The organism is Pseudomonas sp. PDM30 (assembly GCF_019218985.1).
GTDB lineage: Bacteria > Pseudomonadota > Gammaproteobacteria > Pseudomonadales > Pseudomonadaceae > Aquipseudomonas > Aquipseudomonas jessenii.
This window is the reverse complement of the sequence record NZ_JAHUWM010000001.1, coordinates 802,685-854,953: the sequence shown is the minus strand read 5'-3', so window position 1 is coordinate 854,953 and position 52,269 is coordinate 802,685. Positions and strand designations below refer to the sequence as shown.

The window sequence follows — 52,269 nt, the reverse complement described above, 5'->3', positions numbered from 1 at the left end:
GATCAAACTCTTCAGTTCAAACATCTTTGGGTTTTGAGAAAACCCTAAACTTGGCTCAGCAATCGTTGGTTACATCTTTGATTTCTCGCGGAGTAACTTGTGATGCTGATAATCTGTTGACTAGCAGCCTGACTCCACAAGCACCCACACGAATTGCTTGATTCAGTTGTTAAAGAGCGGTTGGTTAAGATCTTTCGTCTCAACCGAGGCGCGCATTCTACAGCAGCCTCATTTGCTGTCAAGTGATTATTTTCAGAAGTTTTCAAAGTTTCCCTTGTAACTTCAACTTCAACCACTTGCGCTTCAGATCTCTCGTCAGCGGGAGGCGAATTCTACAGCGTTACACGCTGCTGTCAACACCTCTTTTTCAACTCCCTTTGTGCTTCGATGAACTGAAGCAACCTGCTGCCGAAAACTGCGTAACTCTTTGTTTACCAAGGAGTTTTCCGTTTCGACTGCGCCGGAAGTGGGGCGAATTATAGACACCTGGAATCTGCCGTCAAGCATTGATTTAGGTTTTCTATCGACATGTGCAAAAACACTGCTTATATATAGACGCGCCTGCAAGGAATGCGCAGTATATTGCCCAACACAAATAGAAACGCCCTGATTCCTATATTTCGGACGATGCCACGTAATGAATGACCAGCCTCGCAGCCTAGCCTCTACCCTGTTCTCGGTTGGGCTGCTGCTCATAGCCATGGCATCGATCCAGTCCGGAGCCTCCCTGGCCAAAAGCATGTTCTCCGTTGTGGGCCCCCAGGGGACGACAACATTACGACTGATTTTTGCCAGTGTGATCATGATGCTGATACTGCGTCCATGGCGGGCAAAATTCACTGCAAAGTCCCTGCGCACTGTCATCGTCTACGGAATGGCGCTGGGCGGCATGAACTTCCTCTTCTATATGTCGTTGCAAACCGTCCCGCTGGGCATCGCGGTGGCGCTTGAATTCACCGGCCCACTGGCGGTGGCGATCTACGCCTCGCGTCGCGCGATCGACTTTTTGTGGATTGCCCTGGCTGCCGCAGGCTTACTGTTACTGATACCGACGGGAGAAACGACCACCGGCATCGATCTTGTAGGCGCCGGTTATGCCTTGGGCGCAGGGGTCTGCTGGGCACTGTACATTTTGTTCGGTCAAAAAGCCGGGGCCGACAATGGCGTGCAAACCGCCGCGCTGGGAGTAATGATCGCTGCGCTCTTCGTAGCCCCCATCGGTATTGTCCATGCAGGCTCGGCTCTGCTGAGCCCGTCGTTGATCCCTATAGCTCTTGGCGTCGCCATCCTGTCCACAGCCCTCCCCTACACCCTGGAGATGGTCGCGCTGACCCGCATGCCGGCCAGAACCTTCGGCACACTGATGAGTATCGAGCCAGCCTTCGGCGCGCTATCTGGCTTGCTGTTCCTTCATGAATACCTCTCGCTGTCACAATGGATGGCAATCATGTGCATCATTCTGGCATCCGTCGGTGCCACCATGACCATGAGCACTAGCACCAGACCAGCCGTAGCGGCGGATTGAAAGCAGATATGAAACGGCTCTGGTATTTGCCGCTCAATTAGGCCATGTTTAGCCCCGCACCCCAGTGTCATGACATGGACCATTTCAGATAGGGATATCGGTACGCGTCAAGCGAAAGTGAAAGCGGCCAAACCCGGGCACAAGATCCGGGGACGCTATAAGGACAGTAATGAAACGATTTTTGATGCTGATCGCCGTACTTGCAATTGCGGGCTGCGCAGCGACTTCGGAAACACAGATCAAGCACGGTAAGAAAGGGCTGCACATCAACTGTTCCGGACTGTCTTCGTCCTGGGACAAGTGCTACGCCAGCGCCGCCAATTCCTGCGCCCCCAAGGGATACAAGGTCATTGCCAAGTCGGGAGATTCAGTGGAAGAGCCCGGCGATTACCCGTTTGGCCTCAATCCTGCGGGCTATACCAGCCGCAGCATGATTGTCATCTGCAAATAGGCAGGGCCGTCGGGTCAGGTTCTCGGGCTTGCGATCTGACGGCCAATTTCCTCGTAGCTGGAGTTCAGCACTGTGCGCTGGATATCCGGGCTAGCCAGCATGCGCGCTACGACCAGCGCGCCAATACATTGCGACAGAATCGCCCACGCCAGGCTGTCGCTTTGCAGAATACCCGCCCAACTTTCCTGAAGCCGACAAATCCAGTGCTCTGCCTGTTGACGGACAGTCAGGTCGGAACGGGCAATTTCCGCCCCCAATGCCGGCAATGCACAACCGGTTTCCGGATTCTCGACGTGAGACATACTCAGGTACTGCTTCAAGCAGCGCTCAAGCTTGTCACGGTCCTGTCCCTCCCCCAATCGCGCCAGGCTTTGCCCCAACTCGCGCTCGACAATGCTGGCGAACAACTCGTCTTTCGACGAGAAATGGCTGTAGAAGGCGCCGCCACTCAAGCCAATCGCTTTCATCAGGCCGTCCACGCCCACCGTTGAAAATCCGGACTTCTTGGCCGATACCGCACTGCTTTCCAGCAGCCTTTGCCTGGTTTCCAGCTTGTGACTGGCCGAATAACGCATTGCCTTTCTCCCTAGCTTGCTCGCCTTGACGTCTGTCGAATCATAGCATAACGTTCGTTTAGTTAACGATCGTTTACCAAAAGGGATCTACCCATGAATAACAAGAAGGTCGTTCTTATCGTCGGTGCAGGTGATGCCACGGGTGGCGCCATTGCCAAGCGTTTTGCCCGGGAAGGTTTTGTCACCTGCGTTACCCGCCGCAGTGCGGACAAGCTCCAGCCATTGGTGGATGCCATAAAGGCCGATGGTGGCGAGGCCCACGGTTTCGCCTGCGACGCCCGCAAGGAAGACGACGTGGTCGCACTGGTCGAGCAGATAGAAAGCGAGATCGGCCCTATCGAGGCATTCGTGTTCAACATCGGCGCGAACGTGCCGTGCAGCATTCTCGAAGAAACCGCCCGCAAGTATTTCAAGATCTGGGAAATGGCCTGTTTTTCCGGTTTTCTCAATGCGCGTGAAGTGGCCAAACGCATGGCCAAGCGCCAACGGGGCACGATCCTGTTCACCGGCGCCACTGCAGGCCTGCGTGGCGCAGCCGGGTTCGCCGCATTTGCCGGTGCCAAGCACGGCATTCGTGCGCTGGCGCAAAGCATGGCCCGAGAGCTCGGCCCCATGAATATTCACGTTGCCCATGTCGTCGTCGACGGCGCCATCGATACCGATTTCATCCGCGACAGCTTCCCCGAGAAATACGCGACCAAGGATCAGGACGGCATCCTTAACCCCGAACACATTGCCGAGAATTACTGGTACCTGCACAGCCAGCCCCGCGACGCCTGGACTTTCGAACTGGACCTGCGCCCCTGGAGCGAACGCTGGTAATTCCCCCCACACACAACAATAAGACGAGCGCCTTGAACATGAGCAAAACCGTGGAGTTCTACTTCGACCTCGGCAGCCCCGCCACCTATCTGGCCTACACCCAGCTACCGAAGATCTGCGCGCAAACCGACACCCGGTTGATCTACATTCCGCTCTTGTTGGGCGGAGTGTTCAAAGCCACCGGTAACGCCTCTCCGGCGACTGTCCCGGCCAAAGGCCGCTACATGTTTGAGGATCTGGACCGCTACGCCAAACGCTACGGCGTGCCTCTGAAATTCAATCCCCACTTCCCGATCAACACCTTGATGCTCATGCGCGCCGTAACAGGCATGCAGTTGCGCCACCCTGAACGCTTTGCAGCTTTCATCGATTGCCTGTTCAAGACCATATGGGTCGAGGGTCGCAGCCTGGATGAACCGGCAACCGTCGCGGCAGTGCTCAGCGAAAACGCTTTCGATCCGCAAGAGGTGCTGGCCCTGACCGCCGATGAAGAAGTAAAAGCCCTGCTCAAGGACAACACCGAAAAAGCCGTACAGCGAGGCGTATTCGGAGCCCCAAGCATGTTTGTCGACAATCAGCTGTACTTCGGCCAGGATCGGCTGGACTTCGTGCTCGAAGCCTTGAGCTGAATCTCGACCACCAACCGCCCCTTTGCCGCTCTATGGCTCAGGCGCTGGATAAAGCGCCTGAGCTGCACATAAACAAATAGCTACGCCGGAACCAATAGCAGCACCCGATCAGATAGCCGCCGTGCGGGTATTGAGCCACTCCAGCGCGGCACCTTCGACCAACGGACTCAGGCGCTCGCGCACTTCGGCGTGGTAAGCGTTGAACCACTGCTTCTCGTCCTCGGACAACAGCGAAGTTTCCAGGCAACGCGTGTCGATCGGGCACAGGGTCAGTGTTTCGAACTTGAGGAACTCGCCGAATTCGCTTTTGCCCGCCTCACGGTTCATCGCCAGGTTTTCAATGCGCACACCCCAACGACCCGGACGATAGGTGCCCGGTTCAATGGAGGTGATCATGCCGGGTTGCATCGCGGTTTGCGGGGCTGGCGCGGCCTGATAAGCAATGACTTGCGGACCTTCGTGGACGTTCAGGAAGTAACCGACGCCATGACCGGTGCCGTGACCGTAGTCGACACTTTCCGCCCAGATGGGCGCACGGGCGATGGCATCGAGCAGCGGCGACAGAATGCCTTTCGGGAACTGCGCGCGGGACAAGGCAATCACACCCTTGAGCACGCGGGTGCAATCGCGTTTTTGCTCATCGGTCGGTGTGCCCACCGCAACCATGCGCGTGATGTCGGTGGTGCCGCCCAGGTACTGGCCGCCGGAGTCGATCAGCAGCAGGCCGTCCCCTTCGATCACCGCGTGTTCTTCTTCGGTGGCATGGTAATGCGGCATCGCGCCATTGGCGTTGAACGCGGCAATGGTGTTGAAACTCAGAGACACATAATCCGGACGACGTTCACGGGCCGCGGTGAGTTTTTCGTCGATGGTCAGTTCGGTGATGCGCTCGCGCCCCAGCGCCGAGTCCAGCCAGGCAAAGAATTCGCACAGTGCTGCGCCGTCCTGTTCCATGGCCTGATGGATGTGTTCGGCATCGGCCTGGCTTTTTTGCGATTTGGCCAGGGTGGTCGGGTTCAGGCCTTCGATCAGGTTCACCCCGCTGTCGAGGTTGTCCAGCAAGCCCGCCGTGACCCGCGCCGGATCGACTTGCAGGCTCGCGCCGCTCGGTACGGCACGCAGTGCAGTAGCGACTTCGCTGTAATCGCGCAAGGTCACTCCGTCCCGTTCGAGGATGGCGCGCAGTTCGGCGCTGACTTTGCTCAAGGCGACAAACAGCGTGGCCTGTTGTTGATTGATCAAGGCGAAAGAAACAAACACCGGGTTGAACGACACGTCGCCGCCACGCAGGTTGAACAGCCAGGCGATATCATCGAGGGTGGCGATAAAATGCCAGTCGGCACCCCGCGCCTGCAGGGTTTCACGCAGTTTGGCGAGTTTTTCGCCACGGCTGACGGTCGCCTGTGGTGGCAAGTGCTGATAGATCGGTTCGTTCGGCAGGCCGGGGCGGTCGCTCCAGACGCCGCTCAGCAGGTCGATGTCGGTGCGCAGGCGAGCGCCACGCTCTTCCAGTTTACCGCCCAGGGTCCGTGCCGAAGCCACGGCCATGACCGCGCCATCGACCGCGACAACGCCACCCTCGGGGGTTTGCTCGGCCAGCCATTCCAGTGGTCCGGGTTGACCCGGTTGCAGCTTGACCAGGTCAATGCCGCTGCCGTTGAGTTCCTTGGTCGCCTGCTCCCAATAACGGCTGTCGGCCCAGACACCTGCAAAATCCGGAGTCACGATCAGGGTGCCGACCGAACCATGGAAACCCGACAACCACTGGCGCCCCTGCCAGTAGCCCGGCAGGTATTCGGACAGGTGCGGATCGGCCGACGGCACCAGCAAGGCGTGAATGCCCTCCCGGCTCATCAGTTCGCGGGTTTGCGCCAGGCGCTGGGGCACCGATCCATTGGTCGAAAGCTGCGTATTCATCGTGTCTCCTGCTAACCACTTCATCATTATTGTTGAGTGCCGATCAATGTCGGCGCTTCGTCGCCCTATTGCCAGAATGCCGGAGCACTGGCGCAGGCTGCCTTGATCAGTTGAACCGCCTGGTCGATGTCCTGCTCGGTGGTGAAACGCCCGAGGCTCAAGCGGATGGTGCGACCGGCCGAGCGGGCATCGTGCCCCAGGGCCAGCAGTACATGGGATGGGGTATTGCTCGCGGAATTGCAGGCCGAGGTCGCGGAAAACGCGATCGAGGCCAGCAACGCCGCCGGGTTGAACTCCCCTTCGTCGAAGGTCAGGCTCAGGGTATGGGGAATGCGCCGGGTCGGGCTGCCGTTGAGACGCACGCCGGGTACGCTCTGCAATTGCTCGAGCAAACGCTCACGCAAACGCATGATGGTGGCTTTCTCTTCATCGAACGCAGCCGCCGCCAGTGCAAAGGCCACGCCCATGGCCGCGATCTGATGGGTCGCCAGTGTGCCGGAGCGCAAACCGCCCTCATGCCCGCCGCCATGGATCTGCGCCTGCAAACGCTGTTGTGCACGCGGACCGACGTACAACGCGCCGATGCCCTTGGGGCCGTAGAGCTTGTGCGCGGAAAACGACATCAGGTCCACCGGCCACAGTGCGAGGTCGATCGCCACTTTGCCCGCGCCCTGTGCGGCGTCGACATGGAACAACGCCCCGCGATCACGCACGATCTGACCGATGGCGGGAATGTCGTTGAGGGTGCCCAGTTCGTTGTTGACCAGCATCAGCGACACCAGGAAGGTGTCTTCGCGCATGGCTTCGCTGACTGCTTGCGCCGTGATCAGGCCCTCGGCGTCCGGCGCCAGATAAGTCACGGCTACACCGGCATCCTCCAGTTGCCTGGCGGTATCGAGAATGGCCTTGTGTTCGATCTGGCTGGTGATGATATGGCCCCCGCCAATGCGGCGGGCTTGGGCCACGCCTTTGAGCGCGAGGTTGTTGGATTCGGTGGCGCCGGAGGTCCAGACGATCTGCCCGGGTGTCGCGCCGACCAGTTCGGCGACCTGGCGTCGCGCCTGTTCGACTGATTGCCGGGCCTGCTGGCCGAAGACGTGGGAACTGGAAGCAGGGTTGCCGAAATTGCCGGTAAAGCCCAGACACTCGATCATCACCTTGATGACCCGCTCATCCACCGGCGTGGTGGCGGCGTAATCGAAATACAACGGACGTTTATTCATAAAAGACTCGCAGAGCGTGTTCCGGGATCAGGAAGCTCGTGACTGCAAACGGCAAAGCGCAGCCTTGTGAGCTGCGCGCGGTTTTCAGAACGTTACCAATACCTGATCGGATGCCGTTAAAGAAGAATTACTTCATTTAAAAGTGCGTAGGAACGCTCCTGAAAAGTCAGCTTAACAGGCATCGGGCAACCGGTTGAAGCAATGCATCAGCTAAAGCTTTCGAGTATCAGCGGATACAGCGAACCCACAAGCAGCGCGGCCATGCCCCAATTGAACAGGCGCAGCCAGCGGCGATCCTTCAGAACATTGCGCAACAGCGTGCCGCAAGCGGCCCAGGCACCCACGCTCGGCAGGTTGATGATCGCAAAGACGGCCGCGATCACGATCACATTCGTGAAGTACCCCTGCATCGGCGTGTAAGTGCTGATAGCGCCGATGGCCATGATCCAGGCCTTGGGATTGACCCACTGGAACGCGGCGGCCCCCAGATAGCTGATCGGTTTCGCCTCGCCCTGCTGGCTTTCCGACATTGGCCCGGAATGGGCGATTTTCCACGCCAGATACAGCAAATACGCCGCCCCCACATAACGCAGCACGGTGTAGAGCAAAGGGTAGGTCTGGAACACCGCGCCAAGGCCAAAGCCGACCGCCACCACCAGTACGAAGAAGCCACAAGTGATGCCGAGCATGTGCGGAATCGTGCGGTTGAAGCCGAAGTTCACCCCGGAGGCCAGCAACATGGTGTTGTTCGGGCCGGGCGTGATCGAGGTGACGAGGGCAAACAGGGCGAAGCCCAGCAGCAGGTCGAGTGAGAGCGTCATGGGTGGCAGTCCGTCAGGGTCGGTCAGGTGTTGACCCTATCGCACACCTTCGGCGAAACCCATGGACAGTTACGCGAAACTTGGAGCAGTACAGTTTCGCCTCAGCTCGGACGACCGTGAAGCTGTACAGATCGCCCGACGTTCATTTCACCCTGGTTGTCGAAACCGAACGACTTTTGCGGCTGACCGAGCAGCTCGGCTTTTTTCGCGTGGTACTCGTCGAAGGACAGTCCGCGGCGGTTCAGCGCTTCCAGCGCCAGTTCCTTGCTTTCTTCCGCCGTGTAAGGCCGAAGCTCAGGGGAAACATGGCTGGCACATCCGGCGAGTACGGAGACGGCGAGCATCAGCAAAGTGGCGATCATCGGTTTCATTTCTGGCGTCCTGGCAACTGGGTTCGAGGCAATGAACACAGGCTACCCGCGCCTCCCGGGCAGCAGAAATCAACGCTTTCAATAGTGGCTATCAAGAAATGGCGATCATTGCCCTTGTCAGCGCCAGCCCACCAGGCTGCAGTGCAATGCATTGTCGTGGCTGCGCTCCAGGCTGTGCAGGACCTGGAACGAGCCGAAGGTCACGGCCTTCGCCTGATGGGCGCGGATCAACTGCCAGAAATCCTCTTCGCCGTTTTCAAAGGACCGGAACGCAGCCTCCCCGGCTTCGCGGGTTTGCCATTGCAGATAATTGAGTACCCGCCGGCCATCATCGCTGGCCTGGATGCTGGCACTGAGAAAGCCGCGGTGCTGCCGGGCCAGATGTTCGGTCTGTGCAGACAATGCCAATACCAGCGCGGGTAGTTGATGCGGCTCGATCTGGAATTCGATCAGTTGGGTAAAGCTGCGATTCTTCTCTGAGGCTTGCATGAAATGTCCCCCACTCACATGTAAGGCGAATCTTGCGATCCGAAGGTGTGCAGGGTAAAACCTCAAGTTAACTAGAGGTCAAGAGGCAAATTTTAAATGATCACCCCGGAAAACCTGCACAAGGAACTTACCGTCGGCCAAGTCGCGGCGCGCAGCGGTGTGGCGGTCACGGCGCTGCACTTCTATGAGTCCAGGGGGCTGATCAAGAGCAACCGCAATCAAGGCAACCAGCGCCGCTATCCCAGGGAAGTGCTGCGACGGGTGGCCTTGATCAAGGTTGCCCAGCGCCTGGGAATTCCTTTGGCGGAAATCGGCGAAGCCCTCAAGTCGCTGCCCGACAACCGGGCGCCAACGGCGGCGGACTGGAAAATGCTGTCGGCGCAATGGAGCCGGGAACTGGATGAGCGCATCAACCAACTGACCCTGCTGCGCGATCGCCTCAACGGCTGTATCGGGTGTGGTTGCCTGTCGATGGAGGCTTGTCCATTGCGCAATGCAGGCGATGTGCTGGGAGAGCGCGGGCCGGGAGCGCACTGGTTGGAGCCAACTTGATGGCACTTGAATGGCGCTGCTGCTCGTCGGGCACTCGGTGAGGCGAAAGAGGCTGGCCTATATTTATTCGGTCGTACAACGGCACAGGTACTTTCCATTCACAAAACAACAACAGGGAGTTCCATCATGAGCGTCAAACCCATTCCAGAGGGGTATCACAGCGTCACCCCCTATCTGGGCATCAACAAAGCCGCCGAAGCCATCGCCTTCTACAAAAAAGCCTTCGGCGCCATTGAAATCATGCGCCTGGACATGCCCGATGGCGGTGTCGGCCACGCGGAACTGCGCATCGGCGATTGCCCGATCATGCTGGGCACGCCATGCGATCAAGGACCGCTGAGCAACCCGGACAATTCGCCGTCCGTGGGTCTGCATTTGTACGTGACGGATGTCGACAAGTCCTACAAACAGGCGATCGATGCCGGCGCAACCGTTGTATCGGAGGTCAAGGATCAGTTTTACGGCGACCGTTCAGGGACCTTGAAGGATCCCTACGGGCACCTGTGGTTCCTGGCCACGCACAAGGAAGACCTGACCCAGGAACAGATCGAACAACGGGCCAAGGAGATGTTTGCCCAGGGTTGATATCTTTGGTGCTGGAGCGGGCCTCTTCGCGAGCAGGCTCGCTCCCACAAGGGTCCCGACTTCAGCAGCACCGCCGACATGCCAATCACTTGCGCAAGCAAGCCCGCCCGCGACCTGTCGACAATGAGAAACATTTTCTTTCATTTCCCCTTTCGGGATTTCCCCTGCTCATCCGTCCTACTTAGATGCAGTCCTTTCGCGTAGGCAAAAGCCACGACCGGACTTTCTGGGCGCTCACCCCTGCGAAGCCCGCAGCCGAGCTGCCTCTCATCCAGGCAAGACCTCCAACATGTCAAAGAAGTCTCGTTCAAAAATCTGGTTCCTGGTCCATAGCTGGCTGGCATTGCCGATCTGGTTTTTCGTGCTGATCGTCTGTGTAACCGGAACCCTGGCCGTCATCAGTCAGGAGATCGTCTGGCTGACCAACCCGCCAATGCGCGCCAGCCAGCCCTCGGACGACACCCCGCTACTCAGTTATCAGCAGGTCATCGAGGCCATCAACAAGGCCGAACCGCAGACCGTGGTGCAGAGCATCAGCCGCCCCGACGAGTCGCATTTTGCCCTGGATGTCGAAGTCAGCTACCCCGACGGGCGCTCGGTGGTGATTTATGTCAATCCGTACAGTGGCGTGATCCAGGGTGTCGCGCCGGAGTTCAACTTCCGCGCCTTCACCCGGGCGCTGCACGGCTGGTGGCTGGTGCCGTTCACCAACGGTTACAGCTGGGGCTGGTACCTGGTGTCGTTTCTCGGCTTGCCGCTACTGGCGTCACTGGTCACGGGGCTGGTGGTCTACAAACGCTTCTGGAAAGGCTTTTTTCGGCCAACCCTGCGTATTCGCCACGGCGCGCGGATTTTCTGGGGCGACTTTCACCGCTTGAGCGGCATCTGGTCGATCTGGTTCATCGCGGTGATTTCCATCACCGGCACCTGGTTCCTGATCCAGGCATTGCTGTTCGATAACCAGATTTCCATTTCCACGGAAAAGATCATCCCGGCGATGTCCCGCGAAGCTGTGCCGCTGTCAGCCGATGGCTCGCCCCCGCCGCGTATCGACCTCGACCGCGCAATTGAAATCGCCAGGCAGAAAATCTCCGGGCTGGAGGCCAGCTTTGTCAGTTTGCCGGGCAATGCCTACAGCCACCTGGATGTCGGCGGACGCGGTTGGTATCCGTTGATGTTCCAGACCGCCACGATCAACCCGTACAACGGCGAAATCGCCGCCTCGCGCCTGATCTCGGACCGTTCGACCCTGGAGTTCGTCACCGAGTCCATGCGCCCGTTGCACACCGGCGATTTCGGTGGCCTGTGGATCAAGCTGATCTGGGCGTTCTTCGGCCTGTTGCTGAGCATGATGGTGCTCAGCGGTCTGCTGATCTGGACCAAACGCACGGCACTGGCCACGGCCAATGCCTTCAAGCGCAGCAACAAAAAACAGCGTGGCACCGCCGCGCAACCGGTCACGAACAACGAACCGTCGGAGGCCCACCTGTGAGCAAAGTCACTGCGGTCTCGCAACCCTCGCGCCTGCACGTGTTCTGGCACAAATGGCGCTTTCATCTGAACGTCCTGTTACTGCTGATTCCCCTGGGTTTCATGCCCAAGTACTTCGCCGACGAGGCATTGATGCGCGGCGACAGTGGCCTTGGCGAACGGGAGGTCGGCGAAGTCCGGGTCGGTCCCTGGAGCCTGCGCCTGGCGGAATTGCGCAACGCCGCGCCCATGCTCGACGGCCCGGCCGGTTACATGAAAGGCTTCAACGCCGCGTTGTGCGAGGCCTGTATCGGCCAGGTCAAGGCCACTTACCTGCGTATCGGCAAGCCCCGCAGCCTGCGCGCCGCCGGGGTGATTTTCTTCGGCACCCCGTACCGCATGGGTGCCTCGCTGCCCGTCCCGGAAAAGACCACGGCCGACGCCGAACTGTGGATCACCATGGAAGGCTGGGACGGCGCCATGCATCAGGCATCCATTCCTTTGAGCCAGGCCTCCCCCGCCACTATCGCCTGGCTGAACAAACAAGGAGGCAAACCATGATCACCCCTCTTCGCCCGCTCAACGCCGTGTTGCTGGTGCTCTGCGCCGGCTTCAGCGCCGCCGCCCTGGCCCACAATCCGATGTGCGAATGCAAGGCCATCGACGCGGAGCAGATCAAGTGCACCGGCGGTTTTTCCGACGGCAGCGGCGCTCCTGGCGTGACCCTCGATGTGATCGGCTACGACGAAACCATCCTGGTGCCGGGCAAGCTCGGGCCTGATTCGACCCTGACCTTCAAGAAGCCCGGCGCCGAGTTCTATGTGCTGTTCGATGCCGGCCCCGGTCACGTCGTGGAAATCGACCAAGCGGACATCGAGGCACCATGAGCACTCCAACGACCCAAGTCGTGCGCCCGGCCGGGGCCGGTCACGAAACCCTTTATGTTCTGCTGCTGTGCCTGACGATCCTGGCGGCGGCCGGCTCGGTGGTGCTCTGGCGCGGTGAATCCCATGAGGTGAGCAGCGTCAGCAGCCATCAACTGGATGCGCGCCGTGACCTCAGTGCATCCGAGCAAGGTATCTACGCCGATTTGCGGGTGACGCTGGACGAGATCCATTTGCTGCGCCAGGAACAGCAAGCGCTGCCGACACCCGAGTTGCTGGCCGAGGAAGGGTTTGCCCCGTTTGCCCGGGACGCCAGCTCCGTCAGCCGGGGTGGCCATGCCTGGCAAATGCTCGACGCCAAGGCCTATTTCGGCCAGAGCCAGATGCCGACGGTCGCCGGTTCGTTTCTGCTGCGCCTGAGCGCAACCGCCGACGCTGCACCGGACATCTGGCTCAACCGCACCAGCACGCTCACGGCACCGGCCGACCTCAGCGATGCCGCGCTCGAAAGCGCCGGCTGGCAGCAGGTCATCGCGCAATTCGATGCCGGTGTGACCCGCCAGCACCGGCACTGAACCCTCGCCTTTTTCCGAGAGAAGACCGCTTTCCCATGCCCAATTCATCTCAATGTTCTTTTTTGCGCCTGCTGCTGGTCGGCTTGCTCGCCTGCCTGCTGCCATCCGTGGCCAGCGCCGACGAAGCCAAGCGCCTGCGCATCGGCATCACCCTGCATCCCTACTACAGCTACGTGGCGAACATCGTCGGCGACAAGGCCGAGGTGGTGCCGCTGATTCCGGCCGGTTTCAACCCACATGCCTACGAGCCCCGCGCCGAAGACATCAAGCGCATCAGCGGGCTGGACGTGATTGTGCTCAACGGTGTCGGCCATGACGACTTCGCCGACCGCATGATCGCCGCCAGCGAAACCCCGAACGTGCCGGTAATCGAAGCCAACGAGAACGTACCGCTACTGGCCGCCACCGGCGTGGCCGCACGCGGTGCCGGCAAGGTGGTGAACCCGCACACCTTCCTGTCGATCAGCGCCTCGATTGCCCAGGTCAACAACATTGCCCGGGAGCTAGGCAAGCTCGATCCCGCCAATGCCAAAACCTACACCGAGAACGCCCGCGCCTACGGCAAGCGCCTGCGCAAGATGCGCGCCGACGCCCTGGCCAAACTGACCCAGGCACCGAACGCGGAACTGCGGGTGGCCACGGTACACGCGGCCTACGACTATCTGCTGCGCGAATTCGGCCTCGAAGTGACGGCCGTGGTCGAGCCGGCCCACGGTATCGAGCCAAGCCCGAGTCAGCTGAAAAAAACCATCGATCAACTGCGTGAACTGGACGTGAAGGTGATCTTCTCGGAGATGGACTTTCCTTCCACTTACGTCGACACCATCCAGCGCGAATCCGGCGTGAAGCTGTATCCGCTGTCGCATATTTCCTACGGCGAATACACCGCCGACAAGTACGAAAAGGAAATGACCGGCAACCTCGACACCGTGGTGCGGGCGATTCAGGAGTCGGGCCAATGACATCGAAAGAAACCATCCTGGCCGATGCAGAATCCCCTGTGGGAGCGAGCTTGCTCGCGAAGGCGTCGTGTCAGTCGACCACCATGTTGCCTGATACACCGCCATCGCGAGTAAGCTCGCTCCCACAGGTTTCGGGGCCGACATTGGATTTTGCAGGCGTCAGCCTGACCCTCGGGCGCACGACGATCCTCGACAACGTAACCTTTCAGGTCCGCCCCGGCAGCGTGCACGCACTGGTCGGCCCCAATGGCGGCGGCAAGAGTTCGCTGATCAAGACCCTGCTCGGGCAAATGCCTCACCAGGGCCACTTGAACCTGCATTGGCCAGCCGAGCCGGGGACCATCGGCTATGTGCCACAGGCACTGGAGTTCGACCGGGGCTTGCCAATGACCGTCGACGATTTCATGGCCGCCATGTGCCAGCGTCGCCCGGCCTTTCTCGGCTTGAGCAAACACTACGCGACGGCGATTGGCGAGGCGCTGGAGCGGGTCGGCATGCAGGACAAACGCAAGCGCCGCATGGGCGCGCTGTCCGGCGGCGAACGGCAACGGGTGTTGCTGGCCCAGGGGCTGATTCCGCCTCCGCAATTGCTGGTGCTCGACGAACCGATGTCGGCCCTCGATGAGGCCGGTATCCGGGTGTTCGAACGCTTGCTCGGCGACTGGCGAGCGGCGGGCATCACCGTACTGTGGATCGAGCACGACCTGGAAGCGGTCGGACGCCTGGCCGATCACGTCACCGGGCTCAATCGCCGGGTGCTGTTCGACGCCACGCCGCAACAGGCGCTGACACCGGAGCGTCTGTTGAATCTGTTCTCGACCCACCCACGGAGCCTTGCCTGATGAGTTACGAAGCTTTTCGCCTGATGGTCCAGGGCTGGGCGTCGTCGGGTTATCTGCCCGAGGCGCTGGCCTATGGATTCGTGGTCAACGCCCTGCTCGCCGGCCTGTTGATCGGCCCGGTACTGGGAGGCCTGGGCACGTTGGTGGTGGTCAAGCGCTTCGCGTTTTTCTCCGAGGCGGTCGGTCACGCCGCCCTGACCGGCGTGGCCATCGGTATCCTGCTCGGCGAACCCTACACCGGCCCCTACGGCAGCCTGTTCGGCTACTGCCTGCTGTTCGGCATCCTGCTCAATTACCTGCGCAACCGCACCGGTCTGGCGCCAGATACCTTGATCGGCGTGTTTCTCTCGGTGTCGCTCGCCTTGGGCGCTAGCCTGCTGCTGATTCTGGCGGGCAAGATCAACGTGCACATTCTGGAAAACGTGCTGTTCGGCTCGGTGCTGACGGTCAATGGCAATGACCTGCTGGTGCTGGCCATCGTCGGTTCGCTGGTCATGGCCCTGGCCTTGCCTTTGTACAACCGCATCATGCTCGCCAGTTTCAACCCGCAGTTGGCGGCGGTGCGCGGGGTGGCGGTGAAAACCCTGGATTATCTGTTCGTGATTCTGGTGACGCTGATCACCGTCGCCGCCGTGAAGGTCATCGGCGCGATACTGGTGGGCGCCCTGCTGGTGATTCCGGCCGCCGCGGCACGCCTGCTCAGCCAATCGCTGAAGGGCTTTTTCTGGTGTTCGGTGCTGATCGCCACGGTCAGCACACTGTGCGGGATTCTTGCACCGATTGTCTTCGACCTGCCGATCCCGTCCGGCGCCGCGATCATCCTCGTGGCCGGTATCGCCTTCGCCCTGGCCGCCATCGCGCGCGGCGTCGTCCCCAGCCTGAAAGGGAACCTTGGATAAATGATTTTTTCACTGCGCCAACTGACCCTCGCCGTCGCCCTGTGCGGGCTGGCGACAACGACCATGGCCGCCGACAACGGCAAACCGCTGCATGTGCTGACCTCCTTGCCGATTACTTATGGCCTGGGTGAGGTCTTGCTCAAGGGCACCGATGTCAGCCTCGAACGCGCGGCCCCGGCCAACCTGCCCGGCAGCCGGCAGACCGCCTACTTCACCGGCCGTGGCGCCCCGGCGCTGGCCAAACTGGCAAGCGACGCCGATGCGGTGATCGGCCTGCGCTCACTGTGGCCGGATGACCCGCTGTACCCGATCGCCCGGCGCAGCAATATCCGCATCGTCGAAGTCGACGCCGCTCGCCCCGTGGACGGCGCCCTGCCCGGCATAGCCGTACAGCCCGACAACAAGGTCGACGGGCTGAACAGTCAGCCGTGGTTCTCCAGCAATAACATGGGGCGCATGGCCGATGTGATGGCGGCGGACCTGGTGCGCCTGGCCCCCAAGGCCAAGCCGAAGATCGACGCCAACCTGGCATTGCTCAAGCAGCGTTTGCTCAAGCTCAGTGCCGACAGCGAAGCGCGGTTGGCCAATGTGGACAACCTCAGTGTGATGAGTCTCAGCGATCACTTCGGCTACCTGATCGGCGGTCTCAATCTGGAATTGATCGGCCAGGATGCACGCGCCGATGCCGAGTGGACACCGGAGGCGCTGAAGCAATTGGGCGCAACGCTCAAGGACAATGACGTGACGGTGGTGCTGCATCACCGGCAGCCGTCGGATGCGCTGAAAGCGGTGATTGCCGGGTCGGGTAGCCGATTGGTGGTGTTGAGTACCGATGCCGAGGATCCGGTGGCGGAACTGGAGGGGAATGTGGATTTGCTGATCAAGGGGTTGAGCGGCGTTTAAGGTCAGTACGACCGCGTTATCGTTCATCGCGAGCAATCTCGCTCCCACAGGATTTGTGCCATGCCGCAGATCACTGTGGGAGCGAGCTTGCTCGCGATAGCGGCCTGATAGGCGACACAAGACTCCAGACCTGAAAAAGCCCGCTGACTGTCACCAGTCCAGCGGGCTTCTTTTTGCATGACGGATCAGTGCGCCACAACCGCCTGCTCGTCCATTTTCTGCCGCAGGCTCAATGGACGCATGTCGGTCCAGGTTTCTTCGATGTAGGCCAGGCATTCCTTTTTCAGCCCGCTTTTACCCACGGTGCGCCAGCCTTGTGGCACGGCTTTGTAGTCGGGCCAGATCGAGTATTGCTCTTCGTGGTTGACCACGACCTGAAAGAGGATGTCCTCGCGGTCGAATACTGACGTCATGCTGTCTCTCCATCGTTATCGGGCGGGTTGCGTTGTGCACGCAACCGTTATGTAGAAGGAACGATCCGCAGGGCGGAAAATTTAAGGATTGGCCGTGGCGGCGGCCAGGGCTCGCCCGAAAATCTCGGCCACGCGATCGATTTGCGCAGCGGTAATCACCAGTGGTGGCAGGAAGCGCACCACCGCGCCGTGACGGCCACCGAGTTCCAGGATCAAGCCACACTTGAGGCATTCGCGCTGCACCAGGGGTGCCAGACGGGCGAAAGCCGGTGGATGGCCTTGGGCATCCAGCGCGCCCGTCGGGTCCACCAGTTCGACGCCGAGCATCAAGCCACGTCCGCGAATGTCCCCCAGTTGCGGGAAGTCCCGCTGCAGGATGCGCAGGTGCTCGGCCAGACGCTCGCCCATCGCGGCGGCATGCTCGCAGACCTTGTGTTCGACCAGATAACGCATCACCGCGCAACCGGCGGCCATGGCCATCTGGTTGCCACGGAACGTCCCGGCATGGGCGCCCGGCAGCCAGGTGTCGAGCCAGTCGCGATAGACCACCACCGCCAGCGGCAGGCTGCCACCGATGGCCTTGGACATCACCACGACATCGGGAATGATCCCGGCATGCTCGAAGGCGAACATCTTGCCGGTGCGGGCGAAGCCACTCTGGATTTCGTCGACGATCAGCGCGACACCCGCCTGTTCAGTGATCCGCCGCACACCGCGCAACCAGTCCAGATCCGCCGGAATCACCCCGCCCTCGCCCTGCACCACTTCCACGATCACCGCCGCCGGCAATTGCACACCAGCCTCGGGATCATTGAGCAGGTTTTCCAGGTAACTCAGGTTGGCTTTGACCCCTTGCGCGCCGCCGAGCCCGAACGGGCAGCGGTAATCGTAAGGGTACGGCATGAATTGCACGCCGCTGCCAAGCAAGGCGCCCAAGGGCTTTTTCGGCCCCAGACTGCCCATCAGGCTCAACGCGCCCTGACTCATGCCGTGATAGCCACCCTGGAACGAGATCACGGTGCTGCGACCAGTGGCGGTACGCACCAGTTTCAGTGCCGCTTCCACGGCGTCGGTGCCGGTCGGGCCGCAAAACTGGATCTTCGCTTCAGCGGCCAGGGCAGGCGGCAGCAGCCCGAACAGATCCTGGACGAACCGGTCCTTGACCGGCGTGGTCAGGTCCAGGGTGTGCAGCGGCAGCTCATCGGCCAGCACTTGCTGGATGGCTTCGATCACCACCGGGTGGTTGTGCCCCAGGGCCAGGGTTCCGGCTCCGGCCAGGCAATCGATGAAGGTGCGGCCTTCGACATCTTCGACGTAGATGCCCTTGGCGCGCTTGAGTGCCAGGGGAATGCGTCGCGGATAGCTGCGGGCGTTGGATTCCTGCCGGCTCTGACGGGTGAGCAATGGCGATTCGTTGAATTGATAAAGCGTCTCGGCGGACGTCGCCGGCTGCTCTTCGATAAGGTTGGTAGCGACTGACATCTCTCGACCCCTCAATAAGGTTTTCCTGTTCTGGAAACGCATCAGCGCTTGAGGGATTTAGGCGGTAACCCGGAAACCTTTGCAGGAGCGAGCTCTGCTTGCGATGGACTCAAGAACACCGCGTGCATTCACAAAGCACGCGTTATCGTTATCGACCATCGCGAGCAGAGCTCGCTCCTACAGGGGGGGGTGTTTTTCAGACCGGTTGCAGCGGCATCGTCAGCTCAACCCGCAAGCCGTCCGGCCGGCTATCGAAATGCAGCGTGCAACCGCAACGCTGAACGATGGCCTGCACAATCGCCAGCCCCAGACCACATCCGGTGCTCTGACCGTTGCGCCAGAAGCGCTGGGTCAGGTGTTGCAGATCTTCTTCGGCAATCCCCGGCCCATGGTCGCGCACCACAAACTGCACACGATTGCCGGTGGTTTCCAGGCTCAACTCCACCGCTTTGTCGGCGGGAGTATGGCGCAGTGCGTTGTCGAGCAAGTTGCGCAGCGCGGCAATCGACAGCACGGCGGGCATTTGTACCGGCGCGGCGGAAACCTTGCCCGGCGCCTGAAACCTGATGCGCTGGCGATCGCCGCTTGCCGCGTCCTGGATCGCCAGTTTCGCCACTTGTTCGGCGTTGCACTGCACACCGTCGTCGAATGACAGGCTGCCCTCGACGCGCGCCAACAACAGTAATTGTTCGAGGGTCCGGTGCATGCGGTCGGCGCCCTCTTCGGCCCGGGCCAGGGACTGGTCCCGGGCGCTGCCTTGCGTCATCCGCGCCACTTGCAGGTGGGTCTTGATCGCGGTCAACGGGCTGCGCAGTTCGTGGGCCGCGTCTCCGGTCAGGCGACGTTCGCGTTCGATGGTCTTGCCGATGCGCTGGAGCAACTGGTTCTGGGTTTCCAGCAAGGGTTGCAGCTCGCTGGGCAGTGGCTGGATCTGCAAGGGTTCGAGGGAGTCGGCGCTACGGCGCATCAAGGCATCGCGCATGCGGTTGAGCGGCGCCAGCCCCTGGCCGATGCCCAGCCAGAGCAAACACAGGCAACCGAGCAGCGCCACGCCCACCGGCACCGAAGCGGCCAGCAGGATCGACATGTTCAACGCCTCACGCTCGATCTGCCGGTCAGCGGTGGTGATGCGCAGATCGCCCCGGGCCAATGTGAAACTGCGCCACGGCGCGCCGTCGATCATCTGATCGTGAAACCCGAGTTTCTCGGCCTCCAGGGTCTGCTGCGGATCGGTGTGACTGCGGGCAAGGATTTCGCCGCGCAACGAGCTGACCTGGCACGCCATGCCACCCGGAATGTTCAGCTGTTCGGCACTGAAGTGGGTGCCCTCGCCCTTGCTCGGCACGGGCGGCAGTTGCTCCATCAGGCCGGCGACCATGCGTGCCGAGGCCACCAGGCGCTGGTCGAGGGAAAACATCATTTGATTGCGCAGATCGCTGAGCATCCAGGCCGCGGCCAGGGCCCAGATCAAGGCAAATGCGGCGCCGAGCGTCAGACTCAGGCGCAAACGCAAACTCATCACTTCGATTTTTCTCCGCCATCAGCCGGCCCCAGGCGATAGCCCAGACCGCGCACGGTCTCGACAATGCCATTGCCGAGTTTGCGCCGCAGGTGATGGATATGGACGTTAAGGGCGTTGCTTTCCAGTTCGTCGTTGAAACCGTAGACGCTGTCCTTGAGTTGCTCGGTGGACAACACACGGCCACGGTTATGCAGCAAGGCTTGCAGCAATGACTGCTCACGGCGCGACAGGTCCACCGGCTGCCCCGCGAGCGTGGTTTCGCGGCTGCTCGGGTCGTAGGTCAGGGCACCATGCTCGATCAGGTTGACGCTGCGCCCCGCCACCCGCCGCAACAGCGTGTGCAAGCGTGCAGCGAGTTCGCGCAAGTCGAACGGTTTGAGCAGATAGTCGTCGGCACCGGCTTGCAGGCCATCGACGCGATCAGTAACCGAGTCCCGGGCAGTGAGGATCAAAACCGGCAACTCCAGGCCTTGATGGCGCAACTGCTGCAGCAGCTTGAGGCCATCCTCGTCCGGCAACCCAAGGTCGAGCACCATCACGTCGAACTCCGCCACCTTGAGCATCGCCCGGGCGGCGGACGCCGTGGCGACGTGTTCCACGGTCAGGCCCTGGGCGGTCAGGCCGGCGACGATACCGCTGGCGATCAATTCATCGTCTTCGCAAACCAGTACGTGCATGGGGAGCCTCGTAGAAATAAAGCCTATTAAGCCGTTGACCGATTAAGTCGACATTATGCCGCAAGCGCCACCGCCACAAGGCCGGGGCGGTTAATCATCGGTTAATCGCCACCCGCCACTGTGCACCTCATTAGCAAAGGACAAAGGCTTATCCATGCGTCGTCTGTTTTTACTTTTTACTCTCTTGATCGTGGGCCTGGCCCAGGCGGGAACCAATCCGTTCGACACCAAACCTGAATTTCTCCCGGTTGATAAAGCCTTCGCGTTCACCTCTGAACGTCTGGAATCCGGTGAAACCCAGCTCTATTGGCAGATCACCGACGGCTATTACCTGTATCAGAAACGCTTGAAGTTCGATGGATTACCTGTCGGGCAACATCCCCCGCTACCGGAAGGTGAAGCCCACAGCGACGAGTTTTTCGGTGAACAGCAAGTCTACCGTCAGGGCCTGGAACTGAAAATTCCGGCGGGTGCCAGCGGTCAGGTCAAGGTCAGTTACCAGGGCTGCGCCGATGCCGGTTTGTGTTATCCGCCACAAACCAGAGTCGTGGACCTGGGCAATACCAATGCATTGAATGCGGCCACTGAAGCGCCGGACCAGGCGCTGGCCAGCAGCCTGCAACAACGGGCGCTGGGCTGGAGCCTTGTGCTGTTCTTCGGCCTGGGCCTGTTGCTGGCCTTCACGCCTTGTTCACTGCCGATGCTGCCGATTCTGGCTGGGTTGATCGTCGGCAGTGGCGCCACGCCCAGACGCGGATTCGCCCTGGCCAGCAGTTATGTGGTCAGCATGGCGCTGGTGTATGCGGCGATGGGTGTCCTGGCCGCCTCCCTCGGGGCGAACCTGCAAGCCTGGTTGCAGAACCCCTGGCTGCTGGGCAGTTTCGCGGCGATTTTTGTGTTGCTGGCGCTGCCGATGTTCGGTTTCTTCGAACTGCAACTGCCGGTGGCCGTGCGTGATCGCCTGGAAAACGTCTCGCGCAATCAACGCGGCGGCAGTCTGATCGGCGCCGGGGTGCTGGGGGCGCTGTCCGGTCTGCTGGTTGGTCCCTGCATGACCGCGCCACTGGCCGGCGCCCTGCTCTACATCGCGCAAAGCGGTAACGCGCTGCATGGCGGATTGATTCTGTTTGCCATGGGCATCGGCATCGGTGTGCCGCTGTTGCTGCTGGTGACCGTCGGCAATCGTTTCATGCCCAAGCCAGGCGCCTGGATGAACCTGGTCAAAGGCATTTTCGGCTTCCTGTTCCTCGCCACCGCATTGTTGATGCTGCGTCCGGTGCTCGACGAATCCCTGTGGGTCGGCTTGTGCGGTGCGCTGCTGTTGATCGCGGCCTACAGCGCCTGGAAGCAGTCGGAAGGTTTTGGCCGTATCGCGCACCTGTTTGGCGCCAGTTCGTTACTGCTCGGTTTATGGGGTGGCCTGTTGGTGATCGGTGCAGCCGGTGGCGGCGATGATCCGTTCAAGCCATTGCAGGTCTACCGCGCCTCGAACCAGGCTGTGGCCGCCGTGCCGGTTGGCCACGATGCTTTCATCACCATCAAGGATCCGCAGGCACTGCAACGGGAACTCGACGCCGCACAGGCTCAGGGTCAGTGGGTGCTGCTGGACTACTACGCCAACTGGTGCGTGTCGTGCAAGGTCATGGAGAAACAGGTCTTCGGCAAAACCCGTGTCCTCGAGGCTTTGAGCGATGTGCGCTTGCTGCGACTGGACGTCACCGCCGACAATGCCGCCAGCCGTGAACTGCTCGGCCGTTACCAAGTGCCAGGGCCACCGAGCCTGCTATGGATTGGTGTGGACGGTGAAGAGCGGCGCAGCCAGCGCATCACCGGCGAGGTCGATGCCGATACATTCCTGCAACGCTGGACCACCACCCGAGACGCCCGTTAATGCTGACTTTCACCCTCGGCACCTTTGCCATCGCGCTCAATCACCTGCTGTTGATCAGTGCGCTGGCGCTGGCCACTTTTGTCGGCTGGCGGGTCGCCAAGCGTGGTAGTGAAAACCCTGAGTCGGTGCTGTTCAGCCTGTTTCTGATGGGCATGCTGGCAGCCCGAATCAGTTTCGTGGCGGCCTATTGGGTGCACTATCGCAACGATCCGTGGCAGGTCATCGACCTGCGCGATGGCGGTTTCCTCGCCTGGCCGGGGGTCGTGGTCGTTTTGCTCGCCACGCTGTATCGCGGCTGGCGTCGCCCGGGTCTGCGCCGTCCATTGGGCTTTGGCGTGGCCAGTGGCCTGGCGTTCTGGCTGTTGGCGACGTTCTCCCTGTCGATTTATGAACAAGGCACACGCCTGCCGGAAATCACCCTGCGCAACGCCGCTGGCGAAACCGTGCAACTGGCCGACTACAAGGGAGGCCCGTTGGTGATCAATCTCTGGGCCACCTGGTGCCCGCCGTGCCGCCGGGAAATGCCGGTGCTGGAAAACGCCCAGCAACAACGGCCGGACCTGACGTTCCTGTTCGTCAATCAGTCAGAAAGCATGCAAAGCGTCGCGATCTTTCTGGAAACCCAGGGCCTGAGCCTGTCCAACGTGCTGTTCGACGGCAGTGGGCGTCTGAGCCAGGCCGTCGGTTCCATGGCATTGCCGACTACGCTGTTCTACAACCCCGAGGGTCGCCTGCTGGGCAGCCATCTGGGCGAGTTGTCGGAAGCCAGCCTGGCCCGCGCGCTGGAAAACTTCGACACCGTACCCGCCACCTCTTCAAGGAAACTGCCATGCCCCGCCTCCGCCACCTGCTGACCCTGAGCCTTGGTGCTGCCCTGTTGCACCTGCCATCGGTGCAGGCCGAAGAGTTGCCCGATGCCATCAAGAAAATCGAGGCCAAAGGCGCGAAAATCGTCGGCCAGTTCGACGCCCCCGACGGCTTGCGTGGTTATGCCGCGCAATACCAGAACCGCGGCATGGCGCTGTACCTGACCCCGGATGGCAAACACGTGTTGCTGGGCAACCTGTATGACGCCGAAGGCAATGACCTGAGCAGCGCACCTTTGCAGAAACTGGTGTATGCACCGATGGCCAAGGAAGTCTGGGCCAAGTTCGAAACCAGCAACTGGATCGGCGACGGCAAGAAGGATGCGCCGCGCGTGGTGTACCTGTTCAGTGACCCGAACTGCCCGTACTGCAACATGTTCTGGGAACAGGCCCGGCCGTGGGTCAAGGCCGGCAAGGTGCAGTTGCGCCACATCATGGTGGGCATCATCCGCGAAGACAGCCCCGGAAAATCCGCCGCGCTGCTCGCCGCCAAAGACCCGGAAAAAGCCCTGCAGGATCACGAAGCCGCTGGCAAGGAGAGTTCGCTCAAGGCCTTGAAGGAAGTGCCGCCGGCGATTCAGGCAAAGTTCGCGGCCAACATGCAATTGATGGAAGAGCTGGAGTTGCAGGCGACGCCGGCGATTTTCTACATGGATGACAAGGGCAATCTGCAACAGCAGCAAGGCGCTCCGTCGCCGGATAAGTTGGCGAAGATTCTCGGGCCGAAGTGAGTTCAGCGCCCCATCGCAAGCAAGCTCGCTCCCACAGGGAAAGGTGATCACCTGTGGGAGCGAGCTTGCTTGCGATGGCGTCGGTAGATTCGACTAATTTCTGTCGGCCAAAAATGCCAACAAGGTTTCAGTCACAAACCCAGGGTTCTCCAGATTGGAAATATGCCCCGCCTCCGGCACCAGCACCCACGGGCAGCCAATCAACTCAGCCATTTCACGGGCTTCACCCGGTGGCCGAGGCTTGTCCTGATCGCCGCACATCACCAGTGTGGTCGCTGCGTCCAGTTCGCCCAGACGCGATAACTGGTCATCGCGCCCAAATGTAATCCGCCCCATCGGCGCGATGCTTTCACGCAGGCGATCCGCGGGTTGAGCCGCGAGGGAAGCACGAAAATCCCGGTAGAGCGCCGACTGCGGATCAATGCCCGGCCGGAAGAAAATCGGCACCACGATATCCAGCAGCGCTGGCGTGATGACACCCGCCTCTTCGATCTGCTTCAACAGTGAAAAGTAGTACTGGCGAGTCGGCTCCGGTTCGGCGCCGGCGTAGGTGTCCATCAGCACCAGTCCGTTGATCCGCTGCGCTGCCGATAAGGCCAGGCGCGCGCCCCACATGCCGCCGACCGACAGGCCGACCAGCGTGACCCGCTCGATGTCCAGATGATCGAGCAGGACCAGGGCCTGACGCGCCAGGTCATCCAGCGACGTCGTACCGACAGGCAACGGCCCGGATTGGCCGTGCCCCCACAGGTCCAGGGCTATCACACGATACTGTTGCGAGAGCGCGGCAATCTGCGGCGCCCACATGGCCTGGTCCCACAGGTAACTACCGGCCAGCAGCACCGCCGGGCCGGTACCTTGATCGATGTAGTGGAGGGCTTGTCCGTCTATCGTTACGAAGGGCATCGGCTGTCTCCGCGAGCACAAAGGGAGCCCGAAGACTGAGCGGCTGACGGATCGCAGTCAATCGCGAGAATGTATGCGTTTGTACAACCGCCATCGCGGGCAAGTCGGATCGCCGCTCCCACAGGGATTTACGCTGATCACAAATGATGTGTTCACCACCCACTGTGGGAGCGAGCTTGCTCGCGATTGGGCCAGTACTGACGCCAGGGATTCAAAGTCCCTCCAGCTCCGCCATCAGGTCATTCAAGCGATCCACTTTCTCCTCGGTGAGCTCGCTGGCCGTCAACCCGTCGATGTACCGGGCCAGTTCTTCCACCGTGCTGCATTCGAACATCGCCCGCAGCGGCACATCCCGTTGCAGGGATTTCTGCACCCGCGAGGCGATTTGCGTGGCCAGCAGCGAATGCCCGCCCAACTCGAAGAAATTGTCGCGAACGCCCACTCTCTCGACCTTCAGTACCTCGGCCCAAATGTCTGCCAGGGTCTGCTCCAGCTCATTGCGCGGCGTCTGGTAATCCTGGCTTTGCAATTGACCGATCTCCAACGTCGGCAGTGCCTTGCGGTCCAGTTTACCGTTGGCGTTGAGCGGCAGCTTGTCCAGCCATAACCAGTGCAGCGGCACCATGTATTCCGGCAGTTCGGCGCGCAGGCGTTGCTTGATGCACTCCAGGCGTTCAGCCGGATCGAGCGCAACATCCGCCGCGACCAGATAGCCCACCAGGTGCTTGCCGTTCGCCCCGTCCTGCACACCCACCGCCGCATCGCGGACTTGCGGTAGTTCGTGCAGGCGAGCTTCGATTTCACCGAGCTCGATGCGGTAACCGCGGATCTTCACCTGATGGTCGACCCGGCCGACATATTCCAGAACGCCGTCACTGCGACGGCGGGCCAGGTCGCCGGTGCGATACAGGCGCTCACCCGGTGCGCCAAACGGGTTCGGCACAAACACCGGTGCCGTGCGCAGCGGATCGCTGACATAGCCGCGACCGACCCCGGTCCCCGCCACGCACAGTTCACCCACCGCGCCCAGCGGCACCAGTTCCAGCGCTCCGTCGAGCAGGTACAATTTGTTGTTGTCAGTCGGCGTACCAATCGGCAGGTAGCTGCCGCGAGTCGAAGCCATATCGACGCGGAAGAACGCCACGTCATCCGAGCACTCCGCCGGGCCATAGGCATTCACCAGGCCGATCTGCGGATAGCGCAGCAACCATTGATGCGCCAGTTCCGGCGGCATCGCCTCCCCCGTCGGCAACATCCAGCGCAGGCCATCGAGGCTCATGCGTTCCTGGGCGAGCATGCCCTGGATCAGCGAAGGCACGCTTTCCAGCACGGTGATGCCCTGGCTTTGCACATGGGCCAGCAAACCCTGGGGATCGTGGGCAATGGTGTTCGGCACGATGTCCACCCGGGCGCCGAATAACGGCGCGGCGAGGAACTGCCACACGGAAATGTCGAAGCTTTGCGAAGCGGTTTGGGCGATCACGTCGGCGTCGCTCAGGTTCAGGTACGGCACCTTGCTCAATTGGTTGTTGAGCATGCCGCGTTGTTCGACCATCACGCCTTTGGGCAAACCGGTGGAACCAGAGGTGTAGATCACATAGGCGAGGTTGTCCGGACCACTGTAGACACCAGGATTGTCCGCCGACAGCGCAAGGGCCTGGACTTCTTCCCAGACCAGCAGCCGTGGCCGGCTGGAGCAGCCGAACTCCTCGAGCAAGGCTTGCGCCTGCTCACGACAGGCTTGCGTGCACACCAGCAATGGCGTGCGGCTCAGATCGATGATCCGGCTCAGACGCTGACTCGGCAAACCCGGATCCAGCGGCAGGTAACCCGCCCCTGCCTTGAAGCTGCCGATGATCATGCCCAGCAAGTCGAGGCTGCGTTCTGCCAGCAAGGCCACCGGTTGATCGCGCCCGACACCGGCGGCGATCAATGCATGACCGAGGCGGTTGCTGCGCTGGTTCAGCTCCAGATAACTGTATTGCCGGTCCAGACAACTGGCGGCAATTCGCAGTGGATGCCGGGCGACCTGCGTTTCGAACAATGAAACGTAGCTCTGCTCCAGCGGGTAATCGTGTTCGCTCTGGTTGCAGCCATGGATGAGGAAGTCCTGCTCCTCAGTCCCCAGCAACGGCAGGTCGGCCATGTCGCCATGGAAACCTTCCACCAATGCCAGCAGCAGACGCTTGAACTCAGCGAGCATGCGCTCGACCGTGGCCTCATCGAAGTAGCGTTGGTCGTAGGACAGGTGCAAGCCCAGGTCATCGCCCGGATAGCACACGGCCGTGAGCGGGAAGTTGGTATGGGTTCGGCCCGAGTCCGAGGTCGCGTTGAGGCTCTGCGCACGGTCGAGCACCGAGACTTCCACCGGGGCGTTTTCGAACACGAACAGGCTGTCGAACAGCGGCTGGCCTTTGGGCAGTTCGCTTTGCTCCTGGATGTTCACCAGTGGCAGGTATTCGTATTCACGCAGTTGCATATTGTTGTCGAGCAGACCGGTGAGCCACTGGCGCACGCTGCATCGCTGGCCGTCCTCAGGCATTTTCACCCGCAGCGCGATGCTGTTGATGAACAGGCCGACGGTGCGCTGCATCTGCGGCATGTCCACCGGACGCCCGGCCACGGTGACGCCGAACAGCACGTCGCGATCACCGCTCAAGCGCCGCAGCACCAGCGCCCACGCTGCCTGGGCAAAGGTGTTGATGGTCAACTGATGGGCCTGGGCCAGTTCGCGCAATTGCGCACCGTCACGGGCATCGAGCCTTGTATAGCGGTCGCCGACGATCATGCCGCCGCTGTCGCCGGCATGTTCACGCAGCAATGGCCGGTCGCTCGGGATCGGCGTGGTCCGTTCGAACCCCTGCAGGTTGGTTTTCCACCACTGCCGTGCTTCGGCCAGGCTCTGATGCTGCAGCCAACCGATGTAGTCGCGATAACGTGGTGGTACCTCCAGCTGCGCTTCCCGGCCTTCGCCGAGGGCGCTGTAGATCTCGAAGAAATCATTCATCAGCAGCGAACGGCACCAGGCATCGATGAGGATGTGGTGGTTGCTCATCATGAACCAGTAGCGCGCCGCGCCCACACGGATCAAACGCAAGTGGAACGGCGCCTGGTTGAGCAGATCGAACCCGGCCTCGCGTTCGGTCTTGAGCAAGATTTGCAGCTTCGGCTCTTGCTCGACTTCGGCGAGATTGCTCCAGTCGAGGTATTCGATCGGCGTGCTGCCCGGTTTGTGGATCACTTGCAGCATGTCTTCGCCGACGTTCCAGCAAAACGACGCGCGCAACGCTTCGTGGCGGGCGATCACCGCTTGCCAGGCCTTTGCGAAACGCTGCGGGTCGAGTTCGCTGTTGATGCGGTAGCGGTCCTGCATGTAGTACAGGCCGGTGCCCGGCTCCAGCAAGGTGTGCAGCAGCATGCCTTCCTGCATCGGGGTCAACGGGTAGACGTCTTCGATGACGGCGGCCGGGACCGGCAGCGCATCCAGTTGAGTCTGGCTGAGATTCGCCAGCGGGAAGTCCGACGGCGTCAGGCCACCCGCGTCGTCGCGCAGGCAATGCTCAATCAGGCTGTTCAACTCACCGAGGTAGGCATCGGCCAACTCGTCGATGGTTTGCCCATCGAAGCGTTCGGCGCTGAAAGTCCAGCGCAGTACCAGTTCACCGCCATACACCTGACCGTCGACGCTCAGCTCGTTGGGCAACGGGGCATTGGCATCGTGGGCCGCACCAATGGCTTCATCCAGTGGATGGAACAGCGCGTCCGCCCCGAAGCTCTGGTCGAACTGGCCGAGGTAGTTGAAGGTAATCGGCGCCACCGGCAACTGCGCCATGCGGTGGCGGCTCAGGTCATCGGCCAGGTAACGCAGCACGCCATAGCCCAGGCCTTTGTGCGGCACGGCACGCAATTGCTCCTTGATCGCCTTGATCGACACGCCCTGCCCGGCGGCTTCTTCGATGTTCAGCGGCGTCAGGCGCAGTGGGTAGGCGCTGGTGAACCAGCCGACGGTGCGGGTCAGGTCGATCTCGTCGAACAGCGCTTCGCGGCCGTGGCCTTCCAGTTGAATCAGCGCCGATGGCTGACCGCTCCAGCGGCACAGCACGCGGGCCAATGCGGTCAGCAGCAAGTCGTTGACCTGGGTGCGATAGGCACTCGGTGCCTGTTGCAGCAACTGCCGGGTACGCTCGCTGTCGAGGCGCACGCTGACGGTTTGCGCATGACGATTCTGCCGCCCGCCAGCGGGGTGATCACAGGGTAAATCGGCAGTGGGCCCGGCCAGGTGCGCCTGCCACCAGCCCAGTTCTTCGCGCAGGGACTCACTGCCGGCGTAGGCTTGCAGCCGTGCGGCCCAGTCCTTGAAGGCGCTGGTTTTCGCCGGCAGTTTCACCGACTGCTGCGCGTCCAGTTGGCGGTACACGGTTTGCAGGTCGTCCAGCAATACGCGCCATGAAACACCGTCGACGACCAAGTGGTGAATCGCGATGAACAGCCGTTGCTGGCCCTCGGGACCATCGACCAGCAACACGCGTATTAGCGGTCCCTCTTCGAGGTCGAGGCTGCGCTGGGCATCGGCGAACAAGGCCACGCATTTGTCCATCGACGAAACGCGCACCTGCCACAGCACCGGCGCCTCGGAAATCGGCTGATGCTGTGCTTGCCAATGACCGGCGACCTTGCTGAAGCGCAGACGCAAGGCGTCGTGCTGTTCGATTACCGCCAGCAGCGCTTGCTCCAGTCGATGGGGCTCCAGAGGTGCGGTCGGTTGCAGCAACAATGCCTGGTTCCAGTGCTGGCGCTGCGGGATGTCGGTGTCGAAGAACCAGTGCTGGATCGGCGTCAGTCCCGACTCGCCCATGATCAGGCCTTGTTCGGCGCTGACCTGCTCGGTGCGGCTGGCCACGGCGGCGAGGGTCTGCACGGTCTGGTGCTGGAACAGGTCGCGAGGGCTGAAGTGAATGCCCTGCTGCCGTGCCCTGCTGACCACCTGGATCGACAGGATCGAGTCACCGCCCAACTCGAAGAAGTTGTCGTTGAGGCCGACCTGTCCGACGTTCAGCACTTCGCACCAGATCTGCGCGAGGCTCACTTCAAGCTCGTTGCTCGGCGCTACGTAGTGATGGCGATTCAGCTCCGGGTCCGGCGCCGGGAGAGCGCGGCGGTCGAGTTTGCCATTGGCGGTCAGCGGCATGCTGCCCAGCAGGATCAGGTGCGTGGGCACCATGTAGTCTGGCAGTTGCGATTTCAGATGCGCCTTGAGGGCCTCGCGCAAGACCGATTGCTGTGCTTCGTTCTGTTCGGCAACGTCAGTCACCAGATAGCCGACCAGTTGCTTGCCACTCGGTGCATCGAGCGCCAGCACAACGGCTTCACGAATCGATTCGTGCTCCAGCAGACGGGTTTCGATCTCGCCCAGTTCGATGCGGAAACCACGAATCTTCACTTGATGGTCGATGCGTCCGAGGTATTCCACCAGGCCGTCGGCGCGCTGGCGCACCAGGTCGCCGGTGCGGTAGATACGTCCGCCGTTGGCGGCAAACGGATCGGCCACAAAGCGCTCCGCGGTCATGCCCGAACGCTGGTGATAACCCTGGGCCAGACCCGCGCCACCGACGTACAACTCGCCCGTCACGCCTTGCGGCACCAACGCCAGGTCGGCGTCGAGAATGTAGGCCACGCGGTCGCCGATGATGCTGCCGATCGGCACGCTGCCGGCGCCCTCTTCCAGCACTTCAGGGGCGAGACTGGCCAGCGGCATGACCACGGTTTCGGTCGGGCCGTAGGCGTTGAAGAACAGACTCGGCTTGAAGGCTGCGCGAATGCGCGCCAGGTGTTCACCGGTCAGCGCTTCGCCGCCGGTGATGATCATGCGCACCGCCAGGGTTTCATTTTGCGTTGCCAGCCATTGCGCCAACTGGCTGCCATAGCTCGGCGTGAATCCGAGGACGTTGATCTGATGACGACGGATCAGGCCACAGATTTCTTCCGCGTCCCACTGCCCTTGAGCCCGCAGCACCACTTGCGCACCGCTGAGCAGCGGCACCAGCAAACGCTCGGTCGCGGCGTCGAAGTTGATCGAATAGAAGTGCAGTTCGCAATCGTCAGGGCGCATGGTGAAACGCTCGATCACCGCGCGGCAGTGCATGGCGATTTCGCCGTGGGATACCACCACGCCTTTCGGTTTGCCGGTCGAACCCGAGGTGTAAATCAGGTAGGCCTGATGCTGCGGCAGGCTGATCAACGGCAATTCGGTGGCCGGGTAATTGGCCAGTGCAGCGGCGTCTTCTTCAAGACACCAGCGGCCAACGGTCGCCGGCAACTCGCCCAGGGCCTTGAACATCGCCGCGTCGCTGAGCAGCAAACCGATGCCGCTGTCATTAATCATGTAATGCAAGCGGTCCAGCGGGTATTCCGGATCCAGCGGCACATAGGCGCCGCCAGCCTTGAGGATCGCCAGCAGGCCGACGACCATCTCCAGCGAGCGCTCCAGTGCCAGCCCCACACGAACCTGCGGTCCGACACCACGCTCGCGCAGCATCCAGGCCAGGCGATTGGCCCGGCCGTCGAGTTCGGCATAGCTCAGGGTTTTCCCGGCGAAGGTCAGGGCCGGAGCGTCCTGGCGCATCAAGGCTTGCTCGGCGAACAGGTGATGGGTGCACTGGTCCAGCCGATGCTCGCCCGGCTCGACGCCGAGGCTGTCGAGCAGATGTTGTTGTTCGCCACACGCCAGCAGCGGCAGTTCGCTCAAGCGCTGCTGCGGATCGGCAATCAGCGCCTCCAGCAGGTTGCGCCAATGCCCGGCCATGCGCGCAATGCGCGGCTCGTCGAACAGATCGGTGCTGTAGGTCAGGCAGCAACCCAGGCGATGGTCCAGGTCGGTGACTTCCAGGTTGAGGTCGAACTTGGTCGCGCGGGCATCGTTGGCCAGGTACTCGACCGTCATGCCGGCCAGGGTGCGGCTTTGCTGGAACTCCCAGCGCTGCACGTTGCACATCACCTGGAACAATGGGTTGTAGGCCGCGCTGCGGGGTGGTTGCAAGGCTTCCACCAGATGATCGAACGGCAGGTCCTGATGGGACTGGCCTTCGATCACCGTGTGACGCACCTGCTCGAACAACTCACCGACGGACATCTGCCCGTCGAGCTGGCAGCGCAGCACCTGTGTGTTGAGGAACGCGCCGATCAGCCCTTCGCTTTCCGGGCGAATGCGGTTGGCCACCGGCGCGCCGATGCGCAGATCGGTCTGGCCGCTGTAGCGGTACAGCAGCGTAGCCAGGGCGGCGGTCATGGTCATGAACAGGGTCAGGCCGTGTCGCGCATTGAAGGCGCGGACCCGTGCCGCGAGGTCGTCGCTCAGGTCAAAGCGATACAACTCACCCTGATGGCTTTGCACCGGCGGACGCGGACGGTCGGCCGGCAACTCCAGCAGCGGGTGTTCGCGGCCCAGTTGCGTTGTCCAGTAATCGAGCTGGCGCTGACGCTCGCCGGACTCCAGCCACTGACGCTGCCACACGCTGTAATCCAGGTACTGCACCGGCAACGGCGCCAGCGGTGATTCACGGTCATCGACGAACGCTTCGTACAGCGCGCTGAGCTCCCGGGCAAAAATGTCCATCGCCCAGCCTTCGGTGACGATGTGGTGCAGGGTCAGAACGAAGTAGTGTTCCTGTTCGGCGGTCTTGACCAGGCAGGCGCGCAGCAAGGGTCCGGTCTCCAGATCGAACGGCTGGTGCGCTTCGTCGTCGGCCAGTTGCTGGACCTGCCACTCGCGGACCTCGGCATCCAGCGCGGTGAAATCCTTCCACGCCATGCGCACGCCGGTCTGCGCGTGTACTTGCTGGCGGGCGACGCCGTCGATGCTCGGGAACGTGGTGCGCAGGGTTTCGTGACGCAGGATCAGGGCTTGCAGCGCGGCCTCGAAGCGCGCCACGTCGAGCACGCCACGCAGCCGCGCCATGCCGCCGACGTTGTAGGCCGGGCTGTCGGGCTCCATCTGCCAGAGGAACCACATGCGCTGCTGGGAATAGGACAGCGGCACCGCCTGCCCGCGGTCGATTTTTTCAATCGGCGGCTGTTTGTTGGTGCTGCCACTGGCCTGGATCAGGCGAACCTGTTCGGCAAACGCACCGAGTTCGCTGTGCTCGAACAGCACCCGCAGCGGCAACTCGACGTCGCAGGCCTGGCGGGTGCGGGAGATGATTTGTGTGGCCAGCAGCGAGTGACCGCCGAGGGCAAAAAAATCATCGCGCAAACCGACTTGCGTCAAACCCAGCACTTCGCGCCAGATGCCGGCGATGCGTTGTTCCAGTTCTGTCACAGGCTCGACGTGCTCGCGAACCTGCCACTGCGGTTCCGGCAACGCGCGGCGGTCGAGCTTGCCGCTCGGGCCGAGGGGCATTTGGTCCAGGCGCATCAGTTGCGCCGGCACCATGTATTCCGGCAGTTCGGCGGCCAATGCGCTTTTCAGGCGCGCGGTTTGCTCGACCTCGTCCCCGGCATTGTCCGCAGCGGTGTAGTAACCGATCAACTGCGCCCCGGCCATGGTGTCGCGCACCAGCACCACGGCTTGCGCAACGCCGTCCTGGGCCAGCAGCCGTGCCTGGATTTCCTCCGGCTCGACCCGGAACCCGCGCAACTTGACCTGTTGATCGAGACGGCCGAGGTATTCGATCACGCCATCCGCCGTCCAGCGCGCCCGGTCGCCGGTGCGATACAGGCGTGCGCCCGGCTCGCCCAACGGATCGACCACGAATCGTTCGGCGGTCAACGCCGGGCGACCGAGGTAACCACGGGCCAAGCCAACGCCGCTGATGCACAACTCACCCGGCACACCGACCGGAACGGGATGCAGGTCGCTGTCGAGCACGCGGCAGATCACATTGCCCAGCGGTCGGCCAATCGGCGAGCGTTCGCCATCGGCGCTGGAGCATTGCCAGTGGGTGACGTTGATCGCGGTTTCGGTCGGTCCGTAGCGATTGTGCAGTTGCACCGCCGGCAGTTGCACCAGCACCCGGTTGCGCAGCTCCGCGGGCAAGGCCTCGCCCCCGGAGAACAGCCGGCGCAGGCTGGTGCATTCAGCACTGAGCGGTTCGTCGATGAACAGCGAAAGCAGCGGCGGCACGAAGTGCAACGTGGTCACGCCGTACGCTTGCACCAGCTGCGCGATGCGATGTGGATCGCGGTGTTCGCCGGGACCGGCGATCAACAGACGTGCGCCTGTGATCAGCGGCCAGAAGCACTCCCACACCGACACGTCGAAACTGATCGGCGCCTTTTGCATCAGCACGTCGGTTTCGTTCAGGCGATAAGTGTCCTGCATCCATTGCAGGCGCTCGGCCAGCGCCGCGTGGGTGTTACCGACGCCTTTGGGCTGGCCGGTGGAACCGGAGGTATAAATCACATAGGCAAGATTGTCGCCGTGCAGATGCAGCCCCGGCGCATGGCTTGGCCAACTGTCCAGGTGCAGGGTGTCCATGGCGATCACACTGACACCCTCGCTGGCCGGCAAGCGCTCGAGCAGTCGGGTATGCGTCAGCAGCAATTGAACACCGCTGTCGCTGAGCATGTAGGCCAGGCGTTCGGCGGGGTAATCCGGGTCCAGCGGCACGTAGGCGCCACCGGCCTTGATGATCGCCAGCAGGCCGATCAGCAGTTGCGGCGAACGCTCGCAGGCGATGGCCACGCAGACGTCCGGGCCGACGCCTTTGTCGCGCAGGTAATGGGCCAGACGGTTGGCCTGGGTGTGGAGTTCGGCGAAGTCCATCTGGCCGCCCTCCCAGATCAACGCCGGGCGCCCAGGTGTCAGCCGGGCTTGTTGGTTGAGCGATTCGGGCAGCCATTGACTGGCCGCTGCGCAGGGTGCGCTGGCCCAGTCCGATTGCTGATGCTGCTCGGCGGCCGTCAACAGCGGCAGGTCACCGATGGCGATGTCCGTTTGCTCGCAGACAGCCCCCAGCAGGTTGCTGAAATGGTCGGCCAGGCGCTCGATGGTCGCGGCGTCGAACAGTTCGTTGGCGTAGTCGAAGGACAAGGTCAGGCGACCGTTGCGGTCTTCTTCGCTGTGCAGCTGCACATCGAACTTGGCTTCGCGGCTATGCCACGGCAACTCTTCGGCCAACAGCCCCGGCAGGCGCTTCAAGGCGCCAAGGTCGCGTTGCTGATGGTTGAACATGACCTGGAACAGGCCCTGTTCACGGGCCTGCGGGAAGGCTTCGAGCAGTTGCTCGAACGGCAGGTCCTGATGCGCTTGCGCACCCAACGCCGCCTGACGGGTCTGCGCCAGCAACTCAACGAATGGCAGACTTGAGTCCACTTCGGCACGCAGCACCTGGGTATTGATGAAGAAGCCGATCAGACCCTGGGTTTCCAGGCGTGGACGGTTGGCATTGGGCACGCCGATGCGGATATCTCGTTGGCCGCTGTAGCGGTGCAACAAGGTCTGGAACGCAGCCAGCAACAACATGAAGACGGTCGATTCATGGGCCTGGGCGGTCTGACGAATCGCATCGCTCAGGGGAGCGCCCAGACACACGGTGTGGCGAGCGGCGCTGTGCAGTTGTTGTGCTGAGCGTGGATGGTCGGTGGCCAGGCTCAGGGTTGGATGTTCATCACCCAAGCGGTCTTTCCAATAAGCCAGTTGCCGCTCGCCTTCCCCTTGCGCCAACCATTGCCGTTGCCAACTGCCGTAGTCGGCGTACTGCGTCGGCAATGGCGCCAGCACCGCTTGCAAGCCCTGGGAGGCGGACGCATACAGGCGCGAGAACTCGTCGATCAACACATTCAGCGACCAGCCGTCAGCGATGATGTGGTGCAGGGTCACCAACAACTGATGGTCTTCGTCGTCGAGGCGCACCAGCGTCACCCACATCAACGGGCCTTTCTCCAGATCGAACCGGGTCCGTGCTTCGTCCTCGCGGATCTGCTGCGCCCGGGCCTCACGCTCGGCGGCCGGCAGGTCGCTGATGTCGATCAGTTGCAGGTTGAACTCACCCGCCGGATCGACCTGTTGCAGCGCCACGCCATCACGCTCGAAGAATCGTGTGCGCAGGGATTCGTGGCGCTCGATCAACTGCTGGAAACTGGCGCGCAAGGCGTCCTCATCCAGCTCGCCACGCAAGCGCAAGCCGCCAGGAATGTTGTAGGCGCTGCTGTGTGGGTCGAGTTGCCAAGTGATCCACAGGCGGTTTTGTGCCAGGGATTGCGGCATCGGTTGCTGGCGCGACAGTGCCGTGATCGCGCCCTGGGCCAGACCACCGTCCTGTTGCAGACGGGTCACGACATCGGCGAATGCGCCGAGGGTCGGCGCTTCGAACAGCAGGCGCAGGCTCAACTCCAGACCCAACTCTTCCCGCAGACGCGCCACCACTTGCGTCGCTGCAATGGAGTTGCCGCCAAGCAGGAAGAAATGATCGTCGGCGCCCACCTGCGCCACTTGCAACTGCTCACACCAGATACGTGCGATCAAGCTTTGCAGCTCCGATCCCGACTCGCTATTGCCCGTGCTTTCGTTGCTGGCCGACGGGAACACCGCGTAGCTGTCGAGGCTGCCGTCCGCCAGGCGATTGCGACACGCCGAGCGCTGCAATTTACCGCTGGACGTTTTGGGCAGCGCACCCGGATTGAGCAGCACCACCACGCTCGGTGCCTCCTGATACGCCTCGGCGACGGTCTGGCGAATGGCGTTGATCAAGGATTCAGGCGGCAGGATTTTCTGCACGCTGCGGCTGATTTCAGCGGCGATGCCGATGCCTTCCTGACCGTCAACCGTGACGGTGAAGGCGGCGACGCGTCCTTTGCGCACCACTTCCACTTCACGCTCGACAGTCTGCTCGATGTCCTGCGGGTACAGGTTGTGCCCGCGCACGATCAGCATGTCCTTCAGGCGCCCGGTGATAAACAGTTCGCCGTTGCGCAGAAAACCCAGGTCACCGGTGCGCAGCCAGGTCTGCCCGGCGTGCTGGACGAAGGTCTTGGCGGACGCCTCGGGGTTGCGCCAGTAGCCTGAGGCGATGCTCGGCCCGCTGGCCCAGACTTCGCCGACGACGTTGTCGGCCTGTTCGCTGAGCGAGACAGGATCGAAGATCAACACCGCGTGCGCCGGCTGGCTGATACCGCAACTCATGATCGGGCTGCCCTCGCCCGCTTCGATGCGGTTCTGCGCCAGGGCCTGATCGTCTACCCGCAGGTTGCCGATGCCCTGGCCGCGCGCTGTGCCGGCCACGAACAAGGTGGCTTCGGCCAGACCGTAGGAGGCCATGAAACTGTCCGCGGTGAAGCCGCAGGTCGCGAACTTCCCGGCGAAGCGCTCCAGGGTGTCGAGGCGAATCGGTTCGGAACCGGAATACGCCACGCGCCAGCCACTCAGGTCGAGCCGTTCCAGGGCCGACTCGCTGACCCGCTCACTGCACAAGCGATAGGCAAAATCCGGCCCGCCGCTGATGGTGCCGCCGTATTCGCTGATCGCCTCCAGCCAGCGCAATGGCCGACCGAGAAAATACGCCGGGGACATCAACACGCAAGGCACGCCGCTGAAAATCGGCTGCAGCAAGCCGCCGATCAGGCCCATATCGTGATACAGCGGCAGCCAGCTGACGATGACGTCGTCGGGGTTCAGGTCAATGCCGAAACCGTGGCGAATCAGCAATTCGTTGGCCACCAGATTGCCGTGGCTGACTTGCACGCCTTTGGGCAGCGCGGTGGAGCCAGAGGTGTATTGCAGGAAGGCGATGTGATCGTCCTGCAAGTCCACCGCGACCCAGCGCTCGGCCAGTGCACCGTCGAGGGTATCGACACACAACAGCGGCGGCGCGCCGTCGATCTGCTGCAACCCATCGCGCAGCCCGGCGCTGGTCAACAGCAAGCGAGGCTGGGCGTCGCTGATGATCGACAACAGGCGCTCCTGGTGATGACGGCGTGTCGACTCCGGCGGGTAGGCTGGTACCGCGATCACCCCGGCGTACAGGCAACCGAAGAACGCCGCAACGTAATCCGGGCCACTGGGGAACAGCAACACCGCGCGGTCGCCAACATCCGTCCGGGCCTGCAACGCGCCGGCAATCGTCCGTGCCCGCAGATCCAGTTCGCGATAGCTGAGCACCACAGCCTGGTCCGGGGTCTCGGCGAGAAAGCGCAGGGCCACCCGATCCGGCGTCAGCGCCGCGCGGCGCTGAAGGGCTTGGACCATTGTGCTGGGGAGTTCGAACGCGTCGGTCATGAGGTTTCCTGCCTGAATTCGGCTTGGTAGGAGCGAGCCTGCTCGCGAAAATCCGAAGAACGCCGCGGGGTGTCAGGCGCCCATCGTTGACGACCATCGCGAGCGAGCTCGCTCCTACAGGGTGATGAGGGTTGCGCTGTGCAATTCACCAATGAGAACGGATGACGTCTGGAAATAATTAGTCGCCAGGCTGGAACGCAAAGCGGACTGAAGTGAGTCAGCGTGTCGCAGTTCTCACTCTTTACCTTTGTAACGCATTAGTTCTTTTTCTCATTTGACAATCATTATCATTAAGCCTAATTTGTCGCTCGATGTGTAGGACGGCCCCCCCGGCTCATTCGCCGTCCCACTAACCTTTTGGCAGCAAGGTGATTTCCATGATGGAACCAGTATCCACAAGCAGGTGCGATACACCGCTACTTCAGGCATTCGTCGACAATCGATTGATTCTGGTGAAGATCGCAGCCCGAATTACCGGTTGCCGCTCACGTGCCGAAGATGTTGTGCAGGATGCATTCTTCCGGCTGCAATCGGCCCCGCCCATCACCAGTTCGATCAAGGCTCAGCTCAGCTACCTGTTCCAGATCGTGCGCAACCTGGCGATCGACCACTACCGCAAACAGGCGCTGGAGCAGAAGTATTCCGGCCCTGAAGAGGAAGGGCTGAATGTGGTGATCCAGGGTGCGTCACCGGAAACGTCGCACATCAATTTCTCGACGCTGGAGCACATCGCCGATGCGTTGACCGAGTTGCCGAGCCGCACCCGCTACGCCTTCGAGATGTACCGCCTGCACGGCGTACCGCAAAAAGATATTGCCAAGGAACTTGGCGTCTCGCCGACCCTGGTGAACTTCATGATCCGTGATGCGCTGGTGCACTGCCGCAAGGTGTCGGGCCAGCGTGGCGATATGGCTGCTCGCCACTAAGTTCTGAAATCTGCATCGCGCCCATCGCGAGCAAGCTCGCTCCCACAGGTTCAGCGCACACAGGAAAATGTAGGAGCGAGCCTGCTCGCGATGGGGCACTCAAGAGCGCCGAAGATATTTAGCCTCAAGCCTCAGGCCAGTGCGCACCGATCAAAAAACCGCTCCCGCCCCAACACCATCAGGGCCGCGCGCTTGTGCGGAAAGTCGAACTCTTTCTCGCAGTGAAAGCGCTGCTCTTGTATGTATCCGATCATCTTCGCGTTATCGGCACGCGGCTCGGCAACCACGCGCTGCGTGCGCGGGTCATCGAGAAACAGATAATGCACCAGCGCCGATAACCAACTCGCCACCTTGTGCGGACCGCGGTGATTTTCTTCGCCCACCAGCATGTGGATGCCACGGTCGTAATCGCCGGCCTCGTAGAACGGCGCGATGCGATCTTCCCTGGCCCAGTAGGCCTCGAAATAAGCGAAGGGCTGATCGTCGAAACAACCGATCAGCGTCAGCGTGTGCGGGTCGGCTTCGAGTTTGCTCAGGTATTGGCGATGCTGTTCGAGGCTGCCCTCCTCCTGCCAGAAACTCGCGACACGCGGGCTGTTCTGCCAACGATTGAAGCGCACCAGGTCTTGCTCGATGTCCAGCGTGCGCAGGGAAACCCGAGCACCCAGCCGTGCATCGAAGCGTTGATACACTTCACCACGGGGTTTGACCGGCCGCCGTGGATGACGCTTGCCGTCGGTGATGAGCATTTGCTGCGGGTAGCTGCCGGTCAGGGAATGCCCCAGCCAAGGCTGCGGCAACTGCCAGAACAAGGTTCGCTCGCAGTGATACTGGCCGTTGACGGGAGTCGGAATCAGCAGACCGCTGAACACGGCTTCGTCCGGCACCTCCTGCAGTTGCCAGACCAGGCGCTGACAGTCGGGGTTGCGAGCGAACAGCCAGTAACAGGCCGCCCACAATGCCTGTCCTTCAGGGCGACTGAAACGCTCCTCCAGTTGCACGTGCAACTCGGGGCCACGATTCAGCCGCAGGGCAGGCAACGGTTGCCCTTCCAGACTGAGGCTCAGGCGGCAATCGGTTTCATCAGCGGCAAGACGACTGCCTGTCGGCAGACACAGGGCAGTCAGGTCATTGAGATTGGGCATGGGTCGGGCTCACGATAGTCGTCGACAGTTCAACGAAGTGACGTGAGCCAGGGCGGGAAATTTAGCCAAAGACCGTCAATTGGCAACTTGTGGCGCCGCTGCGTTGCGCCGGACCGGCACCAGGGCAATCTTGTACGGATCGAAAATCCTCAGCATCTGGCCATTGTCCCGCAAACCTTGCAGCACCTTGGCGAATGCCTCGCCGCTGATGGGAGCCGTCGGACGCAGGATGGCGTAATGGTGATAGACCTGATCGATGCGTTGGGACGCCAGCAACTCGCCGGCGACTTTTTCATTGCGCAGGAAGTAGTCGCTCAGGTACGAACGCGTGACCAGGGCGATGTCGGCCCGGCCGCGCAATACCATCAGCAGATTGCTGTCATGGGAATAGGTCAGCGTGGCGTTGTAGTTTTTCGCGAGGTACAGGGGGTCGGCATTGAAATTGGCGAACTCGTAGTGATAGCCGCTGAACAGCGCCAGGCGCTTGCCGTTCAGGTCGGCGAAATAGCTTTGCTGTCGATCGGGCAGGCGTTGCGCGACAAAAATTTCGGCGTCCTCCAGCCCCATGTCGACGGCTGTGTGGGGGATCTCTTCCCAACCCCAGGCGGGATTTTCGAAGATGGCCATGTCGACCCGGCCCTGCTTGAAATCACCGAAGCGCCGGGGAATGGAAGTGGGCACCAGGACAAACTGGTAGTCAGTTTGCGATGCGTTCAGGGCCTCGACCAGTTGCGGCAGCAACCCGGTATCGGCCCCGGATTCCGGGCGCACGGTGTAGGGCGGAAAGTGCGCGGCACCGATGCGCACCAGTTGCGCAGCCTGGGACGGCATCATCGTTGACGCCGCAAGCATCGTCAGCAAAAGCCGCGAGGCTGACCGAATTGGCGAACCCATCAAAACGTCCCCACTCCCCTAATAAAACGGTACCAATGCATTCAAGCTAGGCGGTTTTGTCCAGTTAGCCAGTTTAATGCTGGCCAACACAAGCTTATTGCCGGTCTTCCAGCACCAGAATCAACGCCTCATCGGCCAACTGATCGAGACTCATGCTGCCATCGGCGCGAAACCAGGTGGTGGTCCAGGACAATGCGCCAGTCAGGAAGCGTCGGGTGATGAACACATCGCCGCGGATAAACCCGGCGGTCTTGGCTTCGCCCAGTACTTGCAGCCAGATGTCTTCGTAGATGTCCCGCAGCGCCAGGACCTTGGCCTGGCCCTCTTCGGACAGCGAGCGCCATTCGTAGACCAGCACGGCCATGGCCTCGCCGCTACCGCCCATGATCGACTGCAATTCACACCGGATCAGCGCCAGAACCTGCTCACGCACATTGCCGGCCTCGGCGATGGCCGCACGCATCAACGCAGTGTTGTAGCGTATGGTTTCTTCCATCACGGCGCGCAGGATTTCGTCCTTGCTCTTGAAGTGATGGAAAATGCTCCCGGACTGAATGCCCACGGCGCCGGCCAGGTCGCGCACGGTCGTGCGCTCATAGCCTTTATTGCGGAACAGGTGGGCCGCCACTTGCAGCAATTTGCCACGGGCGCTGTCCGGGTCGGTCAATTGGCCGTCGTCCACCAATTGGCGCATCACCCTCAGGGCTTTTTGCTCGTCCACCCGTTCTCTCCTACAGTCGTTCAATCAATAACGCCGATCCCCCCGAAAACAACGGGGTTGCGCGGGCAATTTAAGCGCATGGATGCAACCAAGCAAGCGCTTGGGCAGAAGATAATCAAGTCATTTACAAACCAAGCGCTTGCTTGGTAATGTCGACACACTTCGGTTGGAGGTGGCTATGGAATGGACTGCGCCTGAAACAATTCGCATCGGTTGTGCCAGCGCCTTCTGGGGCGATACCTCGACCGCTGCCGCGCAACTGGTGGAACACGGGCATCTGGACTATCTGGTCTTCGATTACCTGGCCGAAATCACCCTGTCGATCATGGCCGGCGCGCGGATGAAAGATCCCCAGGCCGGCTATGCGGGCGACTTCATCGAAGTGCTCGCGCCCTTGCTGGGGCAACTCGCGCAGCAAAACATCCGGGTCATCAGTAATGCCGGCGGGGTCAACCCCCAAGCCTGCGCCGCCGCCCTGCAAGCGGCCTGCGACAAGGCTGGGGTAGCGCTGAAGATCGCCGTACTGCTGGGTGATGACCTGCAGCCGCAATTCAAAAAGCCGGGCAACCTGGGCATTCATGAAATGTTCAGCGGCGCGCCCCTGCCATCGATGTGCGTCTCGACCAACGCCTACCTCGGCGCACCCGGCATTGTCGAAGCCCTGCGCCTGGGGGCGGACATCGTGATCACCGGGCGGGTGGTCGACAGTGCGGTGGTCAGCGCCGCGCTGGTGCATGAGTTCGGTTGGTCGTGGCACGACTATGACAAGCTCGCCCAGGCGGCATTGGCCGGGCACATCATCGAATGCGGCGCCCAGTGCACGGGCGGCAACTTCACCGACTGGCGCGACGTGCCCGACTACGAACACATCGGTTTTCCCATCGTCGAAGTCAGCGCCGACAGCCAGTTCATCGTCAGCAAACCCGAAGGTACGGGCGGGCTGGTCACGCCGCTGACGGTGGGCGAACAGATGCTGTACGAAATCGGTGACCCGCGCGCGTATCTGCTGCCCGACGTGGTGTGCGATTTCACTCAGGTCAAACTGCTGCAACAAGGCAAGAACGCGGTGCAGGTGCACGGCGCCAAAGGCTTGCCGCCGACGGCTCAATACAAAGTCAGCGCCACATACCCCGATGGTTTTCGCTGCACCGCCAGTTGCCTGATCGCCGGCATCGATGCCGTCGCCAAGGCGCGGCGTGTCGGCGATGCGATCATCAACAAGACCTCGGAAATGTTCCGCCAGCGCGGCTGGGCACCGTACAGCGACGTGAGTATCGAGTTGCTGGGCAGCGAGGCCACCTACGGCCCCCATGGCCAGCGTCAGGACAGCCGCGAAGTGGTGATCAAACTCGCGGTGCGCCATCCGGACAAGCAGGCTTTGATCGTGTTCTCCCGGGAAATCGCCCAGGCCGCCACCGGCATGGCGCCGGGGCTGACCGGCATTGTCGGTGGCCGGCCGACGGTGTATCCGCTGATCCGGCTGTTCTCGTTCCTGATCGACAAAACCGCCTGCACGCTGGACATTGATTTCATGGGCCAGCGCCACCCGTGTGCCCTGCCCGCCCTCGATGTGCTCGACCCGCTGGACCTGCCAGCCCCGCTCGCCCCGCCGAAACCGCTTGGCCTGGCCGACGCCAGCGTGGCCCTGGTCAAACTGGCGGTCGCCCGCTCGGGCGACAAGGGCAACCACAGCAACATCGGCGTCATGGCCCGCGAGCCGGAGTTCCTGCCATGGATCGCCGAAGCCCTGACCCCGGAAGTGATCGTCGACTGGATGGGCCACGTCCTCGATCCAATCCACGGACGGGTTGAGCGCTGGTACTTGCCCGCCAGCCACAGCCTGAATTTCCTGCTGGAAAACGCCCTCGGCGGCGGCGGTGTCGCCAGCCTGCGAATCGATCCGCAAGGCAAGGCCTTCGCCCAGCAGCTGCTGGAAATCCAGATCCCGGTGCCGCAGCGCATCGCCGACCAGTTCAACTAGAGGATTGCCGCCATGGCCTACGATTCGATTTTCAAAGCCGATTTGTTTGCTGGCCAAAACATCATCGTCACCGGTGGCGGCAGTGGCATCGGCCGCTGTACTGCCCACGAACTGGCGGCCCTCGGCGCCCATGTGCTGCTGGTCGGGCGCAATGCCGACAAGCTGAAAACCGTTGCGGCGGAGATCGCCGACGACGGCGGCAAGGCCGACTGGAGCACCTGTGATATCCGCGAGGAAGAAGCGGTGACGCATCTGGTCAGCGAGCTTATCCGCAAGCACGGTCCGATCCACGGCCTGGTCAACAATGCTGGCGGGCAATACCCCTCGCCCCTGGCCTCGATTAATCAGAAGGGTTTCGAAACCGTGATGCGTACCAATCTGGTGGGCGGCTTCCTGATGGCCCGGGAAGTGTTCAACCAGTCCATGAGCAAGCACGGCGGGGCCATCGTCAACATGCTCGCCGACATGTGGGGCGGCATGCCCGGCATGGGCCACTCCGGCGCGGCACGTTCGGGCATGGACAACCTGACCAAGACCGCCGCGTACGAATGGGGTCATGCCGGGGTGCGGGTCAATGCCGTGGCGCCGGGCTGGATTGCCTCCAGCGGCATGGACACCTACGAAGGCGCCTTCAAGGCCGTGATCCCGACCCTGCGCGAACACGTGCCGCTCAAGCGCATCGGCACCGAATCGGAAGTCAGCGCGGCGATAGTTTTCCTGCTCAGCCCGGCAGCGGCGTTTGTCAGCGGCAGCACCTTGCGCATCGACGGCGCCGCCAGCCTCGGCGGCCGCGCCTGGCCGATCCACAAGGCGACCAACAGCGAGTCGTACAACGGTTTCCACCGCGCGTACATACCAGACGTGTTGAAGGAAAAGGAATAACCCATGCCGGTGATTCAGTCGCAACTCGACCCCCACAGCGAGTCGTTCGCCCAGAACCGTGCGGCGATGCTGAGCGCCATCGAACAAGTTCGCGTGCTCGAACAGAACCTGCTGAACAAGGCCGCCGAAGCCAGGCCAAAGTTCGAAAAACGCGGCCAATTGTTGCCTCGCGAGCGCCTCAACCTGCTGCTGGACCCCGGCGCACCGTTTCTCGAACTGGCCAGCCTGGCCGGCTACAAGCTGCACGACGACAAGGATGGCAGCTCCGCCGGTGGCGGCTTGATCGCCGGTATCGGCTACGTGTCCGGCGTGCGCGTACTGGTGGTGGCGAACAACAGCGCGATCAGGGGCGGGACCATCTCCCCCAGCGGCTTGAAGAAATCCCTGCGCCTGCAACAGATCGCCATGGAAAACAAACTGCCAGTGATCACCCTCGCCGAAAGCGGCGGCGCCAACCTCAATTACGCGGCGGAAATTTTCGTCGAAGGCGCGCGCAGCTTTGCCAATCAGGCGCGGATGTCGGCCATGGGGTTGCCGCAGGTCACCGTGGTGCACGGCTCCGCCACGGCGGGTGGTGCCTATCAGCCGGGGCTGTCGGATTACGTGGTGGTGGTGCGTGGCAAGGCCAAGCTGTTTCTCGCCGGCCCGCCACTGCTCAAAGCCGCCACCGGCGAAGTCGCCACCGATGAAGAATTGGGCGGTGCCGAGATGCACGCACAAACCGCCGGCACCGCCGAATACCTGGCTGAAAACGACGCCGATGGCGTGCGACAGGTACGCGAGATTATCAGCCTGTTGCCGTGGAACGAACAGTTGCCTCCACTCCCCGAACGTCGCTGGGAGGAGCCGCTCTACCCCATCGACGAACTGCTGGGCCTGATCCCGGATGATCCGAAAAAACCCTACGACGCGCGCGAAATCATCGCCCGCCTCGCCGACGCTTCGAACTTTCTTGAATTCAAGGGCGAATTCGATCAGCAGACTCTGTGCGGTCATCTGAAAATTCAGGGCCGCGCCTGTGGCTTCATCGGCAACAACGGCCCGATCACGCCAAAAGGCGCGAGCAAGGCCGCACAGTTCATCCAGCTGTGCGACCAGAGCCAGACGCCGCTACTGTTTTTCCACAACACCACCGGGTTCATGGTCGGCACCGAATCGGAACAGCAAGGCGTGATCAAGCACGGCGCGAAGATGATTCAGGCGGTGGCCAACGCCCGGGTGCCGAAGCTGACCATCGTGGTTGGCGGCTCCTACGGCGCGGGCAACTATGCGATGTGCGGTCGCGGTCTTGACCCGCGTTTCATCTTCGCCTGGCCCAACAGCCGTACCGCCGTGATGGGCGGCGCGCAAGCGGGCAAGGTGCTGCGCATCGTCACCGAGGCCAAACAGGCCAAGGACGGCCTGGTGCCCGATCCGAAAATGCTCGACATGCTCGAACAGGTCACCGCGCAGAAACTCGACAGCCAGTCCACGGCGCTCTATGGCAGCGCCAACCTCTGGGACGATGGTTTGATCGACCCGCGCGATACCCGGACCTTGCTGGGTTACTTGCTGGATATCTGTCACGAGGCCGAGGTGCGGCCATTGCAAGCCAACAGTTTCGGTGTGGCGCGGTTCTAAGCCGACTATCAGGAGAACAATAAAAATGATCTTCACCCAGGAACACGAAGCACTGCGCCGCACCGTTCGCCAGTTCGTCGAGCACGAGATCAACCCGCATGTCGAGGAATGGGAAAAGGCCGGGCGCTTCCCCATCCACGATATCTTCCGCAAGGCCGGCGACCTCGGATTGCTGGGTATTTCGAAGCCGGAAAAATTCGGCGGCATGGGGCTCGACTACAGCTATTCGATCGTCGCCGCCGAAGAGTTCGGCACCATCCATTGCGGTGGCATTCCGATGTCCATCGGCGTGCAGACCGACATGTGCACGCCTGCGCTGGCCCGGTTCGGTTCCGATGAACTGCGCGAGGAATTCCTGCGCCCGGCCATCAGCGGTGAGCAGGTCGGCTGCATCGGCGTCTCCGAAGTCGGCGCCGGCTCTGACGTTGCCGGGCTTAAAACCACGGCGCGCAAGGACGGCGACGACTACGTGATCAACGGCAGCAAGATGTGGATCACCAACTCGCCGAGCGCCGACTTTATCTGCCTGCTGGCCAACACCTCGGACGACAAACCGCACATCAACAAGTCGCTGATCATGGTGCCGATGAACACACCGGGCATCAGCTTGAGCTCGCACCTGGACAAGCTCGGCATGCGCAGCTCGGAAACCGCCCAGGTGTTTTTCGACAACGTGCGTGTACCGCAGCGCAACCGCATTGGTCATGAAGGCGCGGGGTTCATGATGCAGATGCTGCAGTTCCAGGAGGAACGCCTGTTCGGCGCGGCCAACATGATCAAGGGCCTGGAGTACTGCGTCGACAGCACCATCGAATACTGCAAGGAGCGCAAAACCTTCGGCAACGCGCTGATCGACAATCAGGTGATCCACTTCCGCCTGGCGGAACTGCAAACCGAAATCGAATGCCTGCGGGCGCTGGTCTATCAGGCCACCGAGCAATACATCAAAGGCCAGGACGTCACGCGCCTGGCCTCCATGGCCAAGCTCAAGGCCGGGCGGCTGGGCCGCGAAGTCAGTGACAGTTGCCTGCAATACTGGGGCGGCATGGGCTTCATGTGGGACAACCCGGTAGCCCGGGCTTACCGCGATGTACGGCTGGTGTCGATCGGCGGCGGCGCCGACGAAATCATGCTGGGAATCATCTGCAAACTCATGGGCATTCTGCCGGGGAAAAAGAAATGAACAGCCTGCCGGTTTGCCAGACTTTGCTGCTGGAGCTGCACAACGGCGTGTTGCACATCACCCTCAACCGCCCCGAAAGCCGCAATGCGATGAGCTTGCAAATGGTCGCCGAGTTGCGCTCGGTGCTGGCCGCGGTACGCGATAAACCAGGGGTTCGCGCACTGGTGATCGGCGGCGTCGGCGGGCACTTCTGTGCCGGCGGTGACATCAAGGACATGGCCAACGCCCGCGCTCAAGGCCCAACTGCGCACCGGGATCTGAACCGGGTGTTCGGCGCGCTATTGCAAGAAGTGCAACACGCTCCGCAAGTGGTGATTACCGTGCTGCAGGGCGCGGTGCTCGGCGGCGGTCTCGGCCTGGCCTGCGTCAGCGATATCGCCCTGGCCGATCACCAGGCGCAATTCGGCCTGCCGGAAACCAGCCTCGGCCTGTTGCCGGCCCAGATCGTACCGTTCGTGGTGCAACGCATCGGCTTGACCCAGACCCGGCGCCTGGCCCTGACGGCGGCGCGTTTTGATGGCCACCAGGCACGGCGCATGGGCCTGGTGCATTTTGTCGAACATGATCCGCAGGCCCTGGCCGAGCGTCTCGATGAGGTGTTGGCCCATGTGTTGTGTTGCGCGCCGGGGGCGAATGCGGCGACCAAGAAACTCTTGCTCGCAAGTGCGGGTCAGCCCTCCGATGCCCTACTGGATCAGGCTGCCGAATGGTTCAGCGAAGCGGTGACCGGAGCCGAAGGCATCGAGGGAACGATGGCCTTCGTGCAAAAACGCAAACCGGGGTGGGCCTCCTGAAAAGCATCGCGAGCAAGCTCGCTCCCACCTTGGATTTATGTCGTTTATAAACCCTGTGGGAGCGAGCTTGCTCGCGATGAGGCCCGACCAGACACCGCTAAAAATCAGAGAGCCTACCCATGCCCGGACTCAAAAAAATCCTCATCGCCAACCGCGGTGAAATCGCCTGCCGCATCCAGCGCACGGCCCAGGCGCTGGGCTATCGCACGGTCGCCGTGTTCAGCGACGCTGACGCCGATGCACTGCACGTGCGGATAGCCGACGAGGCGGTCAACATCGGTCCGGCCCCGGTGCAACAGTCTTACCTGAACATCCAGGCCATCCTCGACGCAGCCCGGCGCACGGGCGCGGATGCGATCCATCCGGGCTACGGTTTCCTCTCGGAAAACGCCGGGTTTGCCCTCGCGTGCAGGGACGCTGGGATCACCTTCATCGGCCCCAGCCCCGAGGCCATTGAACTGATGGGCAGCAAGCGCCTGTCGAAAATCGCCATGATCGAAGCCGGTGTGCCGTGCATCAACGGCTATCAAGGCGCCGGGCAGGATGATGCCACCCTGGGCCGTGAAGCCGAGCGCATCGGCTATCCGTTGATGATCAAGGCCAGCGCCGGCGGCGGGGGACGCGGTATGCGCCTGGTGCACGACGCCAGCGACTTGCTGGAACAGATTCGCACCGCGCGCTCCGAAGCCCTGAACGCTTTTGGCAGCGGTGAACTGATCCTCGAACAGGCACTGGTCGAACCCCGTCACGTCGAGGTCCAGCTGTTCGGTGACCGGCATGGCAACCTGATTTACCTCGGCGAGCGTGATTGTTCAGTGCAACGCCGGCATCAGAAAGTCATCGAGGAAGCGCCCTGCCCGGTGATGACCGCCGAGCTGCGCCAGGCCATGGGCGAAGCGGCGCTCAAGGCCGGGCGAGCGGTAAAGTACGTCGGCGCGGGCACCGTGGAGTTTCTGCTGGATGCGCGCGGGCAGTTCTACTTCCTGGAGATGAACACCCGGCTGCAAGTGGAGCACCCGGTGACCGAACTGATCACCGGGCTGGATCTGGTGGCCTGGCAGTTGAGCATCGCCGAAGGGCAACCGCTGCCTTTGCGTCAGGAACAGGTGCAACTCACGGGCCACGCCATGGAAGTGCGCCTGTATGCCGAAGACCCGGCCCAGAGTTTCCTGCCGCAAACCGGGCGCGTCGTGGCCTGGGAACCGGCATTGCAGGACGGCGTGCGGATCGACCACGGCCTGATCGAAGGCCAGGTCATCAGCCCTTTCTACGACCCGATGCTCGGCAAGCTCATCGCTCACGGTGCCACCCGCGAAGAAGCCCGTCGCAAATTGTTGCGGGCGGTCCAAGACAGCGTGCTGCTGGGGCTGAAAAGCAATCAACGCCTGCTTGCCAGCCTGCTGGAACATCCGAAGTTCGCCAGCGGTGATTTCAGTACCGGGTTCATCGCGCAGCACTTCACCGATCACACCTGCCTGCATCCCGAAACCCCTGGCGCGCACCACTTGGCCATTGCCGCCGCCCTGTTCTATCAGGCTGCGGCGCAGGCTCACCTGTCCCCGCTTGGCGGTTGGCGCAACAACGCCAGCGTGCCGCTGCACTATCGCATCGGCCTTGAGGATCAGGACTGGCCGGTAGCGTTGCAGGCGATCCCGGGCGAGCCGTTACGCATTCAAGTCGCCGAGCGCAGCCTCGAACTGAAGATCATCCACAGCGACGGACGCTGGGCCACCCTGGAAATCGAAGGCGTTCGCCAACGCCACGCTTATCGCCTGGAGGCCGGGCGTCTCTGGCTGTTTACCCGACCGGGCAGTCTGCAGTTCGTGGATCGCACCCAGGCGCAGGTTACCGGCCAGGCCAGTGTCAGCTCCGGCACCCTCAAGGCACCGATGGACGGGGCGATTGTCGACGTCCTGGTCAACGAAGGCAGCCAGGTGACCAAGGGCCAACTGCTGGTGGTACTGGAGGCGATGAAAATGGAGCACCCATTGAAATCGGGAATCGACGGTGTTCTCAAGCGCTTGCAAGTCAAAGTCGGGGATCAGGTGAAAAACCGGCAGATTCTATTGGAGGTCGAATAAGGCGCTAGGCGGAACCGCCGGGTTTGGCTACGCTCAAAGCTATCAGGACGCGGATACCAGGAACCCTGCAATGCCTCATTGGCTGGTCATTGATCTGGAGGCCACCACCGATGAGGGTGGATGGCCCGTAACAGATATGGAAATCATTGAAATCGGCGCCACTCTGGTGGACCGCAAGGGGCGTGAACTGGACCAGTTCCAGCGCTTCGTCCGCCCTGTTCGGCGGCCGTTGCTGACGCCGTTTTGCCGCGAGCTGACGCACATCACCCAAGCCAACATCGATGCCGCGCAACCGCTGGGCGAAGTCTGGCCGGCGTTCGAACGCTGGCTCGGCCAACACCACACGCGACTTGAGGGCTGGGCCAGTTGGGGCGATTACGATCGCAAACAACTGCTTCAGGATTGGCAGCAACTGGGACTCGCCAGCATGCTGGCCAACGTACCGCACATGAACCTCAAACAGCGTTTTGCCAAGGCCAGGCGCCTGGAACGTCCGTTGGGATTAAACGGCGCGTTGCAACTGGCCGGCTTGCAGTTCAACGGCCAACAACACCGGGCGCTGGAAGATGCGCGCAATACCGCACGCCTGCTGCCGCTGGTTCTGCCGCTTTAGACAGGTGACGACGCCAAGGGCCTTGTGCATACTGGCCGGCCCTTTTTAGCCCTTTTCGAGGAATCGCCCATGTTTAAAGTCAACGAGTACTTCGACGGCACCGTCAAGTCGATCGCCTTTGGCACCGCAGAAGGTCCAGCGACCATCGGCGTCATGGCTCCGGGCGAGTACGAATTCGGCACCAGCCAGCGTGAAATCATGCACGTGGTCAGCGGCGCATTGACCGTCAAACTGCCCGACAGCAGCGACTGGGAAACCTTCGCCGCCGGCAGCCAGTTCAACGTGCCGGCCAACAGCAAGTTCCAGCTGAAAGTCGCCGTCGACACCGCTTACCTGTGCGAATACCGCGGCTAAAACCAGCAGGCTTCACTGCAATAAAAAATGCCCGTGTTTTTCGACACGGGCATTTTTTATTCTGCGCAAAATTACTCGAGGATCTCCACCGGCATGCCGACTTCGAGTCGTCCGTTGCCGTCGTTGACCAGGTTCTGGCCGAACATTGCACCGTCTGCCTGCGAGCGATACTTCTGCAAGGTGGCCAAGGGTTCGCGATCATCGCTGCGCTCCCCGGTTTGCGGGTCAATGGTGGTCAGGATGCAGCGTGAACAGGACTTGACCACGCGGAACTCGACCTCGCCGATACGGATACGCTTCCAGCCGTCCTCGGCGAAGGCTGCACTGCCTTCGATCACCAGGTTCGGCCGGAAACGCAGCATCTCCAACGGACGCCCGACCCGTTGCGACAAGTCCTCGAGGGAGGCCTGACCAATCAGCAACAGCGGATAGCCGTCGGCGAACGCCACCTGGTCGTCATCCTTGCCGTAACCCGCCTCGGTAGTACGCGCACGCTCCAGTGGCACTTGCACCAGACGCGTCGGTTTACCGATGAACTCACTGACCCAGGCACCTGCCGCGTCGCCAGCATCCGGCACACGCAAGGTGTCGCGCCAGATGGTCACGCCACGCAGTTGTGCATCGCTACCGGGCAAGGCAATGTCGATCGGCGAATGGCCGGGCGCGCTGAGGGTCAAGCCACCTTCGGCATTCCACAGCGCCGACAACTGGCTCATCTGCGCCACCGCACGCTGGGTCAGGAAACGCCCGCTGGCCTCATCCACCAGCATCCAGCGTCGATCGCCGTCCAGCCCCAGCTTGTCGAGGCCGACTTGCTGCAAGACCTCGCCTTTGCCGGATTTCAACGGATAACGATACAGCGCGCTCAGACGCAACATGGCC

42 protein-coding genes are annotated in these 52,269 nt (G+C 61.8%); 26 read left to right on the top strand and 16 right to left on the bottom strand.

Annotated elements, in window-relative coordinates:
- Positions 1-637 precede the first annotated feature (637 nt).
- Positions 638-1,525 (top strand): threonine/homoserine exporter RhtA, encoded by an 888-nt coding sequence (rhtA, locus tag KW840_RS03960; protein WP_057713888.1) that lies wholly within the window; start codon positions 638-640, stop codon positions 1,523-1,525.
- A 169-nt stretch (positions 1,526-1,694) separates the two neighbouring features.
- Positions 1,695-1,976, top strand: coding sequence for a hypothetical protein (locus KW840_RS03955; protein WP_090456987.1), 282 nt, complete (start codon positions 1,695-1,697; stop codon positions 1,974-1,976).
- A gap of 14 nt (positions 1,977-1,990) precedes the next feature.
- Here KW840_RS03955 and KW840_RS03950 read toward each other — a convergent pair whose 3' ends face one another.
- Positions 1,991-2,551 carry a TetR/AcrR family transcriptional regulator gene (locus KW840_RS03950; protein ID WP_218494496.1) on the bottom strand — a complete coding sequence of 187 codons (561 nt, stop codon included), beginning with the start codon at positions 2,549-2,551 and terminating at the stop codon, positions 1,991-1,993.
- Between the two features lie 93 nt (positions 2,552-2,644).
- Between KW840_RS03950 and KW840_RS03945 the strand changes: the two genes are divergently transcribed.
- Both KW840_RS03945 and KW840_RS03940 read left to right on the top strand, forming a co-directional pair.
- Positions 2,645-3,373 carry an SDR family oxidoreductase gene (locus KW840_RS03945; protein WP_057713885.1) on the top strand — a complete coding sequence of 243 codons (729 nt, stop codon included), beginning with the start codon at positions 2,645-2,647 and terminating at the stop codon, positions 3,371-3,373.
- A gap of 38 nt (positions 3,374-3,411) precedes the next feature.
- Positions 3,412-4,002: a 2-hydroxychromene-2-carboxylate isomerase gene (locus KW840_RS03940; protein WP_218494495.1), complete on the top strand. Its 591-nt coding sequence runs from the start codon at positions 3,412-3,414 to the stop codon at positions 4,000-4,002.
- Between the two features lie 108 nt (positions 4,003-4,110).
- On the opposite strand, the gene KW840_RS03935 is transcribed toward KW840_RS03940, so the two are convergent.
- From KW840_RS03935 to KW840_RS03915, 5 genes are all read right to left on the bottom strand, one after another.
- Positions 4,111-5,919, bottom strand: coding sequence for an aminopeptidase P family protein (locus tag KW840_RS03935; RefSeq protein WP_218494494.1), 1,809 nt, complete (start codon positions 5,917-5,919; stop codon positions 4,111-4,113).
- A gap of 65 nt (positions 5,920-5,984) precedes the next feature.
- Positions 5,985-7,142: a cysteine desulfurase family protein gene (locus KW840_RS03930; protein WP_218494493.1), complete on the bottom strand. Its 1,158-nt coding sequence runs from the start codon at positions 7,140-7,142 to the stop codon at positions 5,985-5,987.
- Between the two features lie 206 nt (positions 7,143-7,348).
- A complete protein-coding gene (locus KW840_RS03925) occupies positions 7,349-7,963 on the bottom strand; it encodes a LysE family translocator (protein ID WP_218494492.1) in 615 nt (204 codons plus the stop codon).
- A gap of 101 nt (positions 7,964-8,064) precedes the next feature.
- On the bottom strand, positions 8,065-8,334 hold the full coding sequence (locus KW840_RS03920) for a hypothetical protein (protein WP_057713880.1): 270 nt from the start codon (positions 8,332-8,334) through the stop codon (positions 8,065-8,067).
- A gap of 117 nt (positions 8,335-8,451) precedes the next feature.
- A complete protein-coding gene (locus KW840_RS03915) occupies positions 8,452-8,823 on the bottom strand; it encodes an antibiotic biosynthesis monooxygenase (RefSeq protein ID WP_218494491.1) in 372 nt (123 codons plus the stop codon).
- 96 nt (positions 8,824-8,919) lie between these two features.
- Between KW840_RS03915 and soxR the strand changes: the two genes are divergently transcribed.
- The 10 genes from soxR (at position 8,920) to KW840_RS03865 (ending at position 16,495) form a co-directional block, all read left to right on the top strand.
- Positions 8,920-9,375: a redox-sensitive transcriptional activator SoxR gene (soxR, locus tag KW840_RS03910; RefSeq protein WP_057713878.1), complete on the top strand. Its 456-nt coding sequence runs from the start codon at positions 8,920-8,922 to the stop codon at positions 9,373-9,375.
- Positions 9,376-9,501: 126 nt separating this feature from the next.
- Positions 9,502-9,960 carry a VOC family protein gene (locus KW840_RS03905; protein WP_057713877.1) on the top strand — a complete coding sequence of 153 codons (459 nt, stop codon included), beginning with the start codon at positions 9,502-9,504 and terminating at the stop codon, positions 9,958-9,960.
- Between the two features lie 289 nt (positions 9,961-10,249).
- Complete coding sequence (locus KW840_RS03900; protein WP_218494490.1) at positions 10,250-11,452, top strand: PepSY domain-containing protein; 1,203 nt, start codon at positions 10,250-10,252, stop codon at positions 11,450-11,452.
- A complete protein-coding gene (locus KW840_RS03895; protein ID WP_090457000.1) occupies positions 11,449-11,991 on the top strand; it encodes a thiamine pyrophosphate-binding protein in 543 nt (180 codons plus the stop codon). Before KW840_RS03900 ends, KW840_RS03895 begins: the two co-directional genes overlap by 4 nt.
- A complete protein-coding gene (locus tag KW840_RS03890) occupies positions 11,988-12,317 on the top strand; it encodes a hypothetical protein (RefSeq protein WP_057713874.1) in 330 nt (109 codons plus the stop codon). Before KW840_RS03895 ends, KW840_RS03890 begins: the two co-directional genes overlap by 4 nt.
- Positions 12,314-12,889 carry a DUF6162 family protein gene (locus KW840_RS03885; RefSeq protein WP_218494489.1) on the top strand — a complete coding sequence of 192 codons (576 nt, stop codon included), beginning with the start codon at positions 12,314-12,316 and terminating at the stop codon, positions 12,887-12,889. Before KW840_RS03890 ends, KW840_RS03885 begins: the two co-directional genes overlap by 4 nt.
- A 35-nt stretch (positions 12,890-12,924) precedes the next feature.
- Positions 12,925-13,851 (top strand): metal ABC transporter substrate-binding protein, encoded by a 927-nt coding sequence (locus KW840_RS03880; RefSeq protein ID WP_218494488.1) that lies wholly within the window; start codon positions 12,925-12,927, stop codon positions 13,849-13,851.
- A gap of 83 nt (positions 13,852-13,934) precedes the next feature.
- Complete coding sequence (locus tag KW840_RS03875; protein WP_218494512.1) at positions 13,935-14,693, top strand: metal ABC transporter ATP-binding protein; 759 nt, start codon at positions 13,935-13,937, stop codon at positions 14,691-14,693.
- Positions 14,693-15,592 carry a metal ABC transporter permease gene (locus tag KW840_RS03870; RefSeq protein ID WP_003226663.1) on the top strand — a complete coding sequence of 300 codons (900 nt, stop codon included), beginning with the start codon at positions 14,693-14,695 and terminating at the stop codon, positions 15,590-15,592. The genes KW840_RS03875 and KW840_RS03870 overlap by 1 nt, the downstream gene beginning before the upstream one ends.
- Positions 15,593-16,495 (top strand): metal ABC transporter solute-binding protein, Zn/Mn family, encoded by a 903-nt coding sequence (locus KW840_RS03865; protein WP_218494487.1) that lies wholly within the window; start codon positions 15,593-15,595, stop codon positions 16,493-16,495.
- Between the two features lie 185 nt (positions 16,496-16,680).
- On the opposite strand, the gene KW840_RS03860 is transcribed toward KW840_RS03865, so the two are convergent.
- The 4 genes from KW840_RS03860 to KW840_RS03845 form a co-directional block, all read right to left on the bottom strand.
- Positions 16,681-16,908: an MbtH family protein gene (locus KW840_RS03860; protein WP_218494486.1), complete on the bottom strand. Its 228-nt coding sequence runs from the start codon at positions 16,906-16,908 to the stop codon at positions 16,681-16,683.
- Between the two features lie 81 nt (positions 16,909-16,989).
- The gene (locus KW840_RS03855) at positions 16,990-18,390 is read right to left on the bottom strand and encodes an aspartate aminotransferase family protein (protein WP_218494485.1); all 1,401 of its coding nucleotides are present in this window, start codon (positions 18,388-18,390) and stop codon (positions 16,990-16,992) included.
- A gap of 196 nt (positions 18,391-18,586) precedes the next feature.
- The gene (locus tag KW840_RS03850) at positions 18,587-19,912 is read right to left on the bottom strand and encodes an ATP-binding protein (RefSeq protein WP_057713867.1); all 1,326 of its coding nucleotides are present in this window, start codon (positions 19,910-19,912) and stop codon (positions 18,587-18,589) included.
- The gene (locus tag KW840_RS03845) at positions 19,909-20,589 is read right to left on the bottom strand and encodes a response regulator (RefSeq protein ID WP_057713866.1); all 681 of its coding nucleotides are present in this window, start codon (positions 20,587-20,589) and stop codon (positions 19,909-19,911) included. Before KW840_RS03845 ends, KW840_RS03850 begins: the two co-directional genes overlap by 4 nt.
- A 154-nt stretch (positions 20,590-20,743) precedes the next feature.
- Between KW840_RS03845 and dsbD the strand changes: the two genes are divergently transcribed.
- The 3 genes from dsbD to dsbG are packed head-to-tail and all read left to right on the top strand — an operon-like array spanning position 20,744 to position 24,077.
- The gene (dsbD, locus tag KW840_RS03840) at positions 20,744-22,480 is read left to right on the top strand and encodes a protein-disulfide reductase DsbD (protein ID WP_218494484.1); all 1,737 of its coding nucleotides are present in this window, start codon (positions 20,744-20,746) and stop codon (positions 22,478-22,480) included.
- Positions 22,480-23,334 carry a TlpA disulfide reductase family protein gene (locus KW840_RS03835; RefSeq protein WP_218494483.1) on the top strand — a complete coding sequence of 285 codons (855 nt, stop codon included), beginning with the start codon at positions 22,480-22,482 and terminating at the stop codon, positions 23,332-23,334. Before dsbD ends, KW840_RS03835 begins: the two co-directional genes overlap by 1 nt.
- Complete coding sequence (dsbG, locus tag KW840_RS03830; RefSeq protein ID WP_057713862.1) at positions 23,310-24,077, top strand: thiol:disulfide interchange protein DsbG; 768 nt, start codon at positions 23,310-23,312, stop codon at positions 24,075-24,077. The genes KW840_RS03835 and dsbG overlap by 25 nt, the downstream gene beginning before the upstream one ends.
- Before the next feature lie 93 nt (positions 24,078-24,170).
- Here dsbG and KW840_RS03825 read toward each other — a convergent pair whose 3' ends face one another.
- Both KW840_RS03825 and KW840_RS03820 read right to left on the bottom strand, forming a co-directional pair.
- Positions 24,171-24,983, bottom strand: a complete 813-nt coding sequence (locus tag KW840_RS03825; RefSeq protein WP_218494482.1) for an alpha/beta fold hydrolase — start codon at positions 24,981-24,983, stop codon at positions 24,171-24,173.
- Between the two features lie 211 nt (positions 24,984-25,194).
- Positions 25,195-38,193, bottom strand: coding sequence for a non-ribosomal peptide synthetase (locus KW840_RS03820; RefSeq protein ID WP_218494481.1), 12,999 nt, complete (start codon positions 38,191-38,193; stop codon positions 25,195-25,197).
- Between the two features lie 377 nt (positions 38,194-38,570).
- Here KW840_RS03820 and KW840_RS03815 point away from each other — a divergent pair, with 377 nt between their 5' ends.
- Complete coding sequence (locus tag KW840_RS03815; protein ID WP_057713859.1) at positions 38,571-39,119, top strand: RNA polymerase factor sigma-70; 549 nt, start codon at positions 38,571-38,573, stop codon at positions 39,117-39,119.
- 131 nt (positions 39,120-39,250) lie between these two features.
- On the opposite strand, the gene KW840_RS03810 is transcribed toward KW840_RS03815, so the two are convergent.
- From KW840_RS03810 to KW840_RS03800, 3 genes are all read right to left on the bottom strand, one after another.
- Positions 39,251-40,264 (bottom strand): GNAT family N-acetyltransferase, encoded by a 1,014-nt coding sequence (locus KW840_RS03810; RefSeq protein WP_218494480.1) that lies wholly within the window; start codon positions 40,262-40,264, stop codon positions 39,251-39,253.
- 75 nt (positions 40,265-40,339) lie between these two features.
- Complete coding sequence (locus KW840_RS03805) at positions 40,340-41,158, bottom strand: ABC transporter substrate-binding protein (protein ID WP_218494479.1); 819 nt, start codon at positions 41,156-41,158, stop codon at positions 40,340-40,342.
- A 94-nt stretch (positions 41,159-41,252) separates the two neighbouring features.
- Positions 41,253-41,879 carry a TetR/AcrR family transcriptional regulator gene (locus KW840_RS03800; RefSeq protein ID WP_218494478.1) on the bottom strand — a complete coding sequence of 209 codons (627 nt, stop codon included), beginning with the start codon at positions 41,877-41,879 and terminating at the stop codon, positions 41,253-41,255.
- A 178-nt stretch (positions 41,880-42,057) separates the two neighbouring features.
- Between KW840_RS03800 and KW840_RS03795 the strand changes: the two genes are divergently transcribed.
- From KW840_RS03795 to KW840_RS03760, 8 genes are all read left to right on the top strand, one after another.
- Positions 42,058-43,860 (top strand): acyclic terpene utilization AtuA family protein, encoded by a 1,803-nt coding sequence (locus tag KW840_RS03795; protein WP_218494477.1) that lies wholly within the window; start codon positions 42,058-42,060, stop codon positions 43,858-43,860.
- A 12-nt stretch (positions 43,861-43,872) separates the two neighbouring features.
- Positions 43,873-44,742: an SDR family oxidoreductase gene (locus KW840_RS03790; protein ID WP_218494476.1), complete on the top strand. Its 870-nt coding sequence runs from the start codon at positions 43,873-43,875 to the stop codon at positions 44,740-44,742.
- Between the two features lie 3 nt (positions 44,743-44,745).
- On the top strand, positions 44,746-46,362 hold the full coding sequence (gene atuC / locus KW840_RS03785; protein WP_057713853.1) for a geranyl-CoA carboxylase subunit beta: 1,617 nt from the start codon (positions 44,746-44,748) through the stop codon (positions 46,360-46,362).
- Between the two features lie 25 nt (positions 46,363-46,387).
- Complete coding sequence (gene atuD / locus KW840_RS03780; RefSeq protein ID WP_057713852.1) at positions 46,388-47,545, top strand: citronellyl-CoA dehydrogenase; 1,158 nt, start codon at positions 46,388-46,390, stop codon at positions 47,543-47,545.
- Positions 47,542-48,339, top strand: coding sequence for an enoyl-CoA hydratase/isomerase family protein (locus KW840_RS03775; RefSeq protein WP_218494475.1), 798 nt, complete (start codon positions 47,542-47,544; stop codon positions 48,337-48,339). Before atuD ends, KW840_RS03775 begins: the two co-directional genes overlap by 4 nt.
- A gap of 119 nt (positions 48,340-48,458) precedes the next feature.
- Positions 48,459-50,420: an acetyl/propionyl/methylcrotonyl-CoA carboxylase subunit alpha gene (locus tag KW840_RS03770; protein ID WP_218494474.1), complete on the top strand. Its 1,962-nt coding sequence runs from the start codon at positions 48,459-48,461 to the stop codon at positions 50,418-50,420.
- A gap of 70 nt (positions 50,421-50,490) precedes the next feature.
- Entirely contained in the window at positions 50,491-51,033 is a 543-nt protein-coding gene (locus KW840_RS03765) for an exonuclease domain-containing protein (RefSeq protein ID WP_057713849.1), read from the top strand.
- Between the two features lie 69 nt (positions 51,034-51,102).
- Positions 51,103-51,387: a pyrimidine/purine nucleoside phosphorylase gene (locus KW840_RS03760; protein ID WP_007940055.1), complete on the top strand. Its 285-nt coding sequence runs from the start codon at positions 51,103-51,105 to the stop codon at positions 51,385-51,387.
- 71 nt (positions 51,388-51,458) lie between these two features.
- Here the strand turns inward: KW840_RS03760 and KW840_RS03755 are convergent, their stop codons facing one another.
- Positions 51,459-52,265, bottom strand: a complete 807-nt coding sequence (locus KW840_RS03755; protein WP_218494473.1) for an MOSC domain-containing protein — start codon at positions 52,263-52,265, stop codon at positions 51,459-51,461.
- Between the last annotated feature and the right edge of the window lie 4 nt (positions 52,266-52,269).

What these genes read in the sequence shown, in the direction of transcription:
- rhtA (WP_057713888.1), top strand. Translation starts at nt 638, where the DNA reads ATGAATGACCAGCCTCGCAGCCTAGCCTCTACCCTGTTCTCGGTTGGG.
- KW840_RS03955 (WP_090456987.1), top strand. Translation starts at nt 1,695, where the DNA reads ATGAAACGATTTTTGATGCTGATCGCCGTACTTGCAATTGCGGGCTGC.
- KW840_RS03950 (WP_218494496.1), bottom strand. Translation starts at nt 2,551, where the DNA reads ATGCGTTATTCGGCCAGTCACAAGCTGGAAACCAGGCAAAGGCTGCTG.
- KW840_RS03945 (WP_057713885.1), top strand. Translation starts at nt 2,645, where the DNA reads ATGAATAACAAGAAGGTCGTTCTTATCGTCGGTGCAGGTGATGCCACG.
- KW840_RS03940 (WP_218494495.1), top strand. Translation starts at nt 3,412, where the DNA reads ATGAGCAAAACCGTGGAGTTCTACTTCGACCTCGGCAGCCCCGCCACC.
- KW840_RS03935 (WP_218494494.1), bottom strand. Translation starts at nt 5,919, where the DNA reads ATGAATACGCAGCTTTCGACCAATGGATCGGTGCCCCAGCGCCTGGCG.
- KW840_RS03930 (WP_218494493.1), bottom strand. Translation starts at nt 7,142, where the DNA reads ATGAATAAACGTCCGTTGTATTTCGATTACGCCGCCACCACGCCGGTG.
- KW840_RS03925 (WP_218494492.1), bottom strand. Translation starts at nt 7,963, where the DNA reads ATGACGCTCTCACTCGACCTGCTGCTGGGCTTCGCCCTGTTTGCCCTC.
- KW840_RS03920 (WP_057713880.1), bottom strand. Translation starts at nt 8,334, where the DNA reads ATGAAACCGATGATCGCCACTTTGCTGATGCTCGCCGTCTCCGTACTC.
- KW840_RS03915 (WP_218494491.1), bottom strand. Translation starts at nt 8,823, where the DNA reads ATGCAAGCCTCAGAGAAGAATCGCAGCTTTACCCAACTGATCGAATTC.
- soxR (WP_057713878.1), top strand. Translation starts at nt 8,920, where the DNA reads ATGATCACCCCGGAAAACCTGCACAAGGAACTTACCGTCGGCCAAGTC.
- KW840_RS03905 (WP_057713877.1), top strand. Translation starts at nt 9,502, where the DNA reads ATGAGCGTCAAACCCATTCCAGAGGGGTATCACAGCGTCACCCCCTAT.
- KW840_RS03900 (WP_218494490.1), top strand. Translation starts at nt 10,250, where the DNA reads ATGTCAAAGAAGTCTCGTTCAAAAATCTGGTTCCTGGTCCATAGCTGG.
- KW840_RS03890 (WP_057713874.1), top strand. Translation starts at nt 11,988, where the DNA reads ATGATCACCCCTCTTCGCCCGCTCAACGCCGTGTTGCTGGTGCTCTGC.
- KW840_RS03885 (WP_218494489.1), top strand. Translation starts at nt 12,314, where the DNA reads ATGAGCACTCCAACGACCCAAGTCGTGCGCCCGGCCGGGGCCGGTCAC.
- KW840_RS03880 (WP_218494488.1), top strand. Translation starts at nt 12,925, where the DNA reads ATGCCCAATTCATCTCAATGTTCTTTTTTGCGCCTGCTGCTGGTCGGC.
- KW840_RS03875 (WP_218494512.1), top strand. Translation starts at nt 13,935, where the DNA reads ATGTTGCCTGATACACCGCCATCGCGAGTAAGCTCGCTCCCACAGGTT.
- KW840_RS03870 (WP_003226663.1), top strand. Translation starts at nt 14,693, where the DNA reads ATGAGTTACGAAGCTTTTCGCCTGATGGTCCAGGGCTGGGCGTCGTCG.
- KW840_RS03865 (WP_218494487.1), top strand. Translation starts at nt 15,593, where the DNA reads ATGATTTTTTCACTGCGCCAACTGACCCTCGCCGTCGCCCTGTGCGGG.
- KW840_RS03860 (WP_218494486.1), bottom strand. Translation starts at nt 16,908, where the DNA reads ATGACGTCAGTATTCGACCGCGAGGACATCCTCTTTCAGGTCGTGGTC.
- KW840_RS03855 (WP_218494485.1), bottom strand. Translation starts at nt 18,390, where the DNA reads ATGTCAGTCGCTACCAACCTTATCGAAGAGCAGCCGGCGACGTCCGCC.
- KW840_RS03845 (WP_057713866.1), bottom strand. Translation starts at nt 20,589, where the DNA reads ATGCACGTACTGGTTTGCGAAGACGATGAATTGATCGCCAGCGGTATC.
- dsbD (WP_218494484.1), top strand. Translation starts at nt 20,744, where the DNA reads ATGCGTCGTCTGTTTTTACTTTTTACTCTCTTGATCGTGGGCCTGGCC.
- KW840_RS03835 (WP_218494483.1), top strand. Translation starts at nt 22,480, where the DNA reads ATGCTGACTTTCACCCTCGGCACCTTTGCCATCGCGCTCAATCACCTG.
- dsbG (WP_057713862.1), top strand. Translation starts at nt 23,310, where the DNA reads ATGCCCCGCCTCCGCCACCTGCTGACCCTGAGCCTTGGTGCTGCCCTG.
- KW840_RS03825 (WP_218494482.1), bottom strand. Translation starts at nt 24,983, where the DNA reads ATGCCCTTCGTAACGATAGACGGACAAGCCCTCCACTACATCGATCAA.
- KW840_RS03820 (WP_218494481.1), bottom strand. Translation starts at nt 38,193, where the DNA reads ATGACCGACGCGTTCGAACTCCCCAGCACAATGGTCCAAGCCCTTCAG.
- KW840_RS03815 (WP_057713859.1), top strand. Translation starts at nt 38,571, where the DNA reads ATGATGGAACCAGTATCCACAAGCAGGTGCGATACACCGCTACTTCAG.
- KW840_RS03810 (WP_218494480.1), bottom strand. Translation starts at nt 40,264, where the DNA reads ATGCCCAATCTCAATGACCTGACTGCCCTGTGTCTGCCGACAGGCAGT.
- KW840_RS03805 (WP_218494479.1), bottom strand. Translation starts at nt 41,158, where the DNA reads ATGGGTTCGCCAATTCGGTCAGCCTCGCGGCTTTTGCTGACGATGCTT.
- KW840_RS03795 (WP_218494477.1), top strand. Translation starts at nt 42,058, where the DNA reads ATGGAATGGACTGCGCCTGAAACAATTCGCATCGGTTGTGCCAGCGCC.
- KW840_RS03790 (WP_218494476.1), top strand. Translation starts at nt 43,873, where the DNA reads ATGGCCTACGATTCGATTTTCAAAGCCGATTTGTTTGCTGGCCAAAAC.
- atuC (WP_057713853.1), top strand. Translation starts at nt 44,746, where the DNA reads ATGCCGGTGATTCAGTCGCAACTCGACCCCCACAGCGAGTCGTTCGCC.
- atuD (WP_057713852.1), top strand. Translation starts at nt 46,388, where the DNA reads ATGATCTTCACCCAGGAACACGAAGCACTGCGCCGCACCGTTCGCCAG.
- KW840_RS03775 (WP_218494475.1), top strand. Translation starts at nt 47,542, where the DNA reads ATGAACAGCCTGCCGGTTTGCCAGACTTTGCTGCTGGAGCTGCACAAC.
- KW840_RS03770 (WP_218494474.1), top strand. Translation starts at nt 48,459, where the DNA reads ATGCCCGGACTCAAAAAAATCCTCATCGCCAACCGCGGTGAAATCGCC.
- KW840_RS03765 (WP_057713849.1), top strand. Translation starts at nt 50,491, where the DNA reads ATGCCTCATTGGCTGGTCATTGATCTGGAGGCCACCACCGATGAGGGT.
- KW840_RS03760 (WP_007940055.1), top strand. Translation starts at nt 51,103, where the DNA reads ATGTTTAAAGTCAACGAGTACTTCGACGGCACCGTCAAGTCGATCGCC.
- KW840_RS03755 (WP_218494473.1), bottom strand. Translation starts at nt 52,265, where the DNA reads ATGTTGCGTCTGAGCGCGCTGTATCGTTATCCGTTGAAATCCGGCAAA.